Here is a 57,671-nt window from a genome sequence, read left to right on the forward strand (position 1 = left end):
ATGCCGAGTGTAAGTTGCTTGATGTTTTAAAACCTTCTGAAGATGAAGTAGAAACTCCTTATCAAGATATTCCTGGTGCACCTTATATTCAGCTTCCAATAGACAAACAGCACGACTATAAAACGCAAAGTACATTAGAACTTTTTAAGCGTATTGGAAAAGTAAAAGATATTGAAAGCAAGTTTGATGAGTTTGTAAGTTCACCTAATACATTTCATTATCGTAATAAAATGGAATATGGCTTTTCAGCTATTGGTTATAATCGTGAAGCTAAAACTGACGTAGACGAGTTTACACTTGGGTTTAAACGTCGTGGTCTTTGGTGGTGTGGTGATAACTTAAATAGCGATTCTGGTTTATTCGATGCGCAGTTAGAAAACCACCTTAAAGACATTAGAGCATATTGCGAAAACACAGGATTAGCACCATGGCATGCTCCTAAAAAAGAAGGGTTTTTCCGCTTTTTCGTGGTAAGAAAATCCTATAAAACCAATAAGCTGCTATTCAATTTAGTGACTACTTCTTATGATTTAGACCAATTTGATTTAGATGCATTTGCTAACTATTTAGTAGAATTGTTTGGAGATAGAGTTGCTGGTTTATTACATACCATTAATGACGAAATTGGAGATAGAACCATTGCTACCACTGGAAGCATAAGCTTAGTTTATGGTGAAGACAAAATAGTTGAAGAACTACTAGGTCTTAATTTTGAAATTAGCATGAAAAGCTTCTTTCAAACCAACCCAAAATGTGCAGAAAAACTATACTCTAAAGTAGCTGATTATGCTTTAGAAAATAAAGACGCTATAGACAATACCGTTGTTTTAGATTTATTTTGTGGTACAGGAACCATAGGACAAATAGTTGCTAGCAAATCCAACAATGCTAAAATTGTTGGTGTAGATATTGTAGCTTCAGCCATTGCAGATGCTAAAGAAAATGCCAAACGAAACAACATTAAAGGCTTAGAATTTTATGCTGCTGATGTTGGTAAATTCTTAACCGAGCATCCTGAGTTTAAAAACAAAATAAGAACCATTATCTTAGATCCTGCTAGAGCTGGTATTGCGCCAAAAACTTTAAATAAAATAATAAACCTAGGCGCAGAACGTTTGGTTTATGTATCTTGCAATCCAGCCACACAAGCTAGAGATACTGAGCAATTAATGCAGTCAGGATATGAAATAAAAAAGCTTAGTCTTGTGGATCAGTTTCCACATACAGCACATATTGAGACTGTGGTTTTATTTGAAAAGTAAGCTATTACAAAAAATCTTGTGTAGACTATCACTGAAAAAAGAAAAATTATAATGATAAAAAAAATTAGCGTCTTAGTCTTTTTAATTGCTGTCCTATTTTTAGGCTGCGAAAGAGATGACATTTGTTCTGAAGCAACAGCAACTACGCCACATTTAATCATACGTTTTTATGACGTTAATGATACTGATGAACCAAAAACTGTAAGACAACTTACTGTTACTGGTCAAGGTGTCGAAGATGAAATTGTTTCCAGCACAACTACTGACTCTATACTCTTACCGCTAAGGTTTCAAAACGAAGGTGAAACCATATCTACTTTCTTTGAATTAAAAAAAGACACCGACTACGACACTAATGGTAACGATAGTAACGCTTCAAATACCGATGTTATTGAAGTAAGCTACACACCAGAATTTATATACGTATCAAGAGCTTGTGGTTATAAAAGTATATTTGCAGGTACTGAAATTGACGTCATTGAAGCCGATGACGATGACGTATGGATTATAAACGCATTAACCGTAAACACTACAATTGAAGATGAAAAAGCAGCACACATCAATATCTATCATTAGTCTGGTATTTTTGATGTTATGCTCCATAACATCATTTTCGCAAAATACAAGTGAACAAGAAGACAGCGAAACATCTAATGACACTCTTGTTTTTAAACAAAAATATGGATTGAGACTAGGTATAGACCTTAGCAAACCTGTGCGTTCTTTTTTAGATGACGATTATACTGGGTTTGAAATAAATGCCGATTACAGACTTACCAAAAGACTTTATCTAGCAGGAGAATTAGGTACTGAAGAAAACAACTTAGTTACTGATTACCTCGATGTCACTTCAAAAGGAAGCTACTTTAAAGCTGGAGTTGATTACAACATGTACCTAAACTGGTTAGACATGGAAAATATGATATATGGTGGACTTAGAGCTGGAGTAAGCACCTTTAGTCAAACATTAAACAATTACACCATTTACAATCCTGACCAATACTGGAATGAGCCTTTTTCTCCTTCAGATACTAAAGAGTTTGATGGTTTGTCAGCTATTTGGGCTGAACTTATTATTGGTATTAAAGCCGAGACTTTAAACAATTTATATGTTGGATTAAACCTTCAACTAAAAGGGTTAGTAAGCGAAAATGCACCTAGCGATTTTGAAAATCTTTACATTCCTGGATTTAACCGAACCTATGACAGCGGACGTTTTGGAATAGGATTTGGATACAATATTTCTTACCTAATACCTATCTACAAAAAAGATAAAAAAGTCGCTAAAGAAGACTAAAAAATTGTGTATCTTTTCAATGAAAATGATCACAATTTATGGACAAGGAAAGCATTGCTGAACTTTTAGAATCGAAGCATCAGATTTTAATTGATGTGTTAAGTTCTCAAGATGATGAAAAATGGCAGCAAGGTCCTGAAGGAAAATGGACTTCTGGCCAGCAAGCATTACATTTACTTCAAAGCATAAAACCACTTAACGATGCATTAAGTCTTCCTAAGTTTATTATTAAATATCGGTTTGGAAAAGCCAATAGAACTGTGAGAGATTATACAACTGTTGTAAATAGATACCAAGAACGATTACAAGAGTCTAAAGGTATAGTTTATGGTCCATCAAAAAATATGAAAGTTCCTTTACTAAAAGACAAAAACTACATTTTAAACCGCTTACAGGTTGAAAACAAAAAACTACAATACAAAACTCGAAAGTTATCTGACAAACATTTAGACACACTTATTTTACCTCATCCTTTAATGGGAAAAATGCCTTTACGAGAAATAATAATGTGGACTGCTTATCATGTAGAGCACCACACAAAACAGTTACAAGAAAACTATTAATCAATTAACTATATACTTATGAAAAAAACACTTCTATTTATCGCATTTTTAACACTTTCACTTAATGCCAATGCACAATACGTTAACGTTTGGAAAGATGGTAAACTCACCTTTGAAACAAAACAAAAAATTGATACTGAAGGAGATGAAGATGAAACCGATTATGATGGAGAAAATGATGTTTTAGGCATAAATATGCAAATTGTTACTATTAACCAAAACGTTGATAAAAATTCAAACACTCTTAAACTTGTGAGCAGAGAAGGTTGTAAAAATATGTATATGGATATTATTGAAGATGGTCGTCCTTTTTTACCTAACTATATGAGCCACTACACAGTTTGTCGTGATGGTGAAGATTATGTTTTAAATGCTGTAATTTATAGAGAGGACAATAAAAAAGCATATGATATAAACCTATATTGCTATGATATTAGTGTAAAACAAGGTGTTAAAATTCTGGAGTCCTTCAAGTTTTTAGACTAGTCCATATATTTAGCTTTCTTACTGCCTTCATACATTTCGTATTTTACTAAACGAGATTCTAATTTAGCATTAAACAGTTTTATTTTTCGTGAAGGTCGTAAGCCTACAAACTTTAACGCATCTAAATTAGAGGTAATAAACCAAGCATGAGTTCCTGGGTAACCTTGTTTTAGGGTATCACCAATATTGGTATAAAACTTCTCCATGTCAATATCTAAACGCTCTCCATAAGGTGGATTAAAAACCATGTGCAACTTTTTATCTCCTGCTTTTTGGGTCTTAAAAAAGTCTTCATGCTGAATGCTTATGAACTCATCTAGATGTGCATTTTTTATATTGTCTTTTGCTTTTTTAACAGCACTTGGTGACTTGTCGTAACCTATGATTTTATGATGAAAATCTCTGGTCTTTTTCAATAAAGACTCTTCAATGGTTTCAAATAAATCCACGTCCCAATCCTGCCATCTTTCAAAAGCAAATTCTTTTCGCATTAAATTAGGCGGAATATTACAAGCTATCATTGCTGCTTCGGCTAAAATGGTTCCACTACCACACATTGGGTCCATAAAATCACTCTGTCCATCCCAACCAGATAACATAATTAATCCTGCAGCTAGCACTTCGTTTATTGGTGCAATGTTGGTAGCTGTTTTATAGCCTCTTCTGTGTAACGATTCTCCTGATGTATCTAACGAAATGGTACATTGTTGCCTATCGATATGGACATTTATTTTTAAATCAGGAAAACGCAAATCTACATTAGGTCGCTCTTGAGTAGTATCTCTAAATTTATCTACAATAGCATCTTTTGTTTTTAATGCAATGTATTTTGAATGTGTAAACACATTAGAATGTACTGTAGCATCAATTGCCAAAGAACCTGTAGGTTTCATGTAGTTTTCCCAAGGCATTTTGTACACCTTATCATATAAATCTTGTTCAGTTACAACTCTAAACGTTTTTATGGGTTTAAGAATTTTTATGGCTGTTCTTAATCCTAAATTGGCTTTGTACATAAATCCTTTATCACCAACAAAGCTTACATTTCGCACACCTTTTTTAATGTCTTGTGCTCCTAATTGCAATAGCTCCTTTTCTAGTAAATCCTCAAAGCCAAATAAGGTTTTGGCAACCATTTTAAAATTATTCTCCATACATAAATGCCTTATAGTACTTTCAAAATTCAAAAATACTTTATTTTTGCCAATGCTTATAAACTGTAAGACGATATTCTTAGAAAATTCCACTAGTTGATGAACAAATATTTATTTCCTGTATATGCAGTAATTTTGGGTGTTTTAATCGTATTGATTTACAAAAAGAAGAACCTACACTCTAAATTACTACTATCCTTTAGTGGTGCGTTTTTATTAGCTTTAACGCTTTTTGAATTACTCCCAGACGTTTATCATCACTTAGAAGCCAAAAAAACAGGCTTACTTATAATGACAGGTATTCTTATACAGGTTATTTTGGAGTTTTTCTCAAAAGGTGCTGAACATGGTCACGTTCATCATGAAGACACCAAGGAATTTCCATGGTTACTTTTTATAAGTTTATGTATTCATAGCTTTTTAGAAGGGTTCCCAATACATCAACATAACGATATTGTTTATGGTGTATTAGTACACAAAATACCAATAGCTATAGTAATTACAGGGTTTTTACTAGAATCAAGATGTAATAAATTACAAGTAGTTCTGTTTTTAATTTTGTTTACTGCAATGACGCCTTTAGGAACATTTATTTCTAATCATACAAGTATGCCAGCCAACTATGTAAATGCAATTAACGCTATTGTAATTGGTATATTTTTTCATATTTCTACAGTTATTCTTTTTGAAAGTGATGAAGGACATAAATTTAGCTTAACCAAACTAGTTGCCATATTACTAGGTATTGGAATGGCTTATGTAATTTAAAAGGTATGTTTAGTAAAGAAGAATCAAGACGACTGCGTCAAGACTTTTGGATAAGCTTTGGAAAATCATTTCCAAGAAAATGGACGCTATACGATACCAAAATAAAAGGCTTTAGCTTTAAATTTCATTTTGACACAAAAAAAGCACTCATAGCGCTAGACATTGAAGACGATTTAGAAAACCGAATTACCTACTGGGAAAAACTAGTATCACTAAAATCTATTTTAACTCAAGATTACTTACCTAACGTCATTTTTGAAGAAGAATATTTTCTAGAAAATGGTAAAGAGATATCAAGAATTTACCTTCCTTTAGAACAAAAGGTGTCTATTCACAATAAAAATACATGGCAAGATGTAATGGTGTTTTTCAATGAAAATATGAGCAAGTTTGAAGATTTCTTTGAAGATTACAAAGAGGTAATCAAGGATTAATTTATAGGTTTTTAACCATTCGGTAATCGTCCATCACAAAACCATTTCCTATATCCATTACCAATGCTTCAACGGTTTTAAACCCTAGTTTTTCATAAGCTTTAATAGAATTGACATTGTACTTATTCACTGTCAACTCAATGCTATTGCAATGTAACGTGTTAGCTCTACGTTCAACAAACTGCATTGCTGTTTTTCCTATTTTCTTTCCTCTGTAATTAGAAAGCACATAAATCTTACTTAAAAACAAAGCGTCTCGCTTTTTCTTAATGCAAATATATCCTACAGGCACAATTTCAAAAGTGATCAAATAATACTCAAAACCTTCTTTTACTTGCTGATGTATAGCTTTTTCTGATTGAAACTTATCTAGCATATATGCTACTTGTTCCGCTCCAATAATGGGTGTATAATGTTCGTTCCAGATGATAAAACCTAAATCGGCTATCTGTTTATAATCGTTGGGTGTTGCTAGTGTAATTTCTGTCATCTATTAAAAACTAAAGCACGTAAAAATAAATCATAAAAAAATGACAAATGGCGCCTCCAAGAACAAAAAGATGCCAAATCACATGGTTATAAGGAATACGTTCTACAGCATAAAACACAATACCTATGGTGTAAAACAATCCGCCAGCAAATAATAATAACACTCCATTGCTTCCTAGAGCGGTTGAAACATTAGAAAAATCGAACACAATTAACCAACCCATAACCAAATACAGTAAGGTTGAAAACACTTCAAACTTTCCTGTAAAGAATAGTTTTAGCACAACACCAAAAGCAGCAATTCCCCAAACAACCCAAAACAAAAGCCAACCAAGACTATCTGGTAATGCAATGAGCAATACAGGAGTATAAGTTCCTGCAATGAGCATGTAAATACTTATGTGATCTACTATCCTGAAATAATGCTTACGTTTTTCTCCTTTTACAGCATGATAAAAAGCTGAGGCACTAAACAAAACAATTATTGAAATGCCATAAACTATTACGCTAAATAAACTCCAAGGCAACTTCACTTGTAAGGCTGAGAGAATAAGTAAAACCAATCCTGCAATTCCCAACAAAGCACCAACTGCATGACTCCATGTGTTTAGACGTTCTTCAAAAGGTGTTTGTATTCTCATTCTTTATCAACAGTAGGTTTTGGGTTTAACCATTTATCGGTAAGATCATAAAAATCAATATCAACAGCAGGTTTTTGACGTACTAATAATCCATTTTGAAACGCACGTTCTAAAATATCTTCAATAAGATAATCCTCTTTCACATTCAAAGGGTCAAACTCTTTTTTAAGCGAAATATCAAACAGTTTTGCAGTGTTTTGAAACCAGAAAGCTCGCCAACCACTTCTAAGGTCTTTAATGAGCTCAAAAGTCGTTTTACCAGTTTGCCTATGAATTAGTTTTATGAGTATTTGCCCTTCGGTTCGAGTGAGTTTTTTTAATTCCGCTGAAAATTCTTCTTCAATATATCGCTGAATTATCTTTGCATACTGCCTACGTTCTCGTTTAGAATCTAGAGTTGCTAAACGTTCATTTAAAGTTTCTAATCGTTCAGCAGCTAATTTTGCATAAGGATAAACTTTTATAGTTTTTCGTTTTAAAATAAGATAGCGCTTTCGGTCTTCACTACTATCAAACTTCAACTTATTGAGCAGAATAACTTCATCTAAATCAATTGTAGTTCTTGGAACCGAATCACCTTCAATTATAATCCATTCAACCTCTGTTGTATCTTTCTCTACAACAGGTCGTAATTGGGCAAATGCCAAAAACGGAAACAAAATAAAGATGTAGGTTATTTTATGCATACACAGTATATAATCTAAAAGTATTCCAAACTTTTAGGTACTTAAAACGTACTGACCAAAATTAATAATTTACAACCTCTAAAACCTTAAAATCGTATTAATATTATTATTTTAGTCCAAAATAATTGAATATGGCAAAAAAGAGTATACTGAATAAAAAGTCAATGGACTTTTTAGAAAAATATTTAAACAATGCGTCTCCAACTGGTTATGAATGGGATGGACAAAAACTATGGATGGAGTACTTAAAACCGTATGTTGATGAGTTTATTACTGACACCTACGGAACTGCTGTTGGTGTTATAAACCCTGAAGCAGAATACAAAGTAGTTATTGAAGGACATGCTGATGAAATTTCGTGGTATGTAAACTATATTACTGACAACGGGTTAATCCATGTAATTAGAAATGGTGGTAGCGATCACCAAATAGCACCAAGTAAAATTGTAAACATCCATACCAAAAAAGGGATTGTAAAAGGTGTATTTGGTTGGCCTGCAATTCATACTAGGAACAAAGCAAAAGAGCAAGCTCCTACTTTAGAAAACATCACTATAGATGTTGGTGCAAAAGACAAAGAAGAAGTTGAAAAAATGGGTGTTCATGTAGGTTGCGTCATTACCTATCCTGATGAGTTTCATATATTAAACAAAGACAAGTTTGTATGTCGTGCGTTAGATAACAGAATGGGAGGTTTTATGATTGCTGAAGTTGCGCGTTTACTTCATGAAAACAAAAAGAAACTGCCTTTTGGACTTTACATAACAAACTCTGTACAAGAAGAAATAGGACTTCGTGGTGCTGAAATGATTACGCAAACCATTAAACCAAATGTAGCTATAGTTACCGATGTAACTCATGACACCACTACTCCAATGATTGACAAGAAAAAAGAAGGTCATCTAGAACTTGGTTTAGGTCCTGTTGTAGCTTATGCACCTGCTGTACAGCAAAAACTACGCGACTTAATTACTGATACTGCTGAAGAAAAGAAAATACCGTTTCAGCGTTCAGCCTTATCAAGAGCTACAGGAACTGACACAGATGCTTTTGCTTATAGTAATGGTGGTGTTGCTTCTGCATTAATTTCTTTACCTTTACGCTACATGCATACTACAGTAGAAATGGTACATAAAGACGATGTAGAGAATGTTATCAAGTTAATTTATGAGTCTTTATTAAAGATTAAAAACGGAGAAACATTTAGCTACTTTAAATAATCAATTCCCGCTTTTTGCGGGAATCTTTTTTTACACTATGGATGAATTAATCGACATTGTTGATGCCTCTGGTAACCCAACAGGAGAAACCGCTTTAAAATCTGTAATACATACCAAAGGGTTTTATCATAATACAGCGCATGTTTGGTTTTACACTAAAAATGGAGACATTCTACTAGCGCAACGAGCAGCTTCAAAAACAATTTGTCCGTTACTATGGGATGTTTCAGTTGCTGGTCATATCGATGCAGGAGAAACCATTACACAGGCAGCAGTTAGAGAAACCAAAGAAGAAATAGGTTTAGCTATTTTAGAACAAGACCTTAATAAGATTGGTGTGTTTGAATGTTTTCAAAGCTACGATAATGGTATTGTTGACAATGAATTTCATCATACTTTTATGACAGAATTAAAGGTAGACATTAATCAACTAACACCACAAAAAGATGAAGTTGAAGCTTTAAAACTAGTTAGCTTTTCTACATTTCAGTCCTTATTGAATAACAGTGAAACCAACAACCATTTTGTAGCTAGCAATAGAGCCTACTACACTACTATTTTTAATGCTATCCAAAAAAACTGTAGCAGGTTTTAATATTTTACTTAATTTTCAACTATGAATCTACTCCTCCTTGCGATAGCTCCTGTTATAATGATTATCCTTTATATTTATTTTAAAGATAAATATGAAAAAGAGCCCAAACGGTTAATCTTATATTGCTTTTTGTTTGGTGGTATTGGAAGTATAGCGATTACAACTTTTCTTTACCTTGTAACAGATAGTGTTATTCCAATACCTTTTAACACAAGTGTTTTTGACCAATTCATCAAAGCTTTTTTTATTGTTGGATTAGTTGAAGAGTTCAGCAAATATGTCATTGTACGCTATTTTGCTCAGCCTAAAAAAGACTTTAACGAGCCTTTTGATGGTATTGTATATGCTGTGGTAGTTTCAATGGGTTTTGCTGCTACCGAAAACATTATGTATGTATTTGAAGGTGGTTATAAAATTGCATTTTTAAGAGCCTTTACTGCAGTTCCTGCACATGCTACCTTTGGTGTATTAATGGGCTATTTTATGGGTAAAGCAAAGTTTTCTAATAACAGAATAAAACTAAATCTTATAGGTCTTGCGTTGGCAACCCTATTCCATGGTGCTTACGATTTCTTTTTGTTTATCGACTTTATTCCTGGTATTTGGGTAGGTGCTTTTGTCTCGCTAGCTGTTGGATTATTCCTAGCTAGAAAAGCCATAAAACGCCATCAAAACGATTCGCATTTTAAACTAGATTAATTATGCAAATACAGGTTTGGTGCTTAACTTAGCAGTATGAAGAACACTATAGCCGAACGTATTGCCGATTTCCTTAAACGCTTCCCTCCTTTTGATTTGCTTAAAAAAAATCAGTTGTTGGAGATTGCTGTTCAGGTTACTATAAAGTATCTCGACAAAGGACAGATAATCTACAACCAAAACGACACATTACACCAGCATTTTTATATTATTCATAAAGGTGCTGTGTCACTAAAAAAGACTATTAACAACACGTCTGAAGTGATTGATAAGTTTGACGAAGGCGATGTGTTTGGACTTCGTCCGCTTTTCGCACAAGAAAACTATGCCATTACCTCCATAACCGAAGAAGAATGTATATTATACAGTATTCCTATTGAGGTCTTTAAGCCGATGGCCGAAAAAAACAAAGAGGTAGGTAAATACCTTTTGGAGAGTTTTGCTTCCAATACCGAAAACCCTTTTTCTAAAGAGCATCAACTGCGCTTTTTTTCGGATACCGAAATTGTCTTAAACCCAACCGACAACTTATTTGAGCTACAACCAGTAAGCTACATTAAAAAAATTGTTACTGCTAAGCCTACTTCAAAAATTAAAACCATTGCAAAACTGATGAGCTCCAAAAACATTGGCTCTATAATTATTGAAGACAATGGTTTGCCCTTGGGTATTGTTACCGATAAAGACCTTAGAAATAAAGTTGCTACTGGCTTACATACCATTAAAGAACCTGTTAAAAATGTAATGAGTGCTCCTGTGCTTTGCTACCCTAAAAACTTAACCATTGCTCAAGCACAAATTACCATGATGAAACATAAAATTGGGCATTTGTGTATTACCGAAGATGGCACACCAAACTCTAAACTTATTGGTTTAGTATCTGAGCATGATATGACACTTATGAAGGGAAATAACCCTTCTGTGTTAATGAAAGCGATTAAACGTACTAACAGCACCAAAGACCTTAAACGTGTACGAGAAAAAATAGCTATTTTACTAAAAGGCTATATCCTACAGAATATTCCATTGACACATACAAGCAAGATTATTTTTGAATTAAATGATGCCACAATAAAGCGAATTATTGAACGATGCCTTGAGAAAATGAAAGAAGAGCCTCCTGTTAAGTTTGCGTGGATGTCTCTTGGCAGTCAAGGACGTAAGGAACAGCTTTTACAAACCGATCAGGACAATGCCATTGTGTTTGAAAATGTCCCAAAAGAAGAACTTGAAACCGTTAGAGACTATTTTTTAAAACTGGCAAAAAAGGTTAACAAGCGTTTAAACACTATAGGTTTTGAGTTTTGTAATGCAGATATGATGGCTAAAAACCCTAAATGGTGTTTAAGTCTGGATGAATGGAAAGCACAATTTAGTAACTGGACCTCCAATACAGGAAATGATGAAATCCTACTCTCTTCTATTTTCTTTGACTTTGATATTAGTTATGGCGAAGCATCACTCACCAATGCCTTGTCAGACCATGTATTAAGTATAACCAAAACCAATTCGGTATTTTTAAGCAAATTGGGTGTAAATGCTTTAAGAAGTGCGTCACCACTTGGTTTCTTTAGACAATTTCTTGTTGAAAGTGATGGTAAGCATAAAGACTTTTTCGATTTAAAAAAACGTGCACTTATGCCTTTAATTGATGCTGGTCGTTTGCTAACACTAACGTATCAAATCAAAAACATCAACAATACTGCCGAGCGTTTTGAAAAACTTGCTGAACTGTTTCCTGAAAACAAGGAACTTTATTTGTCGTCTTCTTATGCGTTTAAGGCTATCCTTAAGTTTAGAACCAAACACGGACTCCTAAATAACGACAATGGAAGATTTATTGCTCTTGAAGTCTTAACCAAAGAAGAAAAGATGAAACTAAAGCGTTGTTTTAAAACCATAGCAACACTGCAAGAGTTTATTAAAATAAGGTTTAACCTAAGTACTCTAGTGTAATGTTATCTTTTTTTAAAAAACAACCCGAACCTAACTACCCTAACTACTGGCTAGACTATGAAGCTTTGTTTACAAACTCCAAAGGCTCTGAACTTCACAATACACGTTTTGTAATTCTTGATACTGAAACGACTGGTTTTGATTATGAAAAAGACCGTGTACTATGCATAGGTGCTGTAGAGGTCTATAATAATGAGATAAATATTGCCAACACCTTTGAAGTATATATTAAACAAGAGCATTTTAACGAAAACACTGTAGAGATTCATGGAATCATAAAAAACGAACGTATTGAAACCACTACCGAAGAAGATGCTTTAAAGCTGTTCTTAAATTATATTGGCAATAGCATTTTAGTAGCGCATCATGCACGATTTGACATCACTATGATTAACAAAATGCTTCTGCGTCATAACTTACCCAAACTTAAAAACAGGGTTTTAGATACTGTAAATTTATATCGCGCGACACGCATTAAATCTAACCTTATTAAACAAGATAAATACACCCTTGACGAAATTGCAGAAAACTATGTACTTGATGTTTCTGATAGACATACCGCTGCTGGTGACGCATTACTAACAGCAATTATTTTTTTAAAAACCACTACACTCCTAAAAACCAACAAGGGCTTAACCTTAAAAAAACTCTTCAAGTTATAAGAAGTAGTCTTAACGCTTCAAAGGTTTCGAAAACGTTTTAGTTTATGTACCTTTACAGTTCTAAAATTATAATTTCATGACGAACTTTAAAACATCTGTTAATAACACAGATCATTTTGAAATTTCAAACGAAAACATCCAAAACCTTGATGTCGTTCCTACAAAAGCAAATACATTTCACATCCTAAAAAATAATCAGTCTTTTAATGCTGAAATCATAGAAAAAGATTTCAATAACAAAACCTATGTTGTGAAAGTAAATAACACGTTTTATAACGTTGCTATTGCTGATTATTTAGACCAACTTATAAAAGATATGGGATTTGAAGTAGGTGCTTCTAAACATGTAAACGACATAAAAGCGCCAATGCCAGGGCTTATCCTGGATATTAGCGTATCACAAGGTCAAGAAGTTAAAGAAAATGACACATTGCTTATCCTTGAAGCTATGAAAATGGAAAACGTATTAACATCTCCACGTGATGGTGTTATAAAAACCGTTTCTGTAGCAAAAGGTGATGCTGTTGATAAAAACCAACTATTAATAGAATTTGAATAATATGAAGAAGATTTTAGTAGCAAACCGAGGCGAAATTGCCATTCGTGTGATGCGAACTGCCAAAAAAATGGGTATAAAAACGGTTGCCGTTTATTCCACTATAGACCGACATGCGCCACATGTAAAATATGCTGATGAAGCTGTTTTAATTGGTGAAGCACCTTCTAATCAATCGTACTTATTAGGTGATAAAATTATAGAAGTTGCTAAAGACCTTAACGTAGATGCTATTCATCCTGGTTATGGATTCCTTTCTGAAAATGCTGACTTTGCCGAATTATGCGAAGCCAACAACATTATCTTTATTGGGCCAAAAAGTAAAGCCATAAAAATTATGGGAAGCAAGCTAGCAGCCAAAGACGCTGTTAAAGCTTATGATATTCCTATGGTTCCAGGAACTGACGAAGCTATTACAGATATTGCTGAAGCCAAAAACATAGCCACAGGCATTGGGTTTCCTATCTTAATAAAAGCCTCTGCTGGTGGTGGCGGAAAAGGAATGCGCATTGTTGAAAAAGAAGCCGATTTTGAATCGCAAATGGATCGTGCCATTAGTGAAGCCGTTAACGCCTTTGGTGATGGTTCGGTGTTTATTGAGAAATATGTAGCATCGCCGCGTCATATTGAAATTCAGGTGATGGCAGATACACATGGTAACGTTATTCATTTATTTGAGCGCGAATGTAGTATTCAACGTCGTCATCAAAAAGTGGTTGAAGAAGCGCCATCGTCTGTACTAACTCCAGAGTTACGTGCTAAAATGGGTGAAGCTGCTGTAAAAGTGGCAAAAGCCTGCGATTATATTGGTGCAGGAACAGTTGAGTTTTTATTGGATGAAAACCACAACTTCTACTTCTTGGAAATGAATACGCGTTTGCAAGTAGAACATCCTGTTACCGAATTAATCACAAAAACCGATTTGGTGGAACAACAAATTCGTGTGGCTCGTGGTGAAGTTTTAGCCATAAAACAAGCCGATTTAAGCATTCATGGTCATGCTCTTGAGCTGCGTGTTTATGCTGAAGATCCGCTAAATGATTTCTTACCAAGTGTTGGTCATTTAGATGTGTATCAATTGCCTGTTGGTGAAAACATTCGTGTAGATAACGGTTTTGAGCAAGGTATGGATATTCCTATTTATTATGATCCTATGCTTTCCAAATTAATCACTTACGGAACTACGCGTGATGAGGCTATTCAACTTATGATAAAAGCGATAAAAAACTATCAAATTGAAGGTATTCAAACCACTCTTCCATTTGGAACGTTTGTTTGTGAACACGATGCTTTCCGTTCAGGTGATTTTGACACTCATTTTGTTAAAAAACATTACTCTCCAGAAGCCATTAAAGCCAAACAAGAAACTGAAGCAAACATTGCTGCGCTTATTGCTGTAAAACAGTATCTGGAAGACCAAAACGTATTACGAGTACCAAACTAGACAATTATGCAAGACAAAATAAAAGACTTAAACGAAAAATTAGCCCAAGCCTATTTAGGTGGTGGCGAAAAGCGTATAGAAAAACAACATGCCAACAAGAAACTAACGGCTCGCGAACGCGTGCAATATGTATTAGATGAAGGCTCGTTTGAAGAAATTGGTGCTTTAGTGACGCACCGTACCAAGGACTTTGGCATGGACAAACAACAATTTTATGGCGATGGCGTTGTAACAGGTTATGGTACTATTGATGGTCGCTTGGTGTACATCTTTGCACAAGACTTCACCGTATTTGGCGGTTCACTTTCTGAAACTCACGCCGAAAAGATTTGTAAAATTATGGACCTTGCTGTAAAAGTTGGCGCGCCATTAATTGGATTGAATGATTCTGGTGGTGCACGTATTCAAGAAGGTGTGCGCTCGCTTGGTGGTTACGCTGATATTTTTTACAGAAACGTACAAGCATCAGGTGTTATTCCGCAGTTATCTGCCATTATGGGACCTTGTGCTGGTGGCGCTGTATATTCTCCTGCCATGACCGATTTTACCCTTATGGTTGAAAACACCAGTTATATGTTTGTAACTGGACCAAATGTGGTTAAAACTGTGACGAATGAAACTGTAACTTCTGAAGAACTTGGTGGTGCATCTACACACGCATCAAAATCTGGTGTGGCCCATAAAACATCAACAAATGATGTGGAATGTTTAGAAGACGTCAAAAAACTATTGAGTTACTTACCTCAAAACAACCAAGAAAAGCCAAAAGCCTTACCGTTTGAATTAGGTGATGAATTGAGAGAACAATTATCTAACATTGTTCCTGATAATGCCAACAAGCCTTACGATATGCATGAGGTAATTTCTGGTATTATTGACGAAGATTCATTTTACGAAATTCATAAAGACCATGCCGAAAACATTATTGTTGGTTTTGCGAGATTAGGCGGAAAATCTATTGGTATTGTTGCCAACCAACCTATGTTTCTAGCAGGTGTATTAGATGTAAACAGTTCTAAAAAAGCAGCGCGATTTGTACGTTTTTGTGACGCTTTCAATATTCCACTGTTAACACTAGAAGATGTTCCTGGATTCTTACCTGGAACTGACCAAGAATGGAATGGAATTATTGTTCATGGTGCTAAATTATTGTACGCTTTTAGCGAAGCCACTGTACCAAGAATAACGGTTATCACCCGAAAAGCGTATGGTGGTGCTTATGACGTAATGAACTCTAAACACATTGGTTCTGATATGAACTTTGCATGGCCTAGTGCTGAAATCGCTGTAATGGGTGCCAAAGGTGCTGCGGAAATTATCTTTAGAAAAGAGATAAAAGACGCTGATGACCCTGAAGCAAAATGGAAAGAAAAAGAAGCTGAATATGCTGAAAAATTTGCTAATCCTTACAGTGCTACCGAACGCGGTTTTATTGATGAAGTGATTTTACCAAAAGATACACGACGTAAATTGATAAAAGCCTTTGCGATGCTTGAGGACAAACATGTAGACACGCCAAAACGTAAACATGGTAACATTCCGTTGTAATTTTTAGTATCTTTATGATAATCAACTTTTAATCATACTATTATGAAAAAATTACTGATATCACTAACACTATTGGTGTTTTGCGTAACAGGGTTTGCGCAAACTCCAGAAGAAATGAAAGCATGGCAGGACAACATGACTCCTGGCAAATACCATAAATGGTTAGCTGCTATGAATGGTGAATGGAACGCTACTGTAAAAATGTGGATGGATCCTTCGCAACCACCTTCAGAATCTAAAGCAACTACCACTAACGAAATGATTATGAATGGACTTTACCAACGTTCATCGCATAATGGTGAAATGATGGGAATGCCTTTTATGGGAGAAAGCATTACAGGCTATGATAATGCTAAAAAAGAGTTTATTGCCACTTGGATTGATAATTTTGGAAGCAGTATCATGCTCATGAAAGGACAGTTGGATGAAAAAACCAACACCTTAACCCTTGAAGGGAGTATGCTAGATCCTGCAAGCGGACAAGACATGCAAGTCAAAGAAGTGTTTACCGTATTATCTGAAACCTCTCACAAATTTGAAATGTTTATCGTTATGGGAGACCAAGAAATGAAAAGCATGGAAATAGTTTACACAAAAAAAGACTAAAATAGTGTCAATTTCACAAAAAAAGAGCTCCTTAATTATCAATTAAGGAGTTTTTCTTTTTTTAAGATAGCTTTAAGACTTTACATTCAATTCAATACAGTAAAACAAGGTACTTTTGTAGCATGCGAAAAAAACCAGCCTTCAAAATTGAGTTTATAGCACTTATGGCATCTTTGATGTCTATTGTAGCACTTTCCATAGATGCTTTATTACCTGCTTTACCGCAAATAGGTGATGCTTTGGGTGTGAGCGACCCTCATCAAAATCAGTATTTAATTACCATGATTTTTTTAGGTATTGGGTTTGGGCAATTAATCTTTGGTCCGCTATCGGACAGTTTTGGTAGAAAGCCCATGGTGTACTTTGGGTTTGCTGTGTTTGTTATTGCAAGTATCATTTGTGTAACTACCAATGATTTTACAGTTATGCTTATAGCTCGTGTGCTTCAAGGGGTAGGTCTTTCCTCTCCCAGAACCATTGCTGTTGCTATGACACGCGATACTTACAGTGGTGACTTTATGGCTAAGGTGCTTTCCATAATTGTAATGTTCTTTATTTTAGTGCCTATTGTAGCTCCAACTTTTGGACAGCTCCTCCTCGACTTTTTCAATTGGCAATCTATTTTTAATGCCAACTTAATTATAGGTTTAATCATTGTGCTTTGGTTTTGGAAACGACAACCAGAAACGCTTTCGGTTAAAAAACGTATTCCGTTTAAGCCTTCAATATTTATAAGTGGTACTAAAGAGTTTTTTAAATATAAAGATGCTATTGCCTTTACTCTAGTGTCTGGGTTTATTACAGGTTCGTTTATGGTGTATTTAAGTACGTCTCAACAAATATTTCAAGAACAGTATAACCTTGGGGACATGTTTCCTTATATTTTTGCGAGTACTGCCTTTTCGGTTGGGTTTGCAACCTTTAGCAATAGCCAATTGGTTATTAGGTTTGGGTCGTTTAATATTGCCTATACTGCTGGTATTGCGTATACCATTATCTCATTACTATATGTAGTCTTGTTTCACTCAGGTGTTAACCCTAGTGTGCATGTATTAATTACCTTTTTTATTCTACAGTTTTTTGCAGTTGGTTTCCTTTTTGGAAACTTACGCTCTCTAGCTATGGAGCCTTTAGGACATATTGCTGGTATTGGGTCGGCAATTAATGGCTTTGTATCTACCGTTATGGCTGTACCTATTGCCAACTATATAGGAAGTTTTGTCACCACTTCTGCATTGCCATTATTTATAGGGTTTTCAGTATTTGGAGTCTTATCGGTACTAGTGTTTGCATGGTTGCGTAACGTACAAAAAAAGACCCTAGCAACAGCTTAATCTTTATCGGTTGTTGGTCTTTTGTTTTAATAAATACAGCTATCTTTACTACATCATTTTAAGTTATACGTTATGAAACCAAAACACCTATTGCTGTTAAGCCTATGCCTAGTCTTGTTAGTTCCTACCAATGCCAATGTGAAATGGGGAAAAACAGGTCATCGTACTGTTGGAGCCATAGCTGATAACTATTTAACAGCTAGGTCTAAACGTATGATTAAAAAACTGCTTAATCATGAGTCCTTAGCTTTTGTATCGACTTATCCTGATGAAATTAAAGCCGATGATCGTTTCAGCCAGTTTTACACTTGGCACTATATAAACATGCCACTAGATGCCGATTATGATGCATCTAAACAACATCCTGATGGTGACTTGGTTTCTGGTATTGCACACTGTAAAGCCGTATTGCAAAACCCTGATGCTACACATGAGGATAAAGCCTTTTACTTACGTATGCTTGTACATCTTATTGGCGATTTACACCAACCTATGCATATTGGTTTAGCCGAAGATAGAGGTGGTAACGACTTTAAATTACAGTGGTTTTATAAAGACACCAACCTGCATTCGGTATGGGATAGTAAAATGATTGACGACTATGGCATGAGTTATACCGAACTTGCCGCTAATGCCGATTACCTTACCAAAGCCGAAGTAAAAGCCATACAACAAGGTACAGTTATTGATTGGGTCAATGAAACCCATATTCTTACACGAGAAGTATATGCCAATGTAGAACAAGGAGAAAACTTAAGACACAAATACTCTTATGCCTATTTGCACGTTGCTAGAACACAACTTCAAAAAGCAGGTATTCGACTTGCAGAAGTGTTGAATAGTGTGTTGTAAATTTAGCTTTTAACCTCTCCTTTATTTTTCCTTAGTTAACCCTAAAGATTCTTTACTTTTAACCTATATATACCCTAAAGTACCCCTTAGGTTTATACGCTATATATACGCTATACCTATTTGATATCTCACTGATTATTATAACATTAGTATTATAAAGGACTCTTAAAACTAGTTGGTAGTGTTGCAACACTCGAACTAACGAAAGTTGAGACTGACTTTTCCTTTGTCTTCGACAAGCTCAGACTGACAGTATAAGGATAAGATTGCTTCGTCGCTACGCTCCTCGCAATGACAAGGAATGACACAAAAAAACCGTTTCTGGGGAGGAAACGGTTTTAGTGCTATTAATCTATTAAAGGTTTAAAACTGAAGGTCTGCTACAATATCAAACTCATCATATATTGCTTTGTCTTTTAAGTTGTTGAAAAAACTTTTAGAACCATAACGTACGTTGTACTGGCTACGGTCGATTTTTAAGTTTACAGTGGCTTTACTTCCGTAAACTGACAACGTAATACTAATAGGGTTAGTAATGCCTTTTATAGTTAAGCTTCCTTGTACATCGTAAGCATTTTTACCTGATAGTGTCACTTTAGTAAATACCAACTTAGCTGTTGGATGATTCTCTACACCAAAGAAATCGTCGCTTTTTAAATGTCCGTCCAATTGGTCTTTGTACTCGCCTTCGAGGTCTGTGGTGTTAATGCTAGTCATATCCATTACAAACTCACCTCCTGTAAGTTGCTCGCCATTGAATTGTAATGTACCTGATTCAATCTTAATGGTACCTTCGTGAGATCCTGCTACTTTGTAGCCTTTCCAAACGACTTTACTCTCTGAAGTGTTTACGGTTTGTTCTTGTGCTTCAACTGAAGCTGTAAATGTTGCAAATGCTATAATTGCAGTGGTTTTTAATGTGTTCATTTTGTTGTGGTTTTTTTGATTAAAAAATTACACTACAAAACTATCAACACATTGTAAGGGTAAAAATGAAGTAGTTTATAAAATAAGGTTAAACTAGTTTAACTTTCTTGAGCGACCTGTTTTTTTATTTTGCTTAAAAACTCTTTGGTAATACCCAAATAAGAGGCTATCATGTACTGCGGAATGCGTTGTTCTATCTTTGGATAGGTTGCTCTAAAGAACAGGTAACGATCTTTAGCCGTCATACTAAAGTTGCGAATAATTCGGTTTAAGGCTGCCGCAAGACCACGTTCGGTCACCTTACGGAAAAAGCGCTCTAGCTTTGGGATGCGTTCGAAAATGTCTTCGATAGTGTCATAATGAAATTGTGCCAACTCGGTATCTTCTAAACACTGTATGTTGAATTCGGCAGGTGTTTGATTTATGAAACTTCCAATATCTGAAGTCCACCAATCTTCAACACCTAGCATAATGATGTGTTCGGTTCCTGTATCGTCTACGTAAAATAGTTTGGTGCACCCTTTTAGTATAAACGAACTGGTTCTGCACACATCGCCTTGCTGAAGGATGTATTGTCCTTTTAAATACCTACGATAGTGTAAATGCTCCACTAGATAATCGGTTTCTTCTTTGGTGAGCGCTACGTGTTTTGCTATGTAGTTTAAAAGTGGTTGGAAGTGCATAACTGTACTTTTGGTAAAAATAGAAAAAGTAGTTTATAGTTTTAAGGTTTATTTGGGTTTAGTTTTTGAGTTCTCGATACATTCCAACTTTACGGTTGGAACACTCGAACTGACGAAAGATATGATTGCTTAGTTCTTTGTCTTCGACACTTCGGCTACGCTCAGTACAGGCTTGCTCAGACTGACAAAAAGGGTGAGATTGCTTCGTCTCTTCGTTTCTCGCAATGATAAGGAATGACATAAAAAAACCGTTTCTGGTAGGAAACGGTTTATCATATAGAATTTAGTGTATTAAAGCACTCCATCCATAATTTCTTGTACACAATCAGGGTTTAACAATGTACTTGTATCTCCAAGATTAGCTGTATCATTACTAGCAATCTTACGAAGAATACGACGCATTATTTTACCACTACGTGTTTTTGGCAACCCACTTGTAAACTGTATTTTATCTAGTTTCGCAATAGGCCCTATTTGCTCTGTAATGAGTTGGTTTATTTCTTTGCGTAAGTTATCGTGGTTTCTGCTTTCTCCTGTTTCTTTTAAAATAACATATCCATAGAGTGCGTTTCCTTTGATATCATGAGGGAATCCTACAATAGCACTTTCAGAAACTGCTGGATGTTCGTTAATTGCATCTTCTATTGGTGCTGTTCCTAAGTTATGACCAGACACAATAACAACATCATCTACACGACCTGTAATTCGGTAATATCCTACTTCATCACGTAACGCGCCATCACCTGTAAAGTATTTATTTTCAAAAGCTGAAAAATAGGTGTCTTTATAACGTTGGTGATTGCCCCAAATGGTTCTTGCCATACTTGGCCAAGGGAATTTTATACATAAACGTCCATCTACCTGATTGCCCTTTATTTCCTGCCCTTGCTCATCCATTAATGCTGGTTGTATCCCAATAAACGGTAAGGTTGCATAGGTAGGTTTTGTAGGTGTTGCAAACGGAATAGGTGTTATCATTATACCTCCTGTTTCGGTTTGCCACCAAGTATCTACTATAGGCGCTTTTCGTTTACCTATATTATCATCATACCAATGCCATGCTTCTTCATTAATAGGTTCACCAACTGTACCCAAGACCTTTAAAGACGATAAATCATGATTTTCGACGTGCTCCACTCCTTCTTTAGCTAGAGCTCTAATAGCTGTTGGTGCTGTATAAAATTGGGTTACTTTATGTTTTTCTACAATCTGCCAGAATCGACCATAATCTGGATAGCTTGGAACACCTTCAAACATAACGGTTGTTGCGCCATTAGCTAGTGGACCATATACAATATAGCTGTGTCCTGTAATCCAACCTATATCTGCTGTACACCAATAAATGTCATTTTCTCTATATTGAAATACGTTTTTAAAAGTATATCCTGTATACACCATATAACCTCCTGAAGAATGCACCATCCCTTTTGGTTGACCTGTTGAACCAGAAGTATATAAAATAAATAAAGGGTCTTCGGCATCCATTATTTCTGGTACACAGTCGTGATAAGCTTCTTCCAACAGTGGCTCCAACCAATGGTCACGTCCTTCTTTCATATTGATTTCAGAATGAATGCGTTTAGCTACCAAAACTGATTCAACTCCTTCACAATCGTTTAATGCATCGTCAACTATTCCTTTTAAGTCAATTGTTTTTGAGCCACGATATGATCCATCAGAAGTAATCACCATTTTAGCATCACAATCCTTAACTCTTGTTGCTAGAGCCGATGATGAAAATCCTGCAAATACTACAGAATGAATCGCACCAATACGCGCACAAGCTAATACTGAAATAGCCAATTCAGGAATCATTGGCAGGTAAATACACACTCTGTCGCCTTTACCTATCCCCTTTTCTTTTAGCACATTGGCAAACCGACATACTTTATCATGTAATTGCCTATAGGTTATATGCTGAGCGTCTTCATTAGGATTATTGGGTTCAAAAATAATAGCTGTTTTATCACCTCGCGTATAAATGTGTCTATCAATACAGTTTTCGGTAATATTCAATTTTGCACCTTCAAACCACTTTACTTCAGGTTTTGTAAAATCCCAGCTTAATACATTATCCCACTTTTTTCGCCACATGAAGTGCTCTTCAGCTATTTCTTCCCAAAAGACCTCTGGGTTTCTAACCGATTTACGATAAACTTGATAATATTCTTCTAAATGTTTGATATGGTAGTTGCTCATTATTTATTCTGTTTTCGTGGTATTAAAATGGATTTCCTCTTCTTGTGTTAGTAATCTAGATTTTATAATAAACCGAAGCCCTAAAGGGATTTCTAAAGAGAAACTTGCTCCTCTACCTTCGGTAATATCTATCGTTAAGTGTGTGTGTTTCCAATATTCAAATTGGTCTTGATTCATGTAAAAGTTAACACCTTGAAGTGTGCCTAAAAGCACATCACTCTCATCAAGGTACATGTCATCCTTTTCAAAAATCATTGGTGCAGAACCATCACAACAACCACCACTTTGGTGAAAAATAAGTTCACCATGTTTTTCTTTAAGTTGATTGACGACTGCTGCGGCTTGTTCTGTAATTGCTATTCGTTGCATACCCTAAATATATTAAAAAGGCTGAACATAGATTCAGCCTTCGTTTCTAAATAAAACTAACTAATTTAAAAGAAACCTAACTTATTCTTGTCATAAGAAATAAGCATATTTTTGTTTTGACGATAGTAATCCATCATCATCACATGATTTTCTCTACCAAATCCTGACTTTTTATAACCTCCAAATGGTGCATGAGCAGGATATGCATGGTAACAGTTTACCCAAACACGACCAGCTTTAATAGCTCGAGGTATTTGATATAATTGGTGTGCATCGCGTGTCCAAACACCAGCACCTAAACCATATAATGTATCGTTTGCAATCTCTAAAGCTTCTGCTTCATCTTTAAATTTAGTCACACACACTACAGGTCCGAAAATTTCTTCTTGGAATACACGCATTTTGTTATGACCTTCTAAAATGGTTGGCTTAATATAAAACCCATTTGCAAGTTCGCCATCCAATTTATTGGCTTCTCCACCACATAATACTTTAGCGCCTTCTTCTTTTCCTATCTCTAAATAAGACTGAATTTTCTCATATTGATCGTTTGAAGCCTGTGCTCCTATCATGGTATTTACATCATACGGATTGTCTTGCACAATAGCATTTGTACGCGCAATAACACGCTCCATAAACTTATCATAAATATCTTCTTGTACTAATAAACGTGATGGACAGGTACAAACTTCTCCTTGGTTAAAAGCAAATAATACAGCACCTTCTATAGCTTTGTCTAAATAAGCATCATCTGCATCCATAACACTATTAAAGAAAATGTTTGGTGACTTACCACCTAACTCCATAGTTACTGGATTAAGGTTTTTTGACGCATATTGCATAATCAATTGTCCTGTGGTTGTTTCGCCTGTAAAAGCGACTTTATCTACTTTAGAGCTTGATGCTAAAGGTTTTCCTGCTTCTGGTCCGAAACCATGTACTACGTTTATTACACCTGGAGGAAACACGTCAGCTATTTTTTCCATTAATAACGTAGCTGATGATGGTGTTTGTTCAGCTGGTTTTAATACCACACAGTTACCTGTTGCTAATGCAGGTGGTAGTTTCCACGATAACATTAATAATGGAAAGTTCCATGGAATAATTTGTCCCACAACACCAAGTGGTTCTTTAATATTCATAGATAAGGTATTGGCATCTAGTTCTGTTGCGCTACCTTCTTCAGAACGAATACATGCTGCAAAATAACGCCAATGGTCTGCAGATAAAGGTACATCGGCATTAAGCGTTTCTCTAATAGCTTTACCGTTATCGCAGGTTTCAACCAATGCAAACTCTTCCAAATTTGCTTCAATAATATCTGCTACTTTATTTAATAAGGTTGCACGCTCTGTTGCAGATGTGTTTCCCCAACTTTCTTTTGCTGCATTTGCTGCATCTAGTGCTAATTCTACGTCTTCTTTTTGAGATCTTGGATATTTCGCAATCACACTATTATCTATTGGTGATCGGTTTTCAAAATATTGACCATCTAATGGTTCCATAAACTTTCCGTTTATAAAATTTCCATAAGATTCTTTAAACTTAGGTTTTGAATAACTCATACTTTTTTAGTTTAGATTATTATTTCGCTTAAAATCAGATAATTATCAATTACTATGAATTGTTAAAAATTTTAACACTTAAACAATTTAAAGCCTATATATTTAGGTTATTGATAATTTTTATAAAGTTATTTTATGATATTCTGATTTTATTGAACATATTTATTAAATTGTTGAACATATCTATCAACACTAAAATAGACTTGTTCAATTTTTGTAATATTGAGTATGAATCATTTATTAAGACATCATAAAAGCCATAGAAAGCTCACCACTTTGGTAGAGAATCGTACTACCTATAATGCAGATTATGCCGAATTGAATATTTATGAAACCCATGAATATGCCGAAAAGGTATCTTTAACTTTCAATTTTCCTGTAATTGCAAGCATGCTTACCGGAAAAAAGATAATGCATATTGATGGTTTACCGTCTTTTGATTTTTTTCCAGGCGAATCTGTTGTTATGCCAACTAATAAAGAAATGATTATTGATTTTCCTTTGGCAAAAGCTAATGACCCAACGCAATGTCTTGCGCTTGGAATAGATAGCGATAAAATTGATGAAGTGGTTGAAAAGTTTAATCATCATGTAACTATTGATAGTGAAAACAACAATTGGAAATTAGATGATAACGCGTCGCACCTTATAAATAATGTAGATGTTAACCATTTGGTTGAGCGTTTGGTACATACTTTTACTAACACTACTTCGTCAAAAGATGTTTTATTGGATTTAATGATTCAAGAGCTTATTGTTAGGCTTTTACAAACCAAAGCAAAAGCTTTTTTATTGAATGACACTGATGGTATTTTTAACGACACGCGTATAGGCTTTGTTATTAAATACATTAAACAAAACCTTACCAATAAAGACATTACCGTAGATTTACTTGCAGAAAAAGCATGTATGAGCGCGTCACATTTTCATAAGAAGTTTAAAAACACACTTGGTGTGTCTCCTATAGATTATATCAATTCTGAAAAAATTAAATTTTCTAAAAAGCTTATCAAGGAAACCAAAGATTTACGCATGTCTGAAATAGCATTTAAGTCTGGGTTTAATAACACCAGCTACTTTAACAGACAGTTTAAAAAAATGGAATTAATGACGCCACAGCAGTTTAAAAACTCTATCAGTAAATAGTTTTAATGCTGAACAGCTTCGCCTGCTCCACTTGGTATTCTTATGTTTTCTACAATTTCTTGAACTTCAGCTGGTGGTGCTTTTGTAAATTTCATAACAACTATAGACACTACAAAATTAAGTACCATAGCCACTGCTCCAAACCCTTCAGGAGAAATACCAAACCACCATTCGCTTTTATCAGGAACAACATCGTCAAACCAACCTAGTTTGTACTTAATCATGTACAACAACATAGCTGTAATACCAACAATCATACCTGCAATAGCACCTTCTTTATTCATTCGTTTGTAGAAGATTCCTAAAATAATAGCCGGAAAAAAGGATGCCGCTGCCAACCCAAATGCAAGCGCTACAACAGCTGCTACAAAACCAGGTGGATTAATCCCAAAATAGCCTGCAACACAAACAGCTCCAACAGCCGATAAACGCGCAGCGATGAGTTCGCCTTTTTCAGAAATATTAGGCTTGATAATCTTTTTAACTAAATCATGAGAAACAGAAGCTGAAATAACTAACAATAAACCTGCTGCTGTTGATAATGCTGCAGCTAGTCCGCCAGCAGCAACTAAAGCTATCACCCAGTTAGGCAGTTTTGCTATTTCAGGGTTTGCTAACACCATGATATCTCTATCAACGGTTAATTCGTTTATAGATTCGTCAGCTACATATTGAATTAGTCCGTCGTTATTTTTATCAGTAAATGCAATAAGTCCTGTAGCTTCCCATTTTTTAAACCATTCAGGAACCGTTGCATACGGTTGATTGGAAACTGTTTCAATTAAGTTTGTTCTAGCGAAAACAGAAACAGCAGGTGCTGTTGTATATAAAATAACAATAAGCAGCAACGCAATACCTGCCGATTTGCGAGCATCTTTAACTCGTTTTACCGTAAAAAACCTAACAATTACATGAGGTAAACCTGCTGTACCTACCATTAATGCCAAGGTAATTGCAAAGACATCAATCATAGATTTTGAGCCATTGGTATATTCAGAAAAACCAAGTTCTGTGCTTAAACCATCTAATTTATCTAATAGATAAGTTCCTGAACCATCACTTAAAGTATCCCCAAAACCTAGTTGCGGAATCGGGTTTCCCGTCATTTGAATAGAAATAAAAATAGCAGGAACCATAAATGCAAAAATAAGCACACAGTATTGTGCTACTTGTGTATAAGTAATGCCTTTCATTCCACCTAAAACAGCATAAAACAAAACAATAAGCATCCCAATAATAACACCTGTATCAATATCAACTTCGAGAAAACGAGAAAACACAACACCAACGCCACGCATTTGTCCTGCCACATAAGTAAACGACACAAGCAAAGCACAAAATACAGCAACAATACGTGCAGTTTTAGAATAATATCTATCACCTATAAAATCAGGTACTGTAAACTTGCCAAACTTACGCAGATAAGGTGCTAGTAAAAGTGCTAATAACACATAGCCGCCAGTCCAACCCATTAAATACACAGAACCATCATAACCACTAAAAGAGATAATTCCTGCCATAGAAATAAATGATGCGGCACTCATCCAATCGGCTGCTGTCGCCATTCCGTTTGCCAATGGAGAAACGCCACCACCAGCAACATAAAAGTCTTTTGTAGAACCTGCTCTAGACCAAATAGCAATACCTATGTATAAAGAAAATGTAATACCAACGAGTATGTAGGTCCATGTTTGAACATCTACACTTAAGAAGAAATTATGCATCATATCCGTACTTTTTGTCTAGTTTATTCATTAATCTAACATAAACGAAAATAAGGACGACAAACACGTACATAGATCCTTGTTGTGCAAACCAAAACCCAAGTTTAAAGCCTCCTAATTGTATGGTATCTAATTCATCCTTAAATAAAATTCCTGCGCCATAAGACACCAGAAACCAAATTGCTAAGAGGATTAAAACGTATTTAATATTGGCTTTCCAATACTTTACTGGGTTTTGTTTATTCATAATAAAAAACTGTTTTAATTTTCAATTTATAAATAAAAGCCAATAATAATTATTAAACTATCAACATTTTCACTAATTCTTATACAATAATTTCAAATCATAATATTAATCTATCAAAATAAGCACTAGTTTTTGGGAATGGTTAATTTTTACTAAATTAAGGCTGCTTTTTTAATGAACCATGTGCGAAAATATCCATAGAGAAATTACCCAACTAAAACCCTTTGATGTGTTTTTAGTTATTGATCGAACCAAACCAAGTTTTGATTTTCCAATTCACTTTCACCCAGAGTACGAACTTAATTTTATTAGAAATGGTAAAGGTATACGACGTATTGTTGGTAACAGTATGGAAGAAATTGACGCTATTGAATTGACGCTTATAGGCTCAAACCTAGAACATGGTTGGGAGCATCATAACTGCACAAGTAATGCTGTTGATGAAATAACCATTCAGTTTCATGATTGGTTGTTTACTGATGAATTGCTGAACCTAAATGCGTTTAAAGCCATTAAACAATTGTTCTTAAGAGCGAAGGAAGGCATAAATTTTTCAACAGAAACTGCTTTAAAACTTGAAAAACAGCTTACCTCTTTAGCTGAACACAATAATATTAATGATTATTTTGAATTGTTTTCAATACTTCAAACATTGGCTGACAGTGATGACTATAGACTACTCAATACTGACAACGATGTTGAAATAAGCGAATACGAAAACAGTAAAAAAATACAATTGGTACATGACTTTGTACATAATAATTATCACCAAAAAATTTCGTTAGATGAGATTTCGTGTTTAGTAAATATGAGCACAAGCTCTTTTAATCGTTTTATAAAAAAACGAGCAGGTAAGACTTTTATTAACTACGTAAATGATGTTCGTTTAATTTATGCTACTAAACAGCTTATAAATACTGACATGAGCGTTAGCGAAATTAGTTACAATTGTGGATTTAATAACATATCCAACTTCAACAGGATATTTAAAAAAATTAAAAAAATTACACCAAGTAATTACAGAAACGAGTTTAGTAAAGTCACTCGTTTTTCATCTGAATTACACCAAGTATAATTCATTTATTTATCAGAAGAAGTCTTTAGCGTTCGTGTGTAGCTTTTAATTTGTTTAACCACTTTAGGTGCTAAAATAAGCGTAGAAATCATTGTTGGAAATGCCATTAAAGCAAAGAAACCATCAATTAAATTAATCATCATTGCTAGTGAGGTAGTTGCTCCCATTATGATACTAAGTATATACACTATATTGTAGTAATTTTTGTTTTTAGCTCCAATTAAAAACGATAAACATTTTGTTCCATAATATGAATATGAAAACAAAGATGACACACTAAAAACTATAATACAACACAACAACATGTATTTACCTGTTGAAGCAAATGTTTGTTCAAAAGCTAAAGCTGTGAGGCTTACTCCATTGGCATCGGTGGTTTTCCAAACACCAGTTACCAATATAGCTAAAGCAGTAAGTGTACATACAATAATAGTATCTATAAATGGACCTAACATAGCTACTAAACCTTCACGAACTGGTTGTGATGTTTTAGTTGCTCCATGAGCCATTGGTGCAGTACCAATACCAGCTTCGTTAGAAAAAGCACCTCTACGTATTCCTAAAAGTATAAGTCCGCCAACTACACCTCCTAAAAATGTATCTCCTGTGTAGTGATGAGCTGTAAATGCTTCAGTAAAAATAAGCGAGAAATATTTTGGTACTTCACTCGCATTTAAAATTAAAATTGAAAGCACCATTACAAAATACAACAACACCATAGTAGGTACTAACTTTGAAGCTGTTTTACTAATTCTATTTAATCCACCAATAATTACCAAAGCAGTAAAAAACACCAAAACACCACCTATAACAAGGTTTGAGGTAGTATTCACCTCCACTCCATTTGGTTGTAACAATATATCATTAATAGCTTGCGTAAGCTGATTAACATTAAACACAGGTAATGCACCAACCATACCACAAAAACTAAAAAACACTGCTAAGGGTTTCCAATGTTTGCCTAAACCTTCAACGATAACATACATTGGTCCACCTTGTAAATTGCCTTGACTGTCTTTACCACGATACATAATCGCTAAAGCAGCAGTGAAGAATTTTGTTGACATACCAATAATAGCACTCACCCACATCCAAAACACTGCTCCAGGACCTCCAATAGATATTGCAACAGCAACACCAGCAATATTCCCCATTCCAATTGTGGAAGACAATGCTGTAGTGAGTGCTTGAAAATGTGTAATTTCTCCAGGATCATCAGGATTATCATATTTACCTCTAAGTACACTTAAAGCATGACCAAACAACCGAAAAGGCAAAAACCTTGATAAAATGAGTAAGTACAAACCACCTCCAATTAACAAAATAAGCAATGGTAAGCCCCAAGCATATGAAGCAAAATCTGAAATAAATTGATTGAGTTGTTCCATCAAGTGTTTTAAACAGTACTAAAAGTAATAATTTATTTGAATAGGTAATATTTGTGATTTACAAACTTCAACTTTAAAAGAGAATAAAACCATAGCCATTCAAAGAAAAAACTCATTTTTTTCTTCATTATTCACATAAAATAAATAGTTTTGATTCATTAAATATTAACCCCAAATTTTATATTATGACAAAACTTTACCTAACTTTTTTTGTTATTCTAACATGTACTATTCATGTAAGTTCGCAAATTACTTTTAAGGGCTGTACAGGAATATTAGGAGACCAAGATTTTTACCTATCCAATACAGGTACTACTGATGATTCTGGAGATATTAGAAACACTTACGAAACGCAACCTAGTGACTTTGCCCAAAGTTGTCCTGCAGGTGTTTGTGAATTAAGAATTATATGGAACACATCCCTTGACAGATGGGAAATTCAGCTAGACAATGATGGACCACTAAATACTCCTGATTATACTACAGCAGTGATGTATTACAACACAACACCTTCTTTACCAAACCCTCCAGATTTAACCTTAGGGAGCTGGGTTAACGCTGAAGGTTATTGCCCAGAAACTATTACTACTTTAACAGGAAGCGTACAGGGCAATACATTAGGGAATGATGAAGTTGCTTTAATTAGTAATGTGAGTATATATCCTAATCCTTCAAGCAACTTTATTGTTGTTGATGGCTTGACAAATACTACAACTTTTAATATTTATAATCTTGTTGGTATGAACCTTAAAAATGGTAAAATATCAAATAAAGAAAAACTAAATATTCAAAACTTAAATAACGGAATCTACTTATTAAAATTAGAAAACGGCACTACGTTTAAGTTTATAAAAGAATAACTACTAGCAACTTATAATAACACACACCTATTTCTTATACATAGACCGAAAGGTTTTGTTTGAGAAATAGGTGTTAATAATTTACATCACTTTACATCAGGCATAATTAATAGCCAACTTGTTTTTTAACTTTTTAAAATCCCTATAACTTAAATTAAAACCATGAAACACATTTACTCTGCCTTACTATTTACATTAATCAGTACATTATCATTCTCACAAGTTTTTGACTGGGAAACGGTTGAAGTTGCTGATACTGGAGTTGCTCAAACAGTAGCTGGTATTACAGCTACATTTTCTTCATCTTATTCAAATACTGATGCAACGGCCTTATATGGTAATGGCTTCTCTGGCACTTCAGGTGTTGTTGTATTTACCTATCAAACAGATTCAGGTGATTCTGCAACTGTAAGTTTTAGTTCTCCAGTTGATATAACTTCGATTTATGCTTTTGCTCTTTATGATTATTCTGGAACTCGCACTTGGACCTTTACACCTTCAGGTGGAAGTAACTCAAGTGTTAATCAAGACTTGATATACGAAACAGGATCAGCTGTAACTGTAAATTGGACAAACGTTAATTCTTTTACTATAACTAGTAGCCTTGGTAATGATTCATTTGGTCTTGATGATATCGTATTTTCTGCTGCAACATTAAGCACAAGTGATTTTAGCTTTAATGATAAAGTTGTTTACCCTAACCCTTCCTCAAGTTTTATTCATATTAAAGGCTTAACAGAAATAAGTAACTATAGTATCTTTAACAACCTGGGAGCTGAAGTAATGAATGGTACATTATTAAACACTAACAAAATAGACATTCAAAATTTAAACAATGGTATCTATTTCTTAAAGACTGATAATGGATATACGTTTAAATTCATAAAAGACTAACTGGTAATAAAAATTATAACTTCAATGGCTACAAGGTTCAAAAACTATGTAGCCATTGTTTTTATAAGGCAGCTTTTGTATTTTAACGTAACACAAAACCCAATAACAACCAGCAAATTTTCACCAAAAACATATATATTAGTAGAACTGTAAGTGATTATATTAAGTTTAAAAGCACCTTAAAGCATAAATGCTTTTGTAGCTCATTTAACACAGAACTTTTAAACTCATTAAATTAAAGGCATACTCATAAAACACTATAGTTTTAAAAACACTAAAACCATGAAAAAAATAAAATTTAGCACACAAGTAAATGCCTCTTCGCAAAAGGTATACGAAACTATGTTAGGGCTTAACAATAAAAATACTTATGAGCAATGGACTGCTGAATTTAACCCAACCTCTACATATGAAGGCTGCTGGAACAAAGGTGAAAAAATGTATTTTGTTGGAACTGATGAAAACGGAAAAAAAGGTGGAATGATTTCAGAAATTGCTGAAAATATCCCATCAAAATTCGTGTCTATTCGTCATTATGGAATTCTTGATGGTGATCATGAAATCACTTCTGGTGAGCAAGTTGAAAAATGGGCTGGAAGCCTCGAAAACTATTCGCTAACAGAAAACAATGGTGTCACTACAGTAGAAGTTGAATTGGATACTGATGATAATTACGCAGATTATTTTAATAACACTTGGCCTAAAGCACTAAACAAACTGAAAGAGATTTCAGAAAACCAATAAAATGAATTCAACACAACAACTCGCTAATCGTTTACGCGAAGTTATTTTAAATGGAACTTGGATAGCTAACACAAATTACAAACACCAGCTAGAAGCTTTAGATTGGACTGTTGCTATTGCCAAAGTAAAATCGCGCAACACTATTGCTGTGTTAGCACAACACATCCATTACTACATTGCTGGTGTAAAACATGCTTTTGAAAGTGGTACGCTAGAAATACGTGATCAATACAGTTTTGATTTTCCTCCAATAGAATCACAAGAGCAATGGAATGCTTTTTTAAATAAATTTTGGACTGATACCGAAGGTCTTATCGAACTAATTGAAAAATTACCTAACAGTAAGCTTAACCAAAATTTTATAGATGAAAAATATGGAACTTACCAACGTAATATTGATGCTATGATAGAACATAGTTACTATCACCTTGGACAAATAGTATTGTTAAAAAAACTATTAGCCTAAATAAGCCAATACATTAGTTTGAATACGCTCTTGTATATTACTTACATCAGCTTTTACAAAAGGTTCTCCTGTAATGTTTTCGTAAAGTTCTATGTAGCGTTCTGAAACACTTGTAATGTACTCATCACTCATTTCAGGAACGGTTTGACCTTCTAAACCTTGAAAATTGTTTGCAATTAACCATTGGCGTACAAACTCTTTTGATAATTGCTTTTGGGCTTCTCCTCTATCCTGACGTTCTTGATAACCGTCAGCATAAAAATATCGTGAAGAATCTGGAGTGTGGATCTCGTCAATCAATACAATCTTTCCGTCTTTGGTTTTTCCAAATTCGTATTTGGTATCTACTAAAATTAATCCTCTTTCAGCAGCAATTTCAGAACCTCTTTTAAAAAGCTTACGTGTATAATCTTCAAGTACTAGGTAGTCTTCTTCTGATACAATTCCGCGTTTTAAAATGTCTTCTCTAGAAATATCTTCGTCATGATCTCCCATTTCAGCTTTTGTAGCTGGTGTAATTATAGGTTCAGGAAATGCATCATTTTCTTTCATCCCTTCAGGCATTGGCACACCACACAACAGTCGTTTTCCAGCTTTGTACTCACGTGCTGCATGACCAGACATATAGCCACGAATAACCATTTCAACCTTAAAAGGATCGCACAAATGACCTACAGCAACATTTGGATCAGGAGTAGCTGTTAGCCAATTAGGAACCAAATCTTCAGTAGCTTTCATCATATTGGTTGCAATCTGATTTAAAATTTGCCCTTTGTAAGGAATTCCTTTAGGCATCACCACATCAAATGCGCTTAACCTATCGGTTGCAATCATTACTAACTGCTCGTCGTTAATATTATAAACTTCTCTAACCTTTCCTTTGTATACACTTTTTTGATTAGGAAAATTAAAATTGGTATCTATTATTGTGTTGTGTGACATTTGCTTTAATTTATCATCATTACATACGATATAATGATAACTCTATTTAATTTTTTGTTGGCTGCGACTAAAAAACTACCAACTTAATTTATTCTCTATTTTCTATGCTCTTGTATGCTGCTATAATCTTTTTTACCAGCTTATGGCGAATAACATCTTTATCGTCTAAAAATATAATACCTACGCCTTCTACATTTTTAAGAATTAACAAGGCTTCTTTAAGTCCTGAAATGGTACGACGTGGTAAATCGATTTGTCCAGGGTCACCAGTTAGTAAAAACTTAGCATTTTTCCCCATACGTGTTAAAAACATCTTCATTTGCGCATGAGTAGTGTTTTGACCTTCGTCTAAAATCACAAATGCATTATCCAAAGTACGTCCACGCATAAAGGCTAAAGGAGCAATTTGTATCGTTCCGTTTTCTATAAAACTAGCCAGTTTTTCTGCAGGTATCATATCACGTAACGCATCATACAACGGTTGCATATAAGGGTCTAATTTTTCTTTTAAATCACCTGGAAGAAATCCAAGATTTTCACCAGCCTCAACAGCAGGTCTTGTTAAAATAATACGTTTTACCTCTTTATTTTTTAATGCCTGAACCGCTAGAGCAACTCCTGTATAGGTTTTACCAGTTCCTGCAGGACCAATGGCAAATACCATATCGTTTTTACGCATGCTTTCAACAAGCTTCCTCTGGTTTAGAGTTTGCGCTTTTATAATTCTTCCTCCAACACCATGAACAATGGTTTCTCCACTTTGTTCAGACGTTGTATAATCGTCACTACTTTGACTGGTAAGTACACGCTCAATAACATTTTCGTCCAACTTATTGTACTTAGCAAAATGAGTCATTAACATGGTCATACGACGGTCAAACTCTTCAAGCAAGTCTTCGTCACCATATGCCTTAATTTTATTTCCTCTAGCTACAATTTTTAATTTTGGGAAGTATTCTTTTAGAAGTTCGATATTTACGTTTTGAGCTCCAAAAAACTCTTTAGGAGTTATTTCTTCTAATTCAATTATAAGTTCATTCAAAAGGTACCTGATTTAATAAATTAATCTGTTTTGTTTTATTAGTTTTGTGTAGTAACAAATCTACACAATTTTAAGCGAGGTTAGATTAAAAAAATATCAACAATTATTACATGGCAATAATCACATTAACAACTGATTTTGGCGAAAAAGACCACTTTGCAGGAGCTATTAAAGGTGCAATTTACAGTGAGCTTCCTGATGTTAGAATTGTTGATATCTCGCATTCTGTTTCTCCTTTTAATGTTCCTGAAGCGGCTTACATTATTCAAAATGCATACAGTAGTTTTCCTAAAGGAACTATTCACCTTATAGGTATCGACTCTGAGTTAAACCCTGAAAACAAGCACATTGCAGTAAAACTAGACGACCATTACTTTATATGTGCCAACAATGGAATAATGAGTATGATATGTGCCGAAATTGCTCCTGAAAAAATTGTGGAGATTAATATCCATGATAAAATTGAAACCAATTTTCCTGTTTTAGATGTGTTTGTAAAAGTAGCTTGCCATATTGCTAGAGGAGGAACGCTTGAAGTGATTGGAAAAGTTATTAACACAATTAAGCCTATTAGAGATTTAGTGCCTTTTGTAAATGATGAAAAAAACCAGATTATTGGTAGTGTTATTTACATTGATAATTATGGCAACGTAGTTACCAATATAAGACGCAAATTTTTTGAATCTATACAAAAAACTCGTGCCTTTGAAATTTCTGCTCGCAACTATAAGTTTAAAGAAATATTGAACAGATATAGCGATGTTGTAAATTTTGACACTCCTGAAGATAAACGTTATGATGAAGGAAAAGGATTGGTTGTTTTTAACTCTTCAGGTTATTTAGAAATTGCGGTTTATAGAAGTAATCCTACTACTGTTGGTAGTGCCTCTACACTTATGGGATTAAGCATGCGAGATACTGTAACGGTTAACTTTTCAAAAACTTAAATATGTTTGTACGAATTGTAAAAATGAGCTTTGAGCCAAAACACATTGATGAATTCTTATCGAACTTTGAGTTAAGTAAACACAATATTAGAGCTTTTGATGGCTGTGAGTTTTTAGAACTTTACAGAGACAAGCACAATACAAACGTATTTTTTACGTATAGTTATTGGAATACCGAAGCCGACTTAGAGCGCTACCGACAATCGAGTTTATTTAAAGGTATTTGGAGTAAAACCAAACCTCTTTTTAATGCAAAACCTGAAGCTTGGAGTGTAGATAAATTGGCAAGTTTAGATTGATAAAATTTGAAAACACCAATTAATTCATCACAGAAACAGAACTAAAAAATTCGTGATTTACTAATAAACTTTTAACTTTCCACTTTAAACTTTTCAACTAAGATAATGCTAGCAATTCTAAAAAAAGAAATTACCTCATTTTTTGCATCACCAGTTGGTTACTTGGTTATCGCTATTTTTTTATTACTCAACGGATTGTTTTTATGGCTCTTTAAAGGTGAATTCAACATTTTAGATAATGGATTTGCTGACCTCAATAGTTTTTTCACTTTAGCACCTTGGATACTTATTTTTCTTGTTCCTGCAGTCACTATGCGTAGCTTTAGTGATGAAAAAAAACAAGGAACACTTGAACTGCTACTCACTAAACCTGTAAGTCATTTACAAATTGTTTTAGGCAAATACGTTGGTGCACTGGTTTTAATACTTATTGCCTTGTTACCAACACTATTATACGTGTATAGTATATACAAACTTGGAAGCCCAGTAGGAAATTTAGATTTAGGAAGTGTTACAGGTTCTTATTTTGGTTTATTACTTATGGCTGCTGCTTACACAGCTATAGGTGTATTTTCTTCAACACTATCAGACAATCAAATTGTAGCTTTTATTATTGCTGTGTTTATTTGCTTCTTCTTTTATTTTGGGTTTGAAGGTTTAGCTAATTTTAATCTTTTTGGTGATGCTTTTCGCCTTGAAAAATTAGGAATGGATGACCATTACAAGAGCATTAGTAGAGGTGTTATTGATACTAGGGATTTACTGTATTTTATAAGTATTATTGTATTGTTTGTACTCATAACTGCTAGACGAATTGGCACAAAAGCCATTGATAAAAAAGAATGGTTACATCTATTGGTATTACCTTTAGGGTTATTGGTTTTAAACCTCTTTACACAGTCAATTTATAAACGTTTCGACTTAACACAAGACCAACGTTATACATTATCAAAAGCAGCACTTAACACTATTGAAAATGTAGATTCTCCTTTAATTATCGATGTGTTTCTTGAAGGCGATTTCCCTTCAGAATTTAGACGTCTTAAAACTGAAACCAAGCAGTTATTGGAAGAGTTTGCGCTTCAAAATAACAACGTTAAATTTAGTTTTATTAATCCTATTGAGAATGAAACAACTCGAGACCAGAACATTCAACAATTAGTACAACGTGGTTTACAACCCTTTCAACTTACCGTAAAAGAGAATGGAAAATCGTCTCAGGAATTAATTTTCCCATGGGCTTTAGCTAGTTACAACGAACAAACCGTAAAAATCCCATTAATAAAAAACAGCATTGGAGTTACTGACCAAGAACGCATCAACAATTCTGTGCAACATTTAGAATATGCTTTTGCCGAAGGATTTAAAAAACTAACCACTGAAAAATCTAAGAAAATAGCCATTTTAAAAGGAAATGGCGAGCTGAATGACATATATATTGCTGATTTTTTAACAAGTATTAAAGAGCATTACAATATTGCTCCTTTTACTATGGATAGTGTTGCTAACCATCCGCAAAAAACCTTAGAGCAATTAAACGGTTTCGATTTAGTAATAGCTGCAAAACCAACTATTCCTTTTACTGAAGACGAAAAATATGTCTTAGACCAATATACTATGAATGGCGGAAAAAGTCTTTGGCTTACCGAATCGGTTATTATGGACAAAGATAGTTTGTTAAACGACTCAGGAAGAGCTATTGCTGTTATTAGAGATTTAAACCTAAATGATTTTTTCTTTAAATATGGTGTTCGCATTAATCCTGTGTTAGTTAACGACATGTATTCTGCTCCAATAACTCTTGCTATTGGAGAAGGTAGTGACGCTCAGTTTCAACCAATACAATGGCAATATTCGCCATTAGCAGCTAGTAATCCAAATCATGCAATAACCAACAACTTAAACTTGGTAAAGTTTGATTTTGCAAGCCAAATAGATACTTTAAAAAACGATGATATTTCAAAAACTGTTTTATTACGTAGCTCTCAACTAACCAAGCTAGATGGTGTACCAAGAGAAATAAGTTTAGATATTGTTACCCAAGAACCTAACCCTAAAACATATACTAAAGGATTACAACCACTAGCTGTATTATTAGAAGGTGAATTTACGTCGGTTTATAACAATAGAGTAAAGCCTTTTAATCTTTCTAATGATAGAACAAAGAGTGATTCTACTAAAATTATTGTCATTGCTGATGGTGACGTTATTAAAAATGATGTAGTAAGAAACAAACCGCAACAATTAGGTTTTGATCGTTGGACAGGTGAAAGTTTTGGAAACAAGGAGTTTTTAGAAAATGCTGTTAACTACCTTTTAGATGACAATAAACTTATAGATATTAGAACAAAAGAAATTGCTATAGCTTTCTTAGATTCCAAAAAAATTGAAGAACAAAAAACAAAATGGCAATTTATAAATATTGCTTTGCCTCTACTCCTTTTAGGTATTTTTGGTTTTGTCTTTAATTACTTAAGACGAAAAAAATACGTATAAAAAAAGCGACCCAAAAGGTCGCTTTTTTATTTTATTGAGAGTTGTTCGTTATTTAACCATTAGTTTTTTAACTCCTTTTTGTTGACCATTTATTACTTCAACAAAATACATTCCGCTAGATAAGTTTTCTACACTTACAAGTTTACGCTCATTAGTATTAAATGATTTTGAAATCAATAAACGACCATTAATATCATAAACACCTACTTTAACATTTTCTTGTTGATTTAACAAAGTAAACTCAAAATGATTTTTAGCAGGATTAGGATAAATTGCAAATCCTTCTAGTTCTTTATCAGCAACACTTAAAGGTCCTGCAGTACTACATAATTCAAGTGAGAAACTATTTAAAAACCCACCATCTTCATCATAACCATCATTAACTGTAAGTGTCCAATCACCAGCTGCATTTTCTCCTATAAATGGAGTCAATAAATTTTGAGGTTGCATTGTTCCTGAAAGTGCTGGTACTGTTCCTGAACAAGAAAACTCAACACCCGAATCATCAAAAGTTACATTTGTATCGTCTAAATCATCACAAGCGTTACTAAACAACACAACAGAAGTACCTGATGGACTAGTTAAACTAACCGTTAAATCACCCATCCAAGTATGTGATAAATTAACTGTCACATTAATATCACCAACTAAAATATCTTGACCTGCTGGTACATTTATAACCGATGTAACCGTATTTGGCACAGTATCTATAGGTTGTGGGTTATCATTTGCAGTAGATGAAATAGAACAATTAACAGCTTCAGTAGTAAAAGAAGAAGACACAAAATTAGCATCAACACAATCAGAGAATGCCATAACTCTCCAGTAATATTGTGTGTTACTATTCAATGCCGGAACACTAACAGTGTTTGCTTCTACTGTATCTTCAAAAATTAGAGTACTAAAGTCAGAAAGCTCAGAAACTTCAACTTTATAACCACTAGCACCACTAACTGCGTCCCAAGTTAATCCAGGATATATGTAAACACCTGACTCTCCTGCGCTAGGGTAATTTAATGTTACATCACTAATAGGGTCAGCGCTTAATACTTCAATTTCCATTTGTCTTGTCTTAGTATCAGAAGTACCAGTAGCAACAACATCAAAGGAATAAGTACCAGGAGTCACTGAGTCTAAACCAGATATTTCTAAAGTAAAGTCTTCATCGGCAGTGATTACACTAGGAGTAAATGTTGCCACTGCCCCTGCTGGTAATCCAGTAGCTGACAGTGTTGTTGGCCCATTGTAAGTGTCACTTGATGAATAGTTAAAGTAATAATCTCCAACTTCATCTGCACAAAAAGTTTTTGTAATATTTTCAGGAGTGAATGCAAAATCTGATTCAGAAATCCCTGTTACGATTAATGCAAAATCTTGATTTCCTGAATCTAAAGTCCCTTTATGATTTACAATGATTGTATAATCTCCAGAAGGAACATCTATTTCAACTTTTTCAACATTATCAACATTATTCACGCTTCTAATTGCAGGAGAAGTATAACTAAATGCACTTAAAGCCCAAGGATAAGTTGTATTATTACTAGCATCTACGACTCTTAAATCTAAATCATTAACTAGTCTAGGTGTAGTATCATCTACCGTAGTACCCTGTACTGTACCTGCAGGATCAGTCCAAGCAATTGTAACCACTAAAGGCTCTGTTCCTAATGCTGTTACTGACTTTGTGAATGTTGCTCCATCGGCAAGACTGTTCTCTTCAATTAAAGACTGAAATTCTTCTTCTAAAATTGTAATAGCTGCTGTTTCACAATCTAATAATCCCCAACCAAATTGATAATCTGGACCAGGAAAAACACCTGCTTCAGAAGCTGTATGAATTGCTAAAGCTCTTAATGTTGAAGACTTCATGAAATTACCATGAATATCACTGTAAAGCTCTTGGAGTAACCCTAAAGAACCTGAAACACTTGGTGTAGCCATAGATGTACCATTCATACTACCATATGCAGTATTAGAAGTAGCTACAGATGAATATGTGTTAACTCCCTTAGCTGAGATGTCTGGTTTTATTCTTCCATCATCTGTTGGTCCCCAACTACTAAAACTTGACATCACAACACTTGAAGGTCCTGTATAATTATTAACTTGGTTTACAGCAGCAACTGTAATTCCGTTTTTAGAGACTCCTCTATCAGTTAATAAATCATAACCATTATCTCCAGTATTGTAACCTGCGTTTCTATCATTTCCGGCAGAAAAAACTGCAGTATAGTAAGGTGCATTGTATAATATGTTATCTACTTGAACTGCTAAATTATCATATCTACCAAAATAGTATGTTGGTAAAAATTCAGCATTAAGTCCATAAGAATGATTAGAAATTAACAACCCATTTGCTGCGGCAGTAGTCATTTCTGATAGATCGTTATCAAAGTCATACGCATTTAGACTAGCTCTAAACGCCATACCTCTAGCTTGACCACTTGCTGGCACATTAGATCCAATCATTGTTCCTGACACATGCGTTGCATGGTTAGACAATGTTGTTGATCCATCTTGTTGAGTAACTCTATCAACTAATAACTCATGCGTATCCAAAACTTTTCCACCATCCCAAACACCTAGAGTCATTCCTGTACCTTCAACAGATAAATTTAGTCCTCCACTTGGACCTGTGTAGAGCTTATTTGCTCTAACCGTAACTCCAGCTCCTCTATTGTCTGTTGACAAATAAAGTAAAGTTCCATCTTCTAAAACTTTATGCAACTTTGACATACCTCCATTTTCTGTAAAAATTACAGTTGGTAAATTGTTTTCCATAGCATAGACTCTAGCTGCCTTTAAATCATTTTCAAAAGCTAACGAAAATTCATTCGCCATTTGTGAAAGTAATGCATGGTCATAAGTAGCGATAATTTCTCTTTTTTGTTCATCAGTTTGGGCTGTTAAGAAATTAAAACTAACAAAAGAGAGCATTAGCATTAATTTATACCCGAAAGTATTTTTATACATTTTTCATTTTTTTAAGCGTATAAATATACCACATAATATTATAATCACAATACTTTTTATGTTAACGAGAATCTAAAATTCTGGTTAAGAAATACAAAAAATTTACTTGTTAATAAAAATGTATAACTAAGGCTTACAATTATCACTTTAATAAAATATATTTGCTTAAATATTCATAACGATAAAAATTTAAAGCAATTTCATGAAGTTTATAGTATCGAGTACGTATTTGCTTAAACAATTACAAGTTTTAGGTGGAGTAATTAACAACTCTAACACACTTCCAATTTTAGATAATTTTTTGTTTGAACTTGAAAACTCAAAATTAACGGTTTCAGCTAGTGATTTAGAAACCACAATGTCATCAGTAATTGATGTTGAAAGTGACAGTAATGGTAGTATAGCCTTACCTGCACGATTACTATTGGATACCTTAAAAACGTTCCCTGAGCAACCATTAACGTTTGTTGTTGAAGATAACAACACAGTTGAGATTAGCTCTAACCATGGTAAGTATGCTTTAGCTTATGCTGAAGGAAACGAATTTCCTAAAGCTGTTGAATTAGAAGATCCAAGTACAACTATGGTTTCTGGTGAGATACTAGCAACTGCTATTAGTAAAACTATTTTTGCTGCTGGAAATGACGATTTAAGGCCTGTTATGAGTGGTGTATTCTTTCAGTTTTCAACAGACGGTTTAACCTTTGTTGCTACTGATGCTCACAAATTAGTTAAATACACTAGAGAAGATGTTAAAGCAAATCAAGTTGCTGAATTTATCATGCCTAAAAAACCTTTAAATCTTTTAAAAGGAATTTTAGCTACAAGTGATGATGATGTAAAAATTGAGTATAACGATTCAAATGCTAAATTTACTTTTGAAAACTCTGAATTAGTTTGCCGTTTAATTGATGGTAAATATCCTAACTATGAGGCTGTAATACCAAAAGAAAACCCTAACAAATTAAGTATTGATAGAACACAGTTTTTAAACTCTGTTAAACGTGTTAGTATTTTCTCAAATAAAACAACACATCAAATTCGCTTAAAAATTGCAGGAGCTGAATTAAACATTTCTGCCGAAGATATTGATTACTCAAACAAAGCTGAAGAACGCCTAACATGTGACTACCAAGGTGATGACATGCAAATAGGTTTTAACTCTCGCTTTTTAACTGAAATGTTAACAAACTTAAATGCTGACGAAGTACAATTAGAAATGAGCTTACCTAACAGAGCAGGTATTTTAACGCCTGTTGATGGTTTAGACGAAGGCGAACAAATTACTATGCTTGTTATGCCTGTGATGTTAAATAGCTAGTCTTTTCAAATTAATTATATCATATATAAAAAGCGCTTACATTGGTAAGCGCTTTTTTTGTGTTAAAATTATAGTCCCTCTTTTATAATTAATAGTAACACTTTTAATTATTAGTATCATCCAAATAGATGAATGAGCCATTATACGTTCCTGATACCAATACACCATCAGCTCTCTCAAATTCAAGAGACAAAGTAATATTATCTACTGAGTAGTCAATTACTGTTATATGTCCTGATGTTACTTCTAAATCAGCGTTACTTCCACTTTTATAAAATTGACTGAAACCGTTTTCAAATTCAGAATTAAAAACATCTCCATTAACAATAAATTCTAAACTATAAATGTCATCTAGATCGTAAGTTTCTCCAGGAGTAAGATCAAAATGATTGATTCTTGCAGTAAAATAATCGACATTATTTAGTGTTGTTCCTGAAAAAGAAGCATTAATTTCTGCTTCAGTTTTATTTGTTAAACTTAAAAAAACCGAATTAAATGATGGCTCTACTAATGCTGCTTTCATCTCAAAAGAAGATTCACCAACTTTAATAAAATTACTTTCTGAAGTATTGGAATCATCATCAGATGAACAAGAAGTCAATACAATAGTAAACATTACGAGTATGATTGTTTTTAAATATTTCATAGTTTTTGTTTTGAATAGTTTTTTAAAAAAAGCGCCCACAAAAGTGAGCGCTAAATCAAGTTGATATAACATCAACTTAGTTTCTAAGAAACTTCTGATTAATAGTTCTTTTAGATGTTTTAATTTGAATCATGTATAATCCTGAAGGTAAATTAGCTACATTAATTCCATTATTAACTTCATTTACTTGCTTTACTAACTGTCCGCTAATAGTGTAAATAAACACGTTCTCAACTTGCTCTGTAGATTTAATAAATAACCTGTCACTTACAGGGTTTGGGTATAGTTTTACTGAATTTGTATTTAAAGACAAATCATCAATTCCTAATGTTGAATCATATTCAAAAGCACCAAGGTCTATTGTACTGTTAAATATTCTATCATTACCTGATAAATCTAAATCGCCAAATAAAGTAGTATCATATAAAGAATTATTTCCTTGGTCTATAATGTAAGACGAGCTTGATGTTGGTTTATAATCTGCACTTAAATTAAGAGACACAGTGTTTGGATCTAAATCTTGAACATTATTAAATGATGGTGCTGCATAAGCTCCAGATGCGCCTCCGTTGTTTGTAATTTGAGTTATTGAATTATTAATTACTAATTCATAATGATTTCCCTGAGTACCAAAAGAAATATCTCTATCTGCGTAAGTTCCATTTAACGTATTGCCAAAGAAGATAGAGTTGTTTATCTCTAAATGTCCCCAAGTATTTTCAGATCCCATGATAATAGCCTGACCATAAGATGTATTATTGACGTTTACTACATTATTATTTATAAAAGATGAATTAGTTATTATTAAATCTAATTCTCTGTAGTTTGTAAATGACCCATCAGGAATTCTATATGCATTGATAACAGAAAACTTGGTTTGGTTATCAGCAAACAGTACGTTAGAAAAATCTGCATAAATATCATTAAAACGATCTGTATGTAATAAAATAATACTTTGCCCCACACTTACATTGTTTGTAAAACTTACGTTGTAAAGTTTGAAATTATCTTTTAGTCCAATACCTTTTATTAAAAAATCATTACTATAGTTATTTTTAAAGCTACAGTTTTTTATGCTCAAGTTTTCAATCCAAGTAGAAGCACCATAATATTTTGAATAAATAACTCCATTATCTTCAGTATGCGCGTTACTTGATGTATCATAAATATTTTCTAAAATAAAACCATCGATAGTAATGTTTGTAGCATCAACTACAATTAATCTATCGGCATTATCAGATTTATTAGAAGTAAAATCACCATCAACGTCATCGCCATTCATATCACCTGTAATAACAGTCGCATTAGTTGTATTTATTAGTGTTAAATCTCTATCTGACAGTTGAGTTTCAGTACCATCAAAACCACCGAAAATAGAAATACTAGTATCATTTATTTCTAAAGGCGTGTTTTGAGCTGTTGGCTTATAAATACCTTTTGCTACCCAAATATTTCTATTAGGACCAGCTACAGCTAGTGCTGCATCAATTGTTGTGTATGCATCAATCCACGAACTTCCGTCATTTGCTCCAGTTGCATTCGCATCTACATAAACAGGTCCATAATTACAATTTGAAGAATAACTAGAGTTTGCATCTCTTGTCCATCCTTGTGCGTACTGACCAGCATTAGTATACGAAGGTGTGTAATTAGGATCATGTTGAATACACGTTAAATTTGGGTTTCCATAAGATTTCATGTATGTAAAATTAGGATTGTTACCATTAGCTAAATTTAATTCTACCAACTGATTATTTTGACAATGAATTTGATTTAATGTTGGAATATTACTAACATCTATTGTTGTTATTTGGTTATTTGCACAATGTAATCGTGTTAAACTGGTGTTGTTACTAACATCTAATGATGTTAGTATATTTGAATATACTTCTAATGTAGTTATATTTACAAAAGCTTCAATTCCTGTTAAGTCTGTAATTCCTAGACTTGTAGCCGATATTGTTCCTGTAAAAGCTTGCGCTTCAGCTACCGAAATTTCTGTATCAGAATTTGTATTAATAGCAGTATTGTTTAACAAATAATTTTTAAAGTTGAAATCTGGAATGTTTACGTTTTGAGCGAAAATTGCAGAAACACCCAAACATAAATAGGTTGTAAATAAGAGTAATGTTTTTTTCATTGTAGTTGAGATTTGTTTTTATTTTCAACCACAAAACAACTACTACATATAAGGTTTTCAATGTGCTTTTTTCTGAATAGCTCTAATTTCTTTCTGAATAAATAATAAAGATTATTCTTACACTTTTAATCAAATAAAAAAGCCTGCTTAATAAGCAGACTTTACAAACTATGGGTTATTAGCGTATATTAATTATTCGCAATTCATTTTTTGTCCGTATGGCATTTGTCCGTGAATAATTCCACCGAATTGTGAACTGCCATAACCACTACCATTGTACTGTTGCTTGATTAAAAAACCTTGTAAATAGCAGTCGTTATTTTTATTTTTTTCTGTGAAAGCACCTTTTATCCAACGGTATAAAATACGACCTGTATATTTGTTTTTTACAATACTCCAGTCGTTAGATTCTATGTTTATCTTTAGAAGTTTTGCACCATCTTTTGCAATGGTTTTAGATACATTTTCTTTAGCAAAACTCACTAATGAAGCATTACTATTCATGCTACCTGCTTTTGGCATCTTTATAGCATCCATAGTTGATTTTGCAGCTGCATCATAATTGGCTTTTAACGTTGCTTCAAACTCCTTTACAATTGGCTTCGCTTTTTCTAACCACTCTAAATGAAATTGTTGATCGCCTTTACCTATCACGTTTAAAATAGTAATATCTTTTTCATGCATGTACGATGGTACATTAAATGCGTGTCCGCCTTGGTGAGATGCGGCGTAAATTACAAATACGTCGTCTGCTATTAACATGCCTCTTACTAAAATTGGCATGCCTGTACCAAGCTCTAAAGTTTGCGATCGGTCCGCGCCTACTTTGGTTGTAAACATTCCTGAAACTAACTCGTAACCAATATATCCTTCTGGTGACATAGCTACTAGTTCTGGTGTTGTTAAAAAGCGTAACCATGCATAATCTGGATCTTGTGCAGGCAATAAGTCTACATTATCGCCCATGTCTGTCATTTGGCGTCTTAACTTTACACGATCTACACCAACTGCGCTCATACCTTTTGTCATTGCAAATGGATATGACATGTATAAAAACTCATCACTTACTGTATTAGCTGATTTAGGCTTATTAGCATCTGCTTCTTGTTGCTTTTTCTCAAGATATTTTTGATAGTATAAATCTTGTTTCTCTTGGTCATTTGGATATTTTTTGGCTAATTCTGCTTTAAATTCTTCATCAGTATATTCTGTTTTTGATACATTTTGATTAGATGTTGAAGAACTGCCAACCATTCCTGAAGCGTTTTCAGATTTTGAAGATGAATTGCTACTTTCTTTTTTATCTAACTTCTTCTCTACTGCTGCTTTGGCTTTCTTCTTTAACATTTTACCAAATTGCGCATGCGACGTTGTGTAGCATAATGCCAATACAAATAATAGAACTATTTTTTTCATAAGAATTGTGTTTAGTGGGCTTCAAAATAAGCACCTAAACAACCATTCTTAATTTGGATTTTTCTAAAACCGAGGATTTTTTTTCTGAAGGAATTTTCGAGATACATCGCTTTGCTCTGAAAGACATAATGCTCTGAAAAACTACATAAACGTTTCCTTAATTACTTCTAAAAATTGATCGCGTTTAGATTTTGAAATTGGAATTCGTTTTTGATTGTTCATTAGTAAATAATCGCCATCGTCTTTAACCAATTCATCAACATATTTTAAGTTGATTAAATACGAACGATGACATTTAAAAAACATCGCGTTGTGTTCCAATTGCTCTACAAAGTGCTTTAATGGTTTACAAATGGTTTTTTGTTTACCATCCATAAGTTGTACGTTGGTGTACATACCATCGGCTTCAAAATAGACGATATCATTATGCGATGCGAACATGATGCCTTTAGGTATTTCTAAAGCAATTTTGTCCATTGAGAGTTGCTTTAACGAGTCGCGTAACTTGTTTAATTGGTCATTTAAATTGTTGGCTTTTATGGCTTCTTCAGCTTTTGTAACAGCTTCTTTTAACTCGGTTGTGTCCACTGGTTTTAATAGATAATCTACAGCCGACAGTTTGAAAGCTTCAATTGCATATTGGTTGTATGCCGTTACGAAAATGATTTTAAAATCAATCTGATTTGGAAAGTATTCTAAAATATCTAATCCTGATTGATTTGGCATTTCAATATCTAAAAAAACAACATCTGGTTTACTGGTTTTAATCAAGTCTACACCAGACGCTAAATCTTGCGCTTCTTCAATGCTTGTGATGCTTTCACAATGTTCGGTTAGTAAGTTTGATAGTAAATGTCTGGCGCGTTTTTCGTCGTCTATAATGATCGCTTTCATATCTTAATGTATTGGCATCGTGATGATCACTTTTGTACCTGCAGCAACGTCGTTTTCGTCATACAAATCGTTGGTAGTTATAGTTATGTCACGTTTTAATTTGTTTTTATATAAGTGCACACGTTCTTCGTTGGCTTTAGTAGCAAACGGTTTGTGTTGTTGGTTTGGTCGTTTTAATTTTTCCGATTGCTCTCGACCAATTCCGTTATCTTCAACCGTAATTTCTAATTTACTGTGCTGAATAATTTTCGCTTCAATATGTAATTTTCGGTCGTTTAATTTGTGTAGTAATCCGTGTTTTAAAGCATTTTCAACGTACGGTTGAATGAATAATGACGGTACTTTTATCTGTTTTGTTTTTAACTGATTATCAACTGAAATAGTATATTCCAGTTCATCTTCAAAACGCACTTTTTCTAATTCTAAATACAGTTTTAAAGCGTTTAATTCTTCTTCTAAAGTAATTTCGTTTTGCTGACTATAATCTAAATACATGCGGATTAATCGGCTAAACTTCACTAAATACGAGCTTGCCAATTCCTTTTCATTAGAAATAATATAATCTTGAATAGAATTTAAAGCATTGAAAATGAAATGCGGATTCATTTGCGAACGCAGATTTTCTAACCTTAAATTCGTGATTTTTTTATCGATTAAAATTTTATCAACTTCAGCAATGCGTTGTTGTTCTTTTTGTTGTAATCGCCATTTAAAATACAGCCAAATTAATCCGAAAACGGATGCCAAAATCAAACCATAAAACCAATAGGTTTCCCAAAATGGTTTAGCTATAGTAAAGGTAATAGGACTTGCAAATTGTACGTCTTTACTACTAATATTTTGACCTTGTAATTCAAATATATAATCGCCACTAGACAAGCTGTTAAACACCACAAAATGCGTATTTAAAGGCACGTTTCGCCACGTGGTATCAATTGGTTTTATACGGTATTTGTAGCTAACATGTTTATTAGATTGAAATCCGTTTGAGTTAAAATCGAATCGTAATTTATTATAATCGTAAGGTAAATTGTAATTGGTATTTACAACCGTATCTTTATCATTTACTTGAACGGATGTTATCCGAACTTTAGAGGTTTTAAAAGCCTTAAAAAGCGTATTTTTTTTGGGCATTACGTACAATGAATTTGGAAAAACAGACACCAAATAATCTTCAAGAATAATAAACTTATCTACTGATAATGTTAATCCATCTTGGGTGTTTAAACGCCTTACTTGATTGGTTTTGGGATGAAACTTATAAAACCCTTCTTCGGTAGAAATCCATAAAAATTCACCATCAGATTTTAATGTATTTATTTGCACTTGCTTTGGCAGCGCATCATGTCTAGAAATTAATTGACCATCCTTAAAACACAACAAGCCATTGTGCTGTGTTGCCAACCAAATAGCATCGTTTATTTTAGCGATTGAGTTTACTAAAATACTTTCGTTATCTAGCTTAATTTCTTTTGACTGAAAATTATTAACATCAAACTGATATAAGCCATCAATAAAAGAAACAAATAACTGATTGTTTAATATTTCAGATGCCTTTACTCTGCTTTTTCTAATAACTCTTGTAGAATCTGAAATATACGGTTTGTTATATATTATGGCTTCTTTGTAGCTTCCATAGAAGAGATTTTCATCATTAATTTTTGTAAATGTTTTTGCAACAGAGTATTTATTTTTTTGGTCTTTAATAGTGAACAGATTTAAATCTACACTATAAGATTCTGATGCATTAATACTAACAATCACATGGTTTTGTGATGCATCAAAAAATAAATTACCTATGATTTTTGATCCAGGTAATTTAAGCGTCTTAAAAATACCGTTTGTATTATAAAACAACAACTTACCATTATTTGTACCTAATAAAAATTGATTGTTATTTAGTGCACAAGCTGCGGTAATTTTATCTTTTGCTTGTTCTAAATTAAGCTGTCTAATATTAAGATTAGAAGACACAAAAACACCGTTGTCTAATGTTGTAAACCAATAATTTTTATTAAAATCTACCAATACATCGGTTACAGACTCGTTACTAAACAATTGTTCTTTTAAAACTAATTGCTGATCTTTTAGTTGAAAAATGAACACACCAGATGTTGTTAAAAACCAATAGTCATTATTTAAAGAAGTGATGTTATAAATGGTTAAATCTTCTAATGATTTAGGTGTCTTCAGCTTTAAAACATCTTCTATTTCAGTTTTATAAATATAAAGTTGATTTTTACCTTGTTCTTTAAAATTTAATAGCGCACTATTTTTAAAAGCGTATACCTTTGGTGACTGCATTCTGTATTTAGACGTGAGTGTTTTAAGCAGTTTTATCTGGTCATCTTTGATTTGATACCAGTTCTGTTTTTCTTTTGAAGGTCTGTTACTTGCATTCATTTTAATGACATAGGACAAATCATTGTGAGTACTCTCACTAACAGACATACCTTCAAAAAGCTTGATGGCGTTTTTGTCTTTTAAATTAATATCATAGATACCATCTACAGTAAATAAGCGTATGGATGTATTGGTAATTTCAAAAGGTGACAACTGCCCTTTTACAAGCTTACTAGCGTCATAAAAAAGGTATAATGTATCGTTTTCAACATAGAAAATTTGCCCGTAAATATTACTACACCAAAGTTTTCCTTTTTCATCTAATTTTAATTGAAATAAAGAATTTGCCTTTTGACTAGGGTTTGTAAACTTTTGGTAATTATTTCCGTTGTAACGGTATAAACCTTTATCAGCAGCAAGCCAGATATAGTGGTTGTGATCTTCTAGAATATCATAAAACTCAACATCAGGAAGATTTGATACTTTAGACATGTGCTGTGTCACCGGATTTTGAGCAACTACAAAAACTGGTAACAATAAAAATAATATGTATTTAATATAACGCCACATAAATATCAATTAACAAACTTAATATTTATGTTCACAATGAGCGTCTTATTTTTCTGTAACTACCTTATTTTTTTCTAAATATAAAAAAACGCCCACTATATAGTGAGCGTTTTTAATTTACCTCTATAAAAAATATAACTAACTAATAAAACTAAGAGATAAAGGGTATGTTGGAGTTTCTCCATTGTTTGCTTTAATAGCGTTTATGATAGGAAAAACTAATGAAATAATGCCAAGTATTATAAAACCTAATATACCTAATCCGAAAGCTAAAATTAAAGGAATGCATAATAAAGCATAAAGGATCATGCTAATTTGAAAGTTTACTATGTTTTTTCCATGAGCATCCATTTGAAATACTTTCTCTTTTTGAGTTATCCAAATTATAAGCGGAACAATTAAACTTCCAAAACCAGTAATAAAACACAATAATTGACTTAAATGTGTTATTACTATAAGTTGTCTATCTTCTCTCATGATGGTGTAAATTTTGATTGATACTTATTTGACGCTGAAAAATCAAGAATGTTACACCTTTAATATAAAAAATATTATTGACCCATTTTATAAAAAGACAATCCAATTTTAAATAGTTTTGTGATAATATTATGGACTCACTTACTCAAATAGTTTTAGGTGCTGCTGTTGGTGAAGCAGTTTTAGGAAAAAAAGTTGGTAACAAAGCTATGCTTTACGGAGCAATTGCTGGCACTATTCCAGACTTGGATGTATTGGCCTCTAATTTTACCGATACAGTATCAGCTTTAGAAATTCATAGAGGGTTTACACACTCCATAGTATTTTCTATTGTATTTGCACCTATTTTTGGTTGGCTGGTTTCAAAAATCGAATCCTTTAAAAGCTTTAAATCTTGGTCATGGTTATTCTTTTGGGCTTTTATAACACACCCTTTACTAGATGCACATACCACTTGGGGAACCCAATTATTTTGGCCTTTTGATTTACGACTTGCTTATAAAAACATTTTTGTAGTAGACCCTATCTACACTTTACCTTTTTTAGTGTGTTTACTCTTAGCACTTTTCAGCAGAAGAACTAATCCTAAACGGCAATTTTTTAATAGACTTGGCTTAATTTTAAGTTCAACCTACCTTGTTATTACTTTATTCTTAAAATGGGCTGCATTTTCCCAATTTAAACAAGCATTGAACAATCAAAATATTGATTATATAGATATTGATACAAGACCATCGCCTTTAAACACAATACTTTGGAATGCTAATATAGATACTAAAGATGTTTATTTATTGGGAGACTATTCGTTTTTTGACTCACAACCAATCTCGTTTTCTATATATGAAAAAAATCATCATTTAATTGATGACTTAAAACATAATGAGAAAGTACAACGAATGATTGCCATTACTGAAGGTTGGTACAGCATTTCTCAGAAAAACGGAAACTTATATTTTAATGATTTACGCTTTGGACTATTGAATTTAAAACCAGAATCGGACGATTTTGTGTTTCAATTTTTAATAGAAAAACATACAGATGGGACTGTAAATTTTATTGAGCAACCAAGAGACAGAAGTGATGCTAAAAGTATGCTCAATGCATTATGGCAACGCATTAAAGGAAATTAAAATCGGTATAGCATATTACCATACCGATTTAATCTTTCTATTTTTTTAATGTACTAGGGCAAACCTCATCAGTTACTGGAATTCCTGATTTTTTTATTGCTCCAAATCCACCAGCTACATCAACTAAATTATGAATACCTCTACTCTTTAAAATTGAAGCTGCTATAACAGATCGATACCCTCCTGCACAATGCACATAAAAGGTCTCTTCGTTAGGAAATTCTGCTAAGTGCTGATTTAGATAATCTAAAGGTGTAAAATGTGCAGTTGGTAAATGTGATTTTAAAAATTCGCCTTCTTTTCTAACATCAAAAACAGGAATGGTATTCGCTTCCATTCTATTTTTAAATTCATTTGCAGAAATAGATTCAATAGTATCTGTTTCTTTTTCTGCTGCTTCCCAAGCTTCATAACCGCCTTCTAAATAGCCTAAAGTATTATCAAAACCAACACGAGATAAACGTGTTACAGTTTCTTCTACTCTACCTTTATCAGCAACGATAAGAATTGGTTGCTCAACATCAGCAATAAGCGCTCCAACCCAAGGTGCAAAACCGCCATCAATACCTATAAAAATTGAACGTGGGATGTGGCCTTTTACAAATTCTGATTGATGACGAACATCTAAAACGATTGCTCCTGTTTCGTTTGCCAAAACTTCAAAGGCATTAGGAGACAATGCTTTTGTTCCTCTTTTTAATACCTCATCAATATCATCATAGCCTTCTTTATTCATTTTCACATTTAAAGGAAAATATTGAGGTGGAGGCAATAAACCATCAGTCACTTCAGCAATAAACTCTTCTTTTGTCATATCTGCACGTAAAGCGTAGTTCATTTGCTTTTGGTTTCCTAAAGTATCAACAGTTTCTTTCATCATGTTTTTACCACATGCTGAACCTGCTCCATGCGCTGGATAAACAATAACATCATCAGATAAAGGCATGATTTTGTTTCTTAAACTATCAAACAAGAAACCTGCTAAATCTTCTTTGGTAATATCACCAGCTTTTTGAGCTAAATCTGGTCTACCTACATCACCTAAAAATAATGTATCACCACTAAAAATCGCATGGTCTTTACCGTTTTCATCTTTTAATAAATAGGTTGTACTCTCCATGGTATGCCCTGGAGTATGTAGAGCAATTATTGAAATATCTCCTATTTTAAACTCCTGATTATCTTCAGCAATTATTGCATCAAAAGCAGGATTTGCAAGCGGTCCATAAACTATTGGAGCTCCTGTTTGTTTAGAAAGTGTAACGTGACCGCTAACAAAATCGGCATGAAAATGTGTTTCAAAAATGTACTTAATCTTTGCATTATCCTGAGCTGCCTTTTTAATATATGGACTCACTTCTCTTAAAGGGTCTATAATAGCAGCTTCACCATTACTTTCTATATAATAAGCACCTTGTGCTAAACAACCTGTATATATTTGTTCTATTTTCATAGTCTTTACGTTTTAATGTCTTTAAATATTTTACAGTTTTGCAAAAATAACATTTGCTGTCTATTACTTTGCAAACTCTTTTATAATTATGTAAACAGCCATGATAAGTACAAACCAACCAAAGCTCTTTTTTAGTTTTTTATTAGATACATACTTTGAAAAATAGCCTCCAAGTAAAATTCCTGCAATAGTTACTAGAGAGAATGTAATAAGAAATTTCCAATCAATTACTAGCGTTTGCATATCTCCAAGAAAACCTATCAACGAATTTATTGCTATGATTACTAATGATGTTCCTACTGCTTTTTTCATGGACAACCCAGACCATAATACTAACGCAGGAACATATAAAAAACCTCCTCCTGCTCCTATCAATCCAGTTACAGTACCAATTACCAATCCTTGAATAAAGGTTTTATAATACGGTTGAGGCACAAATTCGGTTTGAGTATCTCTTCTATTTTTTATCATTGAAATAGAAGCAAACAACATTACCAAAGCAAAAAACACCATTATGAGCATATCTTTAGTAATTGAAAAACTACTAGTACTAAAAATAACGTCTGGAATATTAGGAACTAAAAATCTTCTAGAAGCATAAACTGCCAAAAACGAAGGAAAACAAAAGAGTAATCCTGTTTTAAAATCTACTTGCTGTTTTTGATGTTTTTGTACAACACCTACTACCGAAGAAGAACCAACAACAAACAAAGAGTATGCAGTTGCTACAACTGGGTTATAGCCTAATAAATAAACTAGAAGAGGCACTGTTAATATTGAACCTCCTCCACCAATTAAGCCAAGTATAAGACCAATAACTAGTGCTCCAAAGTATTCAAAAAACAATAACAAATCCATATCTTATTAATATGAGACAAAAATAAGATAGATATATTAGTTTATTGGCAACTAATGTTACAAAAGCGAAATGATGAATATGTACTAATAGTTTTGTTTTATTCTATCACTAGTTTTTTAACACTAGTAGAGTTTTCAGTTTTTATCTTAACTAAGTAAAGACCAAGAGGAAGTTCTAATTGTATTGGAACATTATTAGCTATTTCAGACTCAAATACAGACTGACCTGTTAAGTTATATATTTCAATTTTGCCATTAGCCTTCAGTCCTTTAAAAAACAGTTTTCCGTCTGTAGGATTTGGATACATTACAACTTGCTCCTGCGCTGCAGAATTAATTGCTAAGGTCTCTTCAATTGTATACGTTGCTTGGACATTAACCGAGTTTCCGCAATCATCAGACAAAGTAAATGTTACAGTTTCAGATGCATTACAACCAAGTGTGCCATCACTATCATGAGTCACAGTTGCGCTACTACAGTTGTCGGTTCCAGAAAAACTAGCTAACCAAGATTGAAAATCAGCATTAGCACTAGCTGAACATTCTACAGTAACATTAGCTGGTGTCGAATCCCATTGAGGGTTTGTGTTATCTTCAATAGTAAAAGTCGCGTCTTTAGTTATGCTATTTCCACATTCATCAGACAATGTAAATGTAACAGTTTCTGAACCTGTTGCTCCACATAAGTCACTTAAGCCTGTACTATTATGAGTTATAGTTGCAGCTCCACAAGACACTGTACCTGAAAAACTACTAAGCCAAGTCGCAAATGCGCCTCCTGGATCTGAAGTTCCATCACAGGTAACAGTCATATCAGTTGGTTCATTGGTCCATTGAGGTGCAACAAATGTAATTCTACGCAACTCGCCTATGTAAATATTAACATAATACACAAAACCATCTAAAGGGTTTTGATACATATGAACAATTCCTAAACCTGTATTTAATGGTGCTAATTCTGAAATATCACTTATCCAGTTTTGGGAGCCATCAGTTAATGTTGCAGTGTTAATCCAGTTTCTTACATAGTCCGTGAACAAAAACTTACCATTCATAGAACTCCCAAGTGCGTCTCCTTGAATATAAACACCTGTTATGGCAGTATTTCCTCTAAACTGAACTCCAGTTGTAGGAGCTCCTGTAGTCCCTACTCTAGGATCAGTTGGAGTTGTTCCATTAAACCATGGCACACGTGCATCATTTGTACTACCATGTCTCCAAACTACTTCTGGTCTGTCATGTACAAAACGTCTCATTGCTGGATCAGCGTTATCAGTCCAATTGGTTGGTTGAGGGCAGTTACTTACAAAAAGAGCATTACCCTCATCAGGATTTGTAGCTCCACTATTATAATAACTATTAAGTTGTGTTTGTCCTTCATACAAAGGCCAACCACCATTTAAGCCTCCTTTATCAAAAATGTGTAACTCTTCCCATGTGTTCCAACCAACATCAGCAACAAATATGGTTCCAGGATTACCATCAGCAGAATTAGTGCTTCCACTTCCTGGTAAAAGTGACATTCTAAATGGATGACGTAACCCCATTGCCCACATTCTAGATTCTGGTGCTCTAGGATTTGAAGCATTAAAGTGAGGGTTAGAAGGCACTCCATCTCCTGTAGCAGGATCTAAACGTAATACTTTTCCGCAAAGTGAAGTAATCATTTGACTTCTGAAAGCTCCAACATTTTCTTCTGGACGCATAATACCATCATTTATAGCTTGCTGATAATATGTTTCGCTAGCACTTCCAACATCAGTATTTGAGTAACTTGCATTATCTCCTGTTGATACCAATAAAGTTCCATCATCAGCAAAAATAACTGTCCCTCCAGCATGCGACTCATGTGTTAATGGTACTCCAGTAGAAACCGATTCACCTAAAAGCACAGTTCTTGATGTATAATCAGTTGTTAATGGGTTACTTCCTATATTTAATTGATAGCGTGTTAATCTACTTATAGAAGCTTCGTAATAATCATTATCGTTTGGATCATAATTTGGAGTTCCATAATTCATAAGATGTTCTCTATCTACCATATAATACATATACACCAATCCGTTATTGTCAAAATCTGGGTCCAAGCAAAAACTTTGAAACCCAAAATCTCTCCAATCTCCTACTTCATCTGAAATATCTAAAACTGGTGTTGCTTGTTTTACATAAGTAGATCCATTCCAAT

Annotated in this window: 53 protein-coding genes (2 of these 53 cut by a window edge); 29 read left to right on the top strand and 24 right to left on the bottom strand. The window is 33.8% G+C overall.

Going from position 1 to position 57,671, the window contains the following annotated elements:
• The 5 genes in view from rlmD to A8975_RS09365 are tightly spaced (at most 51 nt apart) and all read left to right on the top strand, a layout consistent with a single transcriptional unit that may run on beyond the window.
• Positions 1–1,262, top strand: partial view of a 23S rRNA (uracil(1939)-C(5))-methyltransferase RlmD gene (gene rlmD / locus A8975_RS09345; RefSeq protein ID WP_134200044.1) — the 3' portion only. 190 nt of this gene lie to the left of the window's left edge; the window shows 1,262 of its 1,452 coding nt (coding positions 191–1,452); its start codon lies off the left edge, out of view; its stop codon occupies positions 1,260–1,262.
• Between the two features lie 51 nt (positions 1,263–1,313).
• Complete coding sequence (locus A8975_RS09350) at positions 1,314–1,838, top strand: DUF6452 family protein (protein ID WP_134200046.1); 525 nt, start codon at positions 1,314–1,316, stop codon at positions 1,836–1,838.
• The gene (locus tag A8975_RS09355; RefSeq protein ID WP_166667465.1) at positions 1,804–2,559 is read left to right on the top strand and encodes a DUF6048 family protein; all 756 of its coding nucleotides are present in this window, start codon (positions 1,804–1,806) and stop codon (positions 2,557–2,559) included. Before A8975_RS09350 ends, A8975_RS09355 begins: the two co-directional genes overlap by 35 nt.
• 38 nt (positions 2,560–2,597) lie before the next feature.
• Positions 2,598–3,122 carry a DinB family protein gene (locus A8975_RS09360; RefSeq protein ID WP_134200048.1) on the top strand — a complete coding sequence of 175 codons (525 nt, stop codon included), beginning with the start codon at positions 2,598–2,600 and terminating at the stop codon, positions 3,120–3,122.
• Positions 3,123–3,140: 18 nt separating this feature from the next.
• The gene (locus A8975_RS09365; RefSeq protein WP_129760737.1) at positions 3,141–3,608 is read left to right on the top strand and encodes a hypothetical protein; all 468 of its coding nucleotides are present in this window, start codon (positions 3,141–3,143) and stop codon (positions 3,606–3,608) included.
• Here A8975_RS09365 and A8975_RS09370 read toward each other — a convergent pair.
• Complete coding sequence (locus tag A8975_RS09370) at positions 3,605–4,762, bottom strand: class I SAM-dependent RNA methyltransferase (protein ID WP_129760736.1); 1,158 nt, start codon at positions 4,760–4,762, stop codon at positions 3,605–3,607. The genes A8975_RS09365 and A8975_RS09370 overlap by 4 nt on opposite strands.
• A gap of 99 nt (positions 4,763–4,861) precedes the next feature.
• Here A8975_RS09370 and A8975_RS09375 point away from each other — a divergent pair, with 99 nt between their 5' ends.
• A complete protein-coding gene (locus A8975_RS09375) occupies positions 4,862–5,530 on the top strand; it encodes a ZIP family metal transporter (protein WP_134200050.1) in 669 nt (222 codons plus the stop codon).
• 5 nt (positions 5,531–5,535) lie between these two features.
• Positions 5,536–5,964, top strand: a complete 429-nt coding sequence (locus tag A8975_RS09380) for a DUF4268 domain-containing protein (RefSeq protein WP_134200052.1) — start codon at positions 5,536–5,538, stop codon at positions 5,962–5,964.
• 1 nt (position 5,965) lies between these two features.
• Here the strand turns inward: A8975_RS09380 and A8975_RS09385 are convergent, their stop codons facing one another.
• From A8975_RS09385 to A8975_RS09395, 3 genes are read right to left on the bottom strand one after another with little or no spacing between them, the layout of a single operon-like run.
• A complete protein-coding gene (locus A8975_RS09385; protein ID WP_134200054.1) occupies positions 5,966–6,454 on the bottom strand; it encodes a GNAT family N-acetyltransferase in 489 nt (162 codons plus the stop codon).
• Positions 6,455–6,464: 10 nt separating this feature from the next.
• The gene (gene trhA / locus A8975_RS09390) at positions 6,465–7,094 is read right to left on the bottom strand and encodes a PAQR family membrane homeostasis protein TrhA (RefSeq protein WP_134200056.1); all 630 of its coding nucleotides are present in this window, start codon (positions 7,092–7,094) and stop codon (positions 6,465–6,467) included.
• Complete coding sequence (locus tag A8975_RS09395) at positions 7,091–7,780, bottom strand: DUF4294 domain-containing protein (RefSeq protein WP_131507351.1); 690 nt, start codon at positions 7,778–7,780, stop codon at positions 7,091–7,093. Before A8975_RS09395 ends, trhA begins: the two co-directional genes overlap by 4 nt.
• A gap of 131 nt (positions 7,781–7,911) precedes the next feature.
• Between A8975_RS09395 and A8975_RS09400 the strand changes: the two genes are divergently transcribed.
• The 11 genes from A8975_RS09400 to A8975_RS09450 all read left to right on the top strand — a co-directional run bounded on the left by A8975_RS09400 (position 7,912) and on the right by A8975_RS09450 (position 19,252).
• Positions 7,912–9,000, top strand: a complete 1,089-nt coding sequence (locus tag A8975_RS09400) for a M42 family metallopeptidase (protein WP_131507352.1) — start codon at positions 7,912–7,914, stop codon at positions 8,998–9,000.
• A 37-nt stretch (positions 9,001–9,037) separates the two neighbouring features.
• Complete coding sequence (locus A8975_RS09405; protein WP_134200058.1) at positions 9,038–9,595, top strand: NUDIX hydrolase; 558 nt, start codon at positions 9,038–9,040, stop codon at positions 9,593–9,595.
• Positions 9,596–9,616: 21 nt separating this feature from the next.
• Positions 9,617–10,294 carry a PrsW family intramembrane metalloprotease gene (locus A8975_RS09410; protein WP_134200060.1) on the top strand — a complete coding sequence of 226 codons (678 nt, stop codon included), beginning with the start codon at positions 9,617–9,619 and terminating at the stop codon, positions 10,292–10,294.
• 36 nt (positions 10,295–10,330) lie between these two features.
• Complete coding sequence (locus A8975_RS09415; protein ID WP_134200062.1) at positions 10,331–12,250, top strand: DUF294 nucleotidyltransferase-like domain-containing protein; 1,920 nt, start codon at positions 10,331–10,333, stop codon at positions 12,248–12,250.
• The gene (locus A8975_RS09420; RefSeq protein WP_134200064.1) at positions 12,250–12,912 is read left to right on the top strand and encodes a PolC-type DNA polymerase III; all 663 of its coding nucleotides are present in this window, start codon (positions 12,250–12,252) and stop codon (positions 12,910–12,912) included. The genes A8975_RS09415 and A8975_RS09420 overlap by 1 nt, the downstream gene beginning before the upstream one ends.
• Positions 12,913–12,988: 76 nt before the next feature.
• Positions 12,989–13,471 (top strand): acetyl-CoA carboxylase biotin carboxyl carrier protein subunit, encoded by a 483-nt coding sequence (locus A8975_RS09425; RefSeq protein ID WP_134200066.1) that lies wholly within the window; start codon positions 12,989–12,991, stop codon positions 13,469–13,471.
• Position 13,472: 1 nt separating this feature from the next.
• On the top strand, positions 13,473–14,912 hold the full coding sequence (gene accC / locus A8975_RS09430; protein WP_134200068.1) for an acetyl-CoA carboxylase biotin carboxylase subunit: 1,440 nt from the start codon (positions 13,473–13,475) through the stop codon (positions 14,910–14,912).
• A 6-nt stretch (positions 14,913–14,918) separates the two neighbouring features.
• Positions 14,919–16,460, top strand: coding sequence for an acyl-CoA carboxylase subunit beta (locus A8975_RS09435; RefSeq protein ID WP_134200070.1), 1,542 nt, complete (start codon positions 14,919–14,921; stop codon positions 16,458–16,460).
• 42 nt (positions 16,461–16,502) lie between these two features.
• Positions 16,503–17,066 (top strand): DUF1579 domain-containing protein, encoded by a 564-nt coding sequence (locus A8975_RS09440; RefSeq protein ID WP_134200072.1) that lies wholly within the window; start codon positions 16,503–16,505, stop codon positions 17,064–17,066.
• Positions 17,067–17,188: 122 nt separating this feature from the next.
• Positions 17,189–18,400, top strand: a complete 1,212-nt coding sequence (locus A8975_RS09445) for a multidrug effflux MFS transporter (RefSeq protein WP_243832969.1) — start codon at positions 17,189–17,191, stop codon at positions 18,398–18,400.
• A gap of 72 nt (positions 18,401–18,472) precedes the next feature.
• Complete coding sequence (locus A8975_RS09450; protein ID WP_134200074.1) at positions 18,473–19,252, top strand: S1/P1 nuclease; 780 nt, start codon at positions 18,473–18,475, stop codon at positions 19,250–19,252.
• A 363-nt stretch (positions 19,253–19,615) separates the two neighbouring features.
• Here A8975_RS09450 and A8975_RS09455 read toward each other — a convergent pair whose 3' ends face one another.
• The 5 genes from A8975_RS09455 to A8975_RS09475 form a co-directional block, all read right to left on the bottom strand.
• Positions 19,616–20,179 (bottom strand): YceI family protein, encoded by a 564-nt coding sequence (locus A8975_RS09455; RefSeq protein WP_134200076.1) that lies wholly within the window; start codon positions 20,177–20,179, stop codon positions 19,616–19,618.
• Positions 20,180–20,277: 98 nt separating this feature from the next.
• Positions 20,278–20,862: a Crp/Fnr family transcriptional regulator gene (locus A8975_RS09460; protein WP_129760713.1), complete on the bottom strand. Its 585-nt coding sequence runs from the start codon at positions 20,860–20,862 to the stop codon at positions 20,278–20,280.
• A 291-nt stretch (positions 20,863–21,153) separates the two neighbouring features.
• Positions 21,154–23,061: an acetate--CoA ligase gene (gene acs, locus A8975_RS09465; RefSeq protein WP_134200078.1), complete on the bottom strand. Its 1,908-nt coding sequence runs from the start codon at positions 23,059–23,061 to the stop codon at positions 21,154–21,156.
• A 3-nt stretch (positions 23,062–23,064) separates the two neighbouring features.
• Positions 23,065–23,430, bottom strand: a complete 366-nt coding sequence (locus tag A8975_RS09470; RefSeq protein ID WP_134200080.1) for a DUF779 domain-containing protein — start codon at positions 23,428–23,430, stop codon at positions 23,065–23,067.
• A 65-nt stretch (positions 23,431–23,495) separates the two neighbouring features.
• A complete protein-coding gene (locus A8975_RS09475) occupies positions 23,496–24,995 on the bottom strand; it encodes an aldehyde dehydrogenase family protein (RefSeq protein WP_134200082.1) in 1,500 nt (499 codons plus the stop codon).
• 228 nt (positions 24,996–25,223) lie between these two features.
• On the opposite strand from A8975_RS09475, the gene A8975_RS09480 reads away from it, so the two are divergent.
• A complete protein-coding gene (locus tag A8975_RS09480) occupies positions 25,224–26,141 on the top strand; it encodes an AraC family transcriptional regulator (protein ID WP_134200084.1) in 918 nt (305 codons plus the stop codon).
• Positions 26,142–26,143: 2 nt separating this feature from the next.
• Here A8975_RS09480 and A8975_RS09485 read toward each other — a convergent pair whose 3' ends face one another.
• Together A8975_RS09485 and A8975_RS09490 are read right to left on the bottom strand one after the other, a co-directional pair.
• Positions 26,144–27,868 carry a sodium:solute symporter family protein gene (locus tag A8975_RS09485; protein WP_134200086.1) on the bottom strand — a complete coding sequence of 575 codons (1,725 nt, stop codon included), beginning with the start codon at positions 27,866–27,868 and terminating at the stop codon, positions 26,144–26,146.
• Entirely contained in the window at positions 27,858–28,112 is a 255-nt protein-coding gene (locus tag A8975_RS09490; protein ID WP_129760707.1) for a DUF4212 domain-containing protein, read from the bottom strand. The genes A8975_RS09485 and A8975_RS09490 overlap by 11 nt, the downstream gene beginning before the upstream one ends.
• A gap of 181 nt (positions 28,113–28,293) precedes the next feature.
• Here A8975_RS09490 and A8975_RS09495 point away from each other — a divergent pair, with 181 nt between their 5' ends.
• Positions 28,294–29,187: an AraC family transcriptional regulator gene (locus tag A8975_RS09495; RefSeq protein WP_129760706.1), complete on the top strand. Its 894-nt coding sequence runs from the start codon at positions 28,294–28,296 to the stop codon at positions 29,185–29,187.
• Between the two features lie 5 nt (positions 29,188–29,192).
• Here the strand turns inward: A8975_RS09495 and A8975_RS09500 are convergent, their stop codons facing one another.
• Positions 29,193–30,575, bottom strand: coding sequence for an alanine/glycine:cation symporter family protein (locus A8975_RS09500; RefSeq protein WP_134200088.1), 1,383 nt, complete (start codon positions 30,573–30,575; stop codon positions 29,193–29,195).
• Positions 30,576–30,760: 185 nt separating this feature from the next.
• Here A8975_RS09500 and A8975_RS09505 point away from each other — a divergent pair, with 185 nt between their 5' ends.
• From A8975_RS09505 to A8975_RS09520, 4 genes are all read left to right on the top strand, one after another.
• Positions 30,761–31,435 (top strand): T9SS type A sorting domain-containing protein, encoded by a 675-nt coding sequence (locus A8975_RS09505; RefSeq protein WP_134200090.1) that lies wholly within the window; start codon positions 30,761–30,763, stop codon positions 31,433–31,435.
• A 162-nt stretch (positions 31,436–31,597) separates the two neighbouring features.
• Positions 31,598–32,329: a T9SS type A sorting domain-containing protein gene (locus A8975_RS09510; RefSeq protein WP_134200092.1), complete on the top strand. Its 732-nt coding sequence runs from the start codon at positions 31,598–31,600 to the stop codon at positions 32,327–32,329.
• Between the two features lie 282 nt (positions 32,330–32,611).
• The gene (locus A8975_RS09515) at positions 32,612–33,073 is read left to right on the top strand and encodes an SRPBCC domain-containing protein (protein WP_134200094.1); all 462 of its coding nucleotides are present in this window, start codon (positions 32,612–32,614) and stop codon (positions 33,071–33,073) included.
• Position 33,074: 1 nt separating this feature from the next.
• Positions 33,075–33,539 carry a DUF1572 family protein gene (locus tag A8975_RS09520; protein ID WP_131507396.1) on the top strand — a complete coding sequence of 155 codons (465 nt, stop codon included), beginning with the start codon at positions 33,075–33,077 and terminating at the stop codon, positions 33,537–33,539.
• On the opposite strand, the gene A8975_RS09525 is transcribed toward A8975_RS09520, so the two are convergent.
• The gene (locus A8975_RS09525) at positions 33,531–34,481 is read right to left on the bottom strand and encodes a phosphoribosylaminoimidazolesuccinocarboxamide synthase (protein WP_131507398.1); all 951 of its coding nucleotides are present in this window, start codon (positions 34,479–34,481) and stop codon (positions 33,531–33,533) included. The two genes, A8975_RS09520 and A8975_RS09525, sit on opposite strands and share 9 nt — an antisense overlap.
• 88 nt (positions 34,482–34,569) lie before the next feature.
• The gene (locus A8975_RS09530; RefSeq protein WP_131507400.1) at positions 34,570–35,523 is read right to left on the bottom strand and encodes a PhoH family protein; all 954 of its coding nucleotides are present in this window, start codon (positions 35,521–35,523) and stop codon (positions 34,570–34,572) included.
• A gap of 110 nt (positions 35,524–35,633) precedes the next feature.
• On the opposite strand from A8975_RS09530, the gene A8975_RS09535 reads away from it, so the two are divergent.
• From A8975_RS09535 to gldG, 3 genes are all read left to right on the top strand, one after another.
• The gene (locus A8975_RS09535) at positions 35,634–36,470 is read left to right on the top strand and encodes an S-adenosyl-l-methionine hydroxide adenosyltransferase family protein (protein WP_134200096.1); all 837 of its coding nucleotides are present in this window, start codon (positions 35,634–35,636) and stop codon (positions 36,468–36,470) included.
• 2 nt (positions 36,471–36,472) lie between these two features.
• The gene (locus A8975_RS09540) at positions 36,473–36,769 is read left to right on the top strand and encodes a putative quinol monooxygenase (protein ID WP_131507404.1); all 297 of its coding nucleotides are present in this window, start codon (positions 36,473–36,475) and stop codon (positions 36,767–36,769) included.
• A 105-nt stretch (positions 36,770–36,874) separates the two neighbouring features.
• Positions 36,875–39,265: a gliding motility-associated ABC transporter substrate-binding protein GldG gene (gene gldG, locus A8975_RS09545; protein ID WP_134200098.1), complete on the top strand. Its 2,391-nt coding sequence runs from the start codon at positions 36,875–36,877 to the stop codon at positions 39,263–39,265.
• Between the two features lie 48 nt (positions 39,266–39,313).
• Here gldG and A8975_RS09550 read toward each other — a convergent pair whose 3' ends face one another.
• Positions 39,314–42,238 (bottom strand): S8 family serine peptidase, encoded by a 2,925-nt coding sequence (locus tag A8975_RS09550; RefSeq protein ID WP_134200100.1) that lies wholly within the window; start codon positions 42,236–42,238, stop codon positions 39,314–39,316.
• A 202-nt stretch (positions 42,239–42,440) separates the two neighbouring features.
• On the opposite strand from A8975_RS09550, the gene dnaN reads away from it, so the two are divergent.
• On the top strand, positions 42,441–43,559 hold the full coding sequence (dnaN, locus tag A8975_RS09555) for a DNA polymerase III subunit beta (protein WP_134200102.1): 1,119 nt from the start codon (positions 42,441–42,443) through the stop codon (positions 43,557–43,559).
• 103 nt (positions 43,560–43,662) lie between these two features.
• Here the strand turns inward: dnaN and A8975_RS09560 are convergent, their stop codons facing one another.
• The 6 genes from A8975_RS09560 to A8975_RS09585 all read right to left on the bottom strand — a co-directional run bounded on the left by A8975_RS09560 (position 43,663) and on the right by A8975_RS09585 (position 52,045).
• Positions 43,663–44,205, bottom strand: coding sequence for a hypothetical protein (locus A8975_RS09560; RefSeq protein WP_134200104.1), 543 nt, complete (start codon positions 44,203–44,205; stop codon positions 43,663–43,665).
• Positions 44,206–44,281: 76 nt separating this feature from the next.
• Entirely contained in the window at positions 44,282–46,345 is a 2,064-nt protein-coding gene (locus A8975_RS09565; protein ID WP_134200106.1) for a T9SS type A sorting domain-containing protein, read from the bottom strand.
• Between the two features lie 192 nt (positions 46,346–46,537).
• Positions 46,538–47,761 carry a hypothetical protein gene (locus A8975_RS09570; RefSeq protein WP_134200108.1) on the bottom strand — a complete coding sequence of 408 codons (1,224 nt, stop codon included), beginning with the start codon at positions 47,759–47,761 and terminating at the stop codon, positions 46,538–46,540.
• 141 nt (positions 47,762–47,902) lie between these two features.
• Positions 47,903–48,655 (bottom strand): LytR/AlgR family response regulator transcription factor, encoded by a 753-nt coding sequence (locus tag A8975_RS09575; RefSeq protein ID WP_134200110.1) that lies wholly within the window; start codon positions 48,653–48,655, stop codon positions 47,903–47,905.
• Between the two features lie 3 nt (positions 48,656–48,658).
• Complete coding sequence (locus A8975_RS09580) at positions 48,659–51,490, bottom strand: histidine kinase (protein WP_243832970.1); 2,832 nt, start codon at positions 51,488–51,490, stop codon at positions 48,659–48,661.
• A gap of 216 nt (positions 51,491–51,706) precedes the next feature.
• On the bottom strand, positions 51,707–52,045 hold the full coding sequence (locus tag A8975_RS09585) for a DUF4870 domain-containing protein (protein WP_129760691.1): 339 nt from the start codon (positions 52,043–52,045) through the stop codon (positions 51,707–51,709).
• Positions 52,046–52,176: 131 nt separating this feature from the next.
• On the opposite strand from A8975_RS09585, the gene A8975_RS09590 reads away from it, so the two are divergent.
• Entirely contained in the window at positions 52,177–53,175 is a 999-nt protein-coding gene (locus A8975_RS09590) for a metal-dependent hydrolase (protein WP_134200114.1), read from the top strand.
• A gap of 37 nt (positions 53,176–53,212) precedes the next feature.
• Here the strand turns inward: A8975_RS09590 and A8975_RS09595 are convergent, their stop codons facing one another.
• The 3 genes from A8975_RS09595 to A8975_RS09605 all read right to left on the bottom strand — a co-directional run.
• Positions 53,213–54,628, bottom strand: coding sequence for an MBL fold metallo-hydrolase (locus A8975_RS09595; protein WP_134200116.1), 1,416 nt, complete (start codon positions 54,626–54,628; stop codon positions 53,213–53,215).
• A 63-nt stretch (positions 54,629–54,691) separates the two neighbouring features.
• Positions 54,692–55,486: a sulfite exporter TauE/SafE family protein gene (locus tag A8975_RS09600; RefSeq protein ID WP_134200118.1), complete on the bottom strand. Its 795-nt coding sequence runs from the start codon at positions 55,484–55,486 to the stop codon at positions 54,692–54,694.
• Positions 55,487–55,584: 98 nt separating this feature from the next.
• Positions 55,585–57,671, bottom strand: the 3' portion of a protein-coding gene (locus tag A8975_RS09605) for a PQQ-dependent sugar dehydrogenase (protein ID WP_134200120.1). The gene runs 643 nt beyond the window's last position; the window shows 2,087 of its 2,730 coding nt (coding positions 644–2,730); its start codon lies off the right edge, out of view; it ends in the stop codon at positions 55,585–55,587.

The sequence above is a fragment of the Meridianimaribacter flavus genome (assembly GCF_004366715.1).
GTDB classification, from domain to species: domain Bacteria; phylum Bacteroidota; class Bacteroidia; order Flavobacteriales; family Flavobacteriaceae; genus Gaetbulibacter_B; species Gaetbulibacter_B jejuensis.

Bases quoted from the DNA above. Each gene is read 5' to 3' on its own strand.
- trhA (WP_134200056.1), bottom strand. From the start codon at position 7,094: ATGAGAATACAAACACCTTTTGAAGAACGTCTAAACACATGGAGTCAT.
- gldG (WP_134200098.1), top strand. From the start codon at position 36,875: ATGCTAGCAATTCTAAAAAAAGAAATTACCTCATTTTTTGCATCACCA.
- acs (WP_134200078.1), bottom strand. From the start codon at position 23,061: ATGAGCAACTACCATATCAAACATTTAGAAGAATATTATCAAGTTTAT.
- A8975_RS09435 (WP_134200070.1), top strand. From the start codon at position 14,919: ATGCAAGACAAAATAAAAGACTTAAACGAAAAATTAGCCCAAGCCTAT.
- A8975_RS09355 (WP_166667465.1), top strand. From the start codon at position 1,804: ATGAAAAAGCAGCACACATCAATATCTATCATTAGTCTGGTATTTTTG.
- A8975_RS09560 (WP_134200104.1), bottom strand. From the start codon at position 44,205: ATGAAATATTTAAAAACAATCATACTCGTAATGTTTACTATTGTATTG.
- A8975_RS09445 (WP_243832969.1), top strand. From the start codon at position 17,189: ATGCGAAAAAAACCAGCCTTCAAAATTGAGTTTATAGCACTTATGGCA.
- dnaN (WP_134200102.1), top strand. From the start codon at position 42,441: ATGAAGTTTATAGTATCGAGTACGTATTTGCTTAAACAATTACAAGTT.
- A8975_RS09350 (WP_134200046.1), top strand. From the start codon at position 1,314: ATGATAAAAAAAATTAGCGTCTTAGTCTTTTTAATTGCTGTCCTATTT.
- A8975_RS09370 (WP_129760736.1), bottom strand. From the start codon at position 4,762: ATGGAGAATAATTTTAAAATGGTTGCCAAAACCTTATTTGGCTTTGAG.
- A8975_RS09455 (WP_134200076.1), bottom strand. From the start codon at position 20,179: ATGAACACATTAAAAACCACTGCAATTATAGCATTTGCAACATTTACA.
- A8975_RS09540 (WP_131507404.1), top strand. From the start codon at position 36,473: ATGTTTGTACGAATTGTAAAAATGAGCTTTGAGCCAAAACACATTGAT.
- A8975_RS09575 (WP_134200110.1), bottom strand. From the start codon at position 48,655: ATGAAAGCGATCATTATAGACGACGAAAAACGCGCCAGACATTTACTA.
- A8975_RS09420 (WP_134200064.1), top strand. From the start codon at position 12,250: ATGTTATCTTTTTTTAAAAAACAACCCGAACCTAACTACCCTAACTAC.
- A8975_RS09475 (WP_134200082.1), bottom strand. From the start codon at position 24,995: ATGAGTTATTCAAAACCTAAGTTTAAAGAATCTTATGGAAATTTTATA.
- A8975_RS09415 (WP_134200062.1), top strand. From the start codon at position 10,331: ATGAAGAACACTATAGCCGAACGTATTGCCGATTTCCTTAAACGCTTC.
- A8975_RS09595 (WP_134200116.1), bottom strand. From the start codon at position 54,628: ATGAAAATAGAACAAATATATACAGGTTGTTTAGCACAAGGTGCTTAT.
- A8975_RS09510 (WP_134200092.1), top strand. From the start codon at position 31,598: ATGAAACACATTTACTCTGCCTTACTATTTACATTAATCAGTACATTA.
- A8975_RS09520 (WP_131507396.1), top strand. From the start codon at position 33,075: ATGAATTCAACACAACAACTCGCTAATCGTTTACGCGAAGTTATTTTA.
- A8975_RS09500 (WP_134200088.1), bottom strand. From the start codon at position 30,575: ATGGAACAACTCAATCAATTTATTTCAGATTTTGCTTCATATGCTTGG.
- A8975_RS09590 (WP_134200114.1), top strand. From the start codon at position 52,177: ATGGACTCACTTACTCAAATAGTTTTAGGTGCTGCTGTTGGTGAAGCA.
- A8975_RS09480 (WP_134200084.1), top strand. From the start codon at position 25,224: ATGAATCATTTATTAAGACATCATAAAAGCCATAGAAAGCTCACCACT.
- A8975_RS09600 (WP_134200118.1), bottom strand. From the start codon at position 55,486: ATGGATTTGTTATTGTTTTTTGAATACTTTGGAGCACTAGTTATTGGT.
- A8975_RS09535 (WP_134200096.1), top strand. From the start codon at position 35,634: ATGGCAATAATCACATTAACAACTGATTTTGGCGAAAAAGACCACTTT.
- A8975_RS09515 (WP_134200094.1), top strand. From the start codon at position 32,612: ATGAAAAAAATAAAATTTAGCACACAAGTAAATGCCTCTTCGCAAAAG.
- A8975_RS09565 (WP_134200106.1), bottom strand. From the start codon at position 46,345: ATGAAAAAAACATTACTCTTATTTACAACCTATTTATGTTTGGGTGTT.
- A8975_RS09490 (WP_129760707.1), bottom strand. From the start codon at position 28,112: ATGAATAAACAAAACCCAGTAAAGTATTGGAAAGCCAATATTAAATAC.
- A8975_RS09365 (WP_129760737.1), top strand. From the start codon at position 3,141: ATGAAAAAAACACTTCTATTTATCGCATTTTTAACACTTTCACTTAAT.
- A8975_RS09385 (WP_134200054.1), bottom strand. From the start codon at position 6,454: ATGACAGAAATTACACTAGCAACACCCAACGATTATAAACAGATAGCC.
- A8975_RS09410 (WP_134200060.1), top strand. From the start codon at position 9,617: ATGAATCTACTCCTCCTTGCGATAGCTCCTGTTATAATGATTATCCTT.
- A8975_RS09395 (WP_131507351.1), bottom strand. From the start codon at position 7,780: ATGCATAAAATAACCTACATCTTTATTTTGTTTCCGTTTTTGGCATTT.
- A8975_RS09360 (WP_134200048.1), top strand. From the start codon at position 2,598: ATGGACAAGGAAAGCATTGCTGAACTTTTAGAATCGAAGCATCAGATT.
- accC (WP_134200068.1), top strand. From the start codon at position 13,473: ATGAAGAAGATTTTAGTAGCAAACCGAGGCGAAATTGCCATTCGTGTG.
- A8975_RS09400 (WP_131507352.1), top strand. From the start codon at position 7,912: ATGGCAAAAAAGAGTATACTGAATAAAAAGTCAATGGACTTTTTAGAA.
- A8975_RS09580 (WP_243832970.1), bottom strand. From the start codon at position 51,490: ATGTCTAAAGTATCAAATCTTCCTGATGTTGAGTTTTATGATATTCTA.
- A8975_RS09440 (WP_134200072.1), top strand. From the start codon at position 16,503: ATGAAAAAATTACTGATATCACTAACACTATTGGTGTTTTGCGTAACA.
- A8975_RS09585 (WP_129760691.1), bottom strand. From the start codon at position 52,045: ATGAGAGAAGATAGACAACTTATAGTAATAACACATTTAAGTCAATTA.
- A8975_RS09375 (WP_134200050.1), top strand. From the start codon at position 4,862: ATGAACAAATATTTATTTCCTGTATATGCAGTAATTTTGGGTGTTTTA.
- A8975_RS09405 (WP_134200058.1), top strand. From the start codon at position 9,038: ATGGATGAATTAATCGACATTGTTGATGCCTCTGGTAACCCAACAGGA.
- A8975_RS09485 (WP_134200086.1), bottom strand. From the start codon at position 27,868: ATGATGCATAATTTCTTCTTAAGTGTAGATGTTCAAACATGGACCTAC.
- A8975_RS09570 (WP_134200108.1), bottom strand. From the start codon at position 47,761: ATGAAAAAAATAGTTCTATTATTTGTATTGGCATTATGCTACACAACG.
- A8975_RS09380 (WP_134200052.1), top strand. From the start codon at position 5,536: ATGTTTAGTAAAGAAGAATCAAGACGACTGCGTCAAGACTTTTGGATA.
- A8975_RS09425 (WP_134200066.1), top strand. From the start codon at position 12,989: ATGACGAACTTTAAAACATCTGTTAATAACACAGATCATTTTGAAATT.
- A8975_RS09495 (WP_129760706.1), top strand. From the start codon at position 28,294: ATGTGCGAAAATATCCATAGAGAAATTACCCAACTAAAACCCTTTGAT.
- A8975_RS09460 (WP_129760713.1), bottom strand. From the start codon at position 20,862: ATGCACTTCCAACCACTTTTAAACTACATAGCAAAACACGTAGCGCTC.
- A8975_RS09525 (WP_131507398.1), bottom strand. From the start codon at position 34,481: ATGTCACACAACACAATAATAGATACCAATTTTAATTTTCCTAATCAA.
- A8975_RS09505 (WP_134200090.1), top strand. From the start codon at position 30,761: ATGACAAAACTTTACCTAACTTTTTTTGTTATTCTAACATGTACTATT.
- A8975_RS09450 (WP_134200074.1), top strand. From the start codon at position 18,473: ATGAAACCAAAACACCTATTGCTGTTAAGCCTATGCCTAGTCTTGTTA.
- A8975_RS09550 (WP_134200100.1), bottom strand. From the start codon at position 42,238: ATGTATAAAAATACTTTCGGGTATAAATTAATGCTAATGCTCTCTTTT.
- A8975_RS09470 (WP_134200080.1), bottom strand. From the start codon at position 23,430: ATGCAACGAATAGCAATTACAGAACAAGCCGCAGCAGTCGTCAATCAA.